Raw genomic sequence first — 55676 nt, 5'->3', positions numbered from 1 at the left:
CCTGGTTGATCGAGTAGATCAGCGCGAACACGATGAACGGCAGCGAGCCGATGATGTAGGCCGAAGCCTTCGACTCCGACGACATCGCGCGAATCTTCAGCTTCATCTGCGCGCGCTTGCGCAGCACATCGGCCAAATTGGCGAGCGTTTCCGCCAGGTTGCCGCCCGTCTCGCGCTGGATGGCGATGGTAATGACGAAGAACTGGAACTCGGGCGTGCCCAGCCGGTCCGCGGTCTCCTGCAGCGCGGCGTCGAGCGAGCGGCCGATCTTCATCTTGTCCGCGACGGAGCGGAACTCCTCACCCACGGGCCCGGGCACTTCCGCGCCGACCACGCCGATCGTCTCGGTGATCGGCAGGCCCGAGCGTAGTCCGCGCACCAGCAGCTCAATCGCGTCCGGGAACTTGGCGGTGAAGGTGGCCACCCGCTTCTTGATGAAATAGCCGACCGCGGCGTGGGGCAGGCCGACGCCCGCCGCGAGCCCTGCGAAGATCGCGAGCAGGATCGGCAGGCCCTGTAGCCACAGCAGCAGCCCGATCGTCACCGTCAGGCCGAGCGATACCAACCCGTACTTGCCGACCGTCCAGGACTTGCCGGTCATCGCCAGCCGCTTCTGGAGCAGCGCCGGGTTGGGCAGGATGCGCGCGACCGTTAGGTCCATCTTGGTAGATCGGCCCGCGGTGATGCTGCGGACCTGCTGGTTCATCGCGGTGGAGAGCGGATCGTTCGAGTGCCGCTCGCGGACGGCGCCCAGGCGACGGGTGCCCGCGCGGGCCGCCGACGGCCCGCTGAAGGCGACCGCCAGCATCATCAGCACGACCAGCGCACCGGCAGAAACCAGGATGAGCGTCACGGGGTCCACGGGTTCGACCTGTTCCTCGAATATCGGACGAGCGCGGGTGCGCCCGCCGGCTTACTTTTTCTTGGCGGGCAGCTTGGCCTTCAGCGCGCCGATCTTGTCCATCAGCGAGCCGCCGACCTTGGCCTTTTTGCCCTTGGCCGGTGCGACATCGCCGCTGTCCGCGCTCTCGGCGATCAGGTCCGCGATCTCGCCGAGCGCCGCCATCGACTTCTGGTTCTTGGCGACCTCGGCGAGCGGCTTGCCGAGCTTGGCCGCCTGCGCCGCGAGCTTCGCGTCGAAGGGTACGACATAGTCGACCTTGCGCTCGATGGAGCTCTCGAAGTCCTTGCGGCTGAGCTCCTGCTGCGCCGCCGGCTGCACCCGATTGGCGACCACCACGACCCGGGTCGCGGGCGCGTTGGACTTGAACCAGGCGAGCACCCGGATGCTGTCGCGCGCCGCCGCCAGCGTGAAGTCGGTCGCGAGCACCGCTATCTGGATGTCGCTGATCAGATGCGGGTGGTTGACCAGCATCGACCGCGGCATGTCCACCACGGTTGCTTCAAACGCCCCGCGCAGCTCCTCCTGGAGCTGGTAGAAGGCGGCTCCGTCCGTGACGATCGGCGCGTGGATCGGCGCTTCGGCCGAGAGCACCGCCAGCCGCTCGGACGCGCGCACCATGGCGCGCTCGATGAACAGGCCGTCGATGCGGCTCGGGTTCTCGATCGCGTCGGTCAGGCCGCGGCCCGGCTCCAGATCGAGCGCGAGCGCGCCGGTCCCGAAGTGGACGTCCAGATCGAGCAGCGCCGTCGTGCGCTTGCTCTTCTCGCTCAGCAGCCACGCGAGCGAGGTCGCGAGCGTGGACGCGCCGACGCCGCCGCGCGCGCCGATCACCGCGGTTGCGCAGTGCGCCCGCTCGACCGCCGCTTCCGACGTCTTGGGCGCGTTCAGCACCGCTTGCGCCGCCGTGAAGCTCTCGCGCAGCATGTCGGGGCTGAGCGGCTTCAGCAGATAGTCCTGGATGCCGCTCGCGATCAGGTCGCGGTACAGGCGGACGTCGTTGACCTGGCCGACGGCGATCACCAGCGTGCCGGGCTCGCAGACCTCGGCCAGCGCGTTGATGTCGTTCAGCGGATCGCCGCTCTCCGACAGGTCGACGAACAGGATGTTGGGGCTGGCCGACACGGACAGCGTCTGCACCGCGTTGCGCAGGCCGCCCTTGTTGACCTTCTCGCCCGCCCAGCCGAGCTCGACCGCGATCGGGCGCACCGCCTCTGCCGTCGCCTCGTCGCTGACAAAGGCGACGAAGGGCTCACGCGCTGCCGCGCGTGCGGGGTTCCACGGCGCGTTCACTGGCCACCCTTGGTGCCGGAGGCGGTGAGCGGCGCACCGCCGGTGTTCTGACCCTTGCGGAAGGTCTCGATCGCCTTGGCCGCGACAACCGGGTCGGTGGCGGCACCCCCCGTCTGACCGCGGACCAGGTCGGCCGGATCGGCGACCATCGCCGCCAGGTTGGAGTTGTTGGCGCAGCCGTAGTTGGAGTTCGTGTGGCCGAACAGGTCGACCCCGCGCACCCGGCTGTGGTCGGGGCAGCCCGGCACGTCCGCCGTCATCCGCGACACGACCACGCGGGCAGTGCCCGGGGCGACCGGCATGTCGCCGACCGGCACGTCGTCCGATACGAGCAGGCCGAACCGCGCCGCCTCCGCCGCGACCGCGTCGCGCACGGCACTGTCGCTGCCGGCGCCGTCGATCGCGATCCGGTCGCCGTAGCCGAGCCTGAGCGACGACATCCAGCCGGCCAGGCGCTGCGCCTCGCCGTCGGCGAGCCCGCTGCCGCCCGTCGCGACGTCAAAGGCATAGTCGCTGCGCTGGACCACCGGCTGGTGGACCGGCTCCATGCCTGAATTGCTGGTGCCGCACCCGGCGACCAGCAGCGCCGGCGCGGTCATCGCCAGCAGGCGCGCAAAGCGTGTCATCGGCTTTCTCCTGTCGCTCATGTCAGTTCAGGCTGAAGCCGGGCGCCGCAGCGCCGGACTTGCCCTTGGTCTTCTTCGGCTCGGTCGCGCTCGGCGTCGGCACCGGCGCGCGCCGGCTGTTGTCGCCGGCCGGGGCGGGCGCCTGCGTCGGGACGATGGGGGCCGGAGCGAGCGCGCCGATCGACGGCGGCGGCGCGGGCGGCGTAGCCATCGTCGGCTTCGGCCGATCGCTGCCCGACTTGCCCTTGGCGACGGTGCCGAGCAGCACTCGGTCGAAGTCGCTGGGCGTCTCGTAGCCGTCGGTCGGCAGCTTGATGTCGTTCGCGTTGACCGGCTTCACCAGGTACGGCGTGATGATGATCACCAGCTCCGTCTCGCTGCGCTGGAACGCGTTCGAGCGGAACAGCGCACCCAGCACCGGCAGGTCGGAGATGCCCGGCGTCTTGCTGAAGTTGTTGTTGTGGAGGTTCTGGAGCAGCCCGGCGATCATGAAGCTCTGGCCGGAGCCGAGCTCCACCGTGGTCTCCGTGCGGCGGGTGGTGATGCCGGGGATTCGCGTGCCGCTGAAGGTCACCGCCGTGTCGTAGGACAGCTGCGACACTTCGGGTCGGACGCGGAGCGAAATGCGTCCATCGGCGAGCACCGTCGGCGTGTAGGCCAAGCTGACGCCGTACTGCTTGTACTCGATCGCGACCGTGCCGAGCCCGGAGGCGACCGGGATCGGGATCTCGCCGCCGGCCAGGAACGTGCCCGTCTCACCCGACAGCGCGGTCAGGTTGGGGTTGGCGAGCGTCGTCACCTGACCTGCCGTCTCCCCGAGGTCGATCGCGGAGAGCAGGTCCAGCCCGGCCAGGCGCGTCGCCAGGCCGAGCGCCGTGCGCTCGGTCGGGCTCGCCAGGTTGTTGAAGTTGAACGCGGTGCCCGTGCCCGGGAGCACGAAGTTGCCGATCTTCGGATCGAATGGCAGGCTGAGCGAGCCCGCCGGCAGGCCGTAGAGCGACGACGCGTCGAGGCGCGGCAGCGTCGAGGTATCGACCGAGCCGATGCCGCCGGGATTGCGCCCGCTCGACACGTTGAACTGGAAGCCGCCGGTGGTGTCGCGGCTCTGCAGGTTGACGCCGATGTTTTTGATGAAGCTGCGGCTCACCTCCGCGAACTTCACCTGCAGGTTGACCTGCAGCGGAGTTGCGGTCTTCAGCCGGTTCAGGACCGAGATCTTGAGCGGGGCGCCCGCGGTCACGTCGATGCCCGGGTTGAGCAGCGTCGCCGCCAGCCGCTGCGCTTCCTGCGCGTCGGTCGGTGAAGCGACGGTGCCGGTCAGCACGGCGAGCTGGCCGACCGTGGTCACCTTGATCTGCGCGTCCGGCAGCGCGAGCTTCATCATCCGGTCGATGGAGGTCAGGTTCTGGCTGACCCGCACGTTCGCGGAGTAGATGACGTCGCCTGCGGCGTTGGTGGCGTAGATCGTCGCCTCGCCGAAGTCCTTGCCGAACAGGTTGATCTGGCGCGCGCTGTTGACGTACACGTCGGCGGCGGCCGCGTTGGACGTCCACACGGTGGTCACGGCGGCGGGCAGGTTGATCAGCTGGCCCTGGCCGACGGAGAGCTGGACCTCCGTCGTGGGGCGCTCGACCCCGGCGGGCTGGCCGACCCGGACCCGCTGCTGCGCGGGGGCGGCGGCGGTCTGCGGCGCGGCGGCGGCCAGGATCAGCGCGGTGGTGAGCGCACCCCCCGACCAGCGCTGCATGAGAGCGGTTGGACGCATCTTAGTTCTTCCCCCCCACCGGAATAACGGTGACATCGTTGCCGCGCGCGACGCGCACGACCGGGCCGGGGACGGCGGCGGGGGAGAAGCCCCCGGGCACGCCCGGCGTGATCGGAACACCCGAGACCGGCGCAGGCGCGTCCGGGCGGGGCTTGCCGGGCACGGTGGAGCGCTGGAAGCGCGACACGTCGGCACCGGTCGAATAGCTGCCCTTGCTCTCCATCGGGCGGGCGCTGGCGGCGGCGAGCATCGCCTTTTCCGCCTTCTCGCCCTCGGGCACGGTGATGGAGCCGTTGGCGATCGCCTCCTCGAGCTCGCTCGCGTTGTCGGCGATCGAGCGCAGCGACAAGGAGATCGCGCCGACGGTCTGCGCGACCGCGATCCGCTCCGCCATTTGCGGCGTCGCCTCCAGCGTCACGGTCGAGTAGGTGTTGACGACGGTGTTGCCCTTGTCGTCCACGGTCTTGTCGGTCTTCTGGTCGGTGGCGAGGACGCGGACGTTGCGCATCATCGTCTCCGATGCCTTGAGCGGGGCACCGTCGCCGCCGCCCGACACCGACTGGGTCAGGATCACGTCGACGCGGTCGCCCGGGAAGATGAAGCCCGCGACGCTGGTCTGGGCCGACACCGGCACGGTGACGGCGCGCATGCCCGGCCCGAGTGCGGCGGCCAGAAAGCCGCGGTCACCCGGCTTCACCAGCGCGCCCTGAGTCACCGGCTGGCCGGCGGGGATCGCGAAGCGGACCACGGTGCCGACGACGTTCTTCAGGTCGGTGCCCTGCTTCAGGAAGTAGGCGTTCTCGACCAGCTCCTTCGGCCACGGCTGGAACTTCAGCGCGCTGGCGTCGATGATGGTGCCGACCGGCAGCTCCTTGGTCGCGACCAGCACTTCCGGCCCGTCGATCACGACCGGCTGGCCGGCGGCGACCGGCGCACTCGCGCCGGACATCAGGCTGCGTGCCATGAACGCGGTGATGCCCGCGATCAGCAGCGCCCCCACCAGCAGAATGATCTTGCGTCCGTCCATCAGCTCTTGACCCTTCTCGCCCTCGGCTGGGTTGATCCGTCCCTAAGGATCACCCGAAATGGTTAATTATCGGTTCGCGAACCCACATCAGTCCGGCGATCGCGATGGCGACGCCGTAAGGCGTCTCCGGCGCGATCCCGCGACGCTGAACGGCCCGCACGCCGAGCAGCAGCAGCGCCGACACGGCGGCGAGCAGCCCGGCGAAGATCGCCAGCGTCGCCGGCAGGCTGTCGCGCAGCGGTGCCGCCGCGGGCAGCCTGAGCGCCGCCGCCAAAGAGGCCGCGGCCAGCAGCAGGATCAGCGCAGCGGCGCCCGGCCGCGGCCGCGGCGCGCGTCGCCGTATCCATTCGTCGGTGACCATCGCGGCGGTCAGCACGCCGCCGAGCACGGCCGTGACCACCAGCGCATCGACCAGCGAGCGGAGCGGCAGCCACAGCGCGAGCGCGCCGATCATCTTGACGTCGCCGCCGCCCATCTGCCCGGTCGCGAACGCGCCCAGGAAGAAGGCGAAGACAATCGCGGCGAGCAGCAGCTGGATCGCCAGGTCCGGCCAGGGCGCGATGCCCATCGCCCACCACCAGGCGGGCGCCAGCAGCACGATCGCCGCGTTCTTCCAGTTCGCGATCTCGCGCCGGCGCGCGTCCTCGATCCCGGCTGAGACCAGGAGCAGGCCGAGCGCGGCCAGCAGGATGAATGACGCGTTGACCCCCATTGGAAACTAACGGGTAGACGACGCGGCTTTCCAAAACGTAACCGGGCCGGCGATGAGCGACGCCGCGTCCCCCGCCAGCCATCGCCGCGCGATCCCGGCCGACGCGCGCGTCGACGGCTTCGTGCTGGCGGACGGCTGGCCGCTGCGCCGCTTCGACTGGCCGGCGGCGGGGACTACGCGCGGCGCGATCCTGTTCCAGTGCGGCCGCGGCGACTTCTTCGAGAAGTATCTGGAGAGCTTCGCCCACTGGCACGCGCGCGGCTGGCACGTCACCACGCTCGACTGGCGTGGCCAAGCGGGGTCGGGGCGGACCGGACCGGCCGCGCACGTCGGCCACATCGACGATTTCGACGCCTATCTGCACGATCTCGGCGCGATCTGGGACGACTGGCGCGCGCGCGCCGCCGGACCGCGCGTGCTGTTCGGCCACTCGATGGGCGGTCACCTCGCGCTGCGCGCCCTCGCGGCGCAGCTGGTGGATCCGGACGCGGCGGTGCTGATCGCGCCGATGCTGGGGCTGCGCGCCCCGGTGGGGGCCCGCCTCGGCCAGACGGTCGCGCGGCTCATGGCGCGAGTCGGCGATCCGGCACGCGCAGCGTGGAAGGGGAACGAGCGCCCGGACACGCTGCTGTCGCGCGCCGCGCTGCTGACGCACGACGCGGATCGCTACGCCGACGAGCTGTGGTGGCAGGCGCAGGACCCGCGGCTGCTGACCGGCCCACCGAGCTGGACGTGGCTGGCGGAGGCCTTCCGCTCGACGGCTGAACTCAACGCATCGCCGACGCTGGCGACGGTGAAGACACCCGTCCTGCTGCTGGTGGCAGAGGCCGACCGGTTGGTCGATCCGCACGCCACGATCGCGGTCGCGCGCCGCCTGCCGGATGCGGAGATTGTCCGCTTCGGCGCGGAGGCGGCGCACGAGCTGCTGCGGGAGGCGGACCCGGTCCGCGCCCGCGCGCTGGCGGCGATCGACGCCTTTCTCGACGCGCGGGCATCGCCCCGGTGACCCGCGTCGATATCGCGGTGATCGGGGGCGGCATCGCTGGCACGACCCTCGCCGCCGAGCTCGCGCCGCACGCGTCGGTCGTGGTGCTGGAGGGCGAATCCGCGCCCGGCTTCCACGCCACCGGCCGCTCGGCCGCCTTCTGGTCGGAGACCTACGGCGGCCCGGACGTGCAGCCGCTGACCACCGCGTCGGCGGACGCGCTTGCTCCCTTCCTCGACCGGCTGGGCGCGCTCCACATCGGTCGGGCGGGAGAGGGCGCCCTCATCGACGGCTTCCTATTGGATTTCGCCCGGTCTGGCGTCGAACTCCGCGCCGTCGACCCCGCCACCCTCATCCCGGACCTCAGGCCCGCGTGGTCGCTCGGCGTGCTGGAGCCAAGCTGCGCCTATATCGATGTCGCCGGCTTCCACGCCGATGCGATCAGCCGGCTGAAGCGCAGCGGCGGGGAACTGCGCGTCGACGCCGCCGTCCGGCAGGTGGAGCGACTCGGCACCGCGTGGGCGATCGTGACGGCCGCCGGCACGCTCCGTGCCGACGTCATCGTCGACGCGGCCGGTGCCTGGGCCGACCCTGTGGCGGCGCTCGCCGGCGCCCGCCCGCTCGGCATCCGCGCGTACCGCCGCACCGTGGTGCAGCTCCGCACCGAACCGGGCGTGCCCGCGGGCATCCCGATGGTGGAGCACATCGGAGGCTCCTTCTACTTCAAGCCGGAAGCGGGGGGCCGGCTGTGGCTGTCGCCGGCGGACGAGACCGCGGCCGATCCGGGCGACGTTGCGGCCGAGGAGATCGACGTCGCGGTGGCGATCGACCGGCTGAAGCAGGCGGTCGACTGGCGGGTCGCCGCGGTCGAGCGGCGCTGGGCGGGCCTGCGCAGCTTCGCGCCCGACCGCCTCCCGGTCTACGGCTTCGCGCAGGACGCGCCCGGCTTCTTCTGGTGCGCGGGGCAGGGCGGCTTCGGCATCCAGACCGCGCCTGCCGCCGCGCGGCTCGCCGCCGCGCTGCTGCTCGGGCACCCGCCACATGCGACCGTCGCCGCGATCGATCCGGCCCGCTACGCGCCCGCGCGGTTCGGCTAGCGCGCCTTGTCGGCGGCGTCGCTCGCCAGCCTGTCGGCGCGCTCATTGTCCGGGTGCCCGGCGTGGCCCTTGACCCACTTCCACTCGATGCGGTGCGGTTCGGACGCCGCGAGCAGCGCCTGCCACAGCTCGGCATTCTTGACCGGCTTCTTGTCGGCGGTCTTCCAGCCGTTGCGCTGCCAGCCCTTGATCCACTTGGTGAGCCCGTCCATCACGTAGCGGCTGTCGGTCGACAGCGTCACGCGACACGGACCTTTCAGCGCCTCCAGCCCCCGGATCGCTGCGGTCAGCTCCATGCGGTTGTTGGTGGTCAGCCGCTCGCCGCCGGACAGCTCCTTCTCGCGTTCACCGAACCGCAGCAGCACGCCCCAGCCGCCCGGACCCGGATTACCCTTGCACGCGCCATCGGTCGCGATCTCGACATGCGGGAGCTCGGTCATGCGAGGGTCTTCAGTCGACTGGCCAGGTCCGGGTCGTACACGCGAAGTCGCCGCCAGAAGGCGAGCGGATCCTTGCGCGTCACCAGCGCATCGTGGGGCGTGTTGAGCCAGTCCCACGCCCGCGACAGGGTAAAGCGGATGCACGCGCCGACTGCCAGGATCGGAAAGGCGCGTCCCTCTTCCGCGGTGAGCGAGCCGCCGTCGGCGTAGCCCGCGATCAGCGCGTCGCCGACCGCCGCTTCGTGCGCATGCCCGGTCGCATCGAAGGACCAGGCCGCGTGTGCGATCGCTAGATCGTAGAGGCGCAGATCGGTGCTGGCGAAGTAGAAGTCGATCAGCCCCCCGACCGTGTCGCCGAGCATCAGGACATTGTCGGGGAACAGGTCGGCATGGATCGCACACGACCCGATCGCGTCGTGGGGCCAGCGTGCCTCGACCAGGTCGAGCGCGGAGGAAAGGTCGTCGTGGAGACCCGGCGCGATTGAATCGAGGCTGCGGCCGCACCGCTCGAGCAGTGGTCGCCAGCTCGCGATCCCCATCGAGTTCGCCCGATCACCCTCGAAGTCGGCGACGGCGCGGTGGAGCGCCGCCAGCGCCTTGCCCGCCGCACCCGCCTGCACCGGCGTCGGCTCGGACAGCGACACGCCCGGCAGGAACGCGATCAGGCACGCCGGTCGCCCCGCCAGCTCCTGGATCGCGACGCCATGACGGTCCTTGATCGCCGGCGGCACCGGCAGCCCCTTGGCGGCGAGATGGTCGAGCAGCGCGAGGAAGTAGGGCAGGTCGCCCGCCGCCACCCGCTTCTCGTACAGCGTCAGGATGAAGCGCCCCTTCGTCGTATCGACCAGGTAGTTGCTGTTCTCGACCCCTTCCGCGATCCCCTTCGCGGACACGAGCTCGCCCACGTCGTAGCGCGCGAGGAACGCGGTCAGCGCCTCCGCCGACACGTGCGTGTAGACCGCCACTGGTGCCTCGTCAGGCGGCGCGCAGTTCGCGCGGCAGCTTGAAGGTCAGCGTCTCGCGCGTGGTCTCGATCTCGCGCTCCTGCACCTCGAAGCGGGTGGCGAGCAGGTCGACCAGCTCGCGCACCAGCACCTCGGGCGCCGACGCGCCCGCCGTCAGCCCGAGCGTGCCCACGCCCGTCAGCCACGCCCAGTCGAGCTCGTCGGCACGCTGGATCAGCTTGGCCTCAACGCCCTGGCGCACCGCCAGCTCGGCGAGCCGCATCGAGTTGGACGACTTGGGGCTGCCGATCACCAGCAGCAGGTCGCACTGGTCGGCGATCACCTTGACCGCATCCTGGCGGTTGCTGGTCGCGTAGCAGATGTCGTCCGCGCGCGGCGCGACGATCGCGGGGAATCTGCGCTGGAGCACGCCCATGATCTCCGCCGTGTCGTCCACCGACAGCGTGGTCTGGGTGAGGAAGGCGAGATTGCCGGGATCGGCGGGCTGGATCGCCTCCGCGTCCGCGGCCGTCTCGATCAGCGTCATCGCGCCGTCGGGCACCTGGCCGAAGGTGCCGATCACTTCCGGGTGGCCGGCATGTCCGACGAACAGGATGTGGCGGCCCGCCTCCACCAGCCGCTCGGCCTGGCGGTGGACCTTACTGACCAGCGGGCAGGTGGCGTCCAGGTAGGAGAGTCCGCGCGACTCGGCCTTGGCGGGCACCGCCTTAGGCACGCCGTGCGCGGAGAAGACGACCGGCACCCCGTCGGGCACGTCGTCCAGCGTCTCCACGAACACCGCGCCCTTGTCGCGCAGCGTGTCTACCACGAACTTGTTGTGGACGATCTCGTGCCGGACATAGACCGGCGCGCCGTAGCGCTCGATCGCCAGCTCGACGATCTGGATGGCGCGGTCGACCCCGGCGCAGAAGCCGCGCGGCGCGGCGATCAGCAGGTCGAGGACGGGTTTCGGGCTGGGGCTGGTCACGGCCGCCTTCCTACGCGATTGCTTGCGCGGGGTGAAGGCGCTTGGTAGCGCACGGGCCGCTCCGGGCGAAGTTCAGGCCCGGGCGCGTTTCGAAAGGTCACCCGTGCACGTCCGCATCCTCGCCGCCCCGATCGCCCTGCTCGCCGTGGCGCTCGCCGGATGCTCGCGCACCGGGGAGATCGACGCGTCCGGCGGCATCACCGCGGTGCGCAGCGTGTGCCCGAGCGTCGGCGTGCCCGCGGCGACCGGCGACGTCACGCTGTTCGATCCGGCCGGGGGCCGCAGCGCCGATGCGATCGACGTGAACGCGATCATCACCAACGTCCGCTCGACCTGCGCCGACGGTGGCGATCCGATCGTGACCACCGTCACCTTTGACGTGCTCGCGCGTCGGAGCCGGACGGACGCAGCGCGCGAAGTGGTGCTGCCGTACTTCAGCGTGGTGACGCAGGGCGGGACCGTGATCGTCGCCAAGCGGGTGAACCGCGTCGCCATCCGTTTCGAGGCGGGTCAGGCCCGCGCCCGCGCGACCGCCACCGCCGCCAGCTACGTCACCCGCGCGTCCGCAACGCTCCCCGACGACGTCCGCCGCCAGATCACCCGCGAGCGCAAGGCCGGCGATCAGGACGCGGCCCTCGACCCGCTCGCCGACCCCCAGGTCCGCCAGGCCGTCGCCCGCGCGACCTTCGAAACGCTGGTCGGCTTCCAGCTCACCGACGAGCAGCTCCGCTACAACGCGACCCGGTAAGGGCCCGGACGCGCGGCCAAGCGGCGCCCACTGCTGGCGCAGGTGCGGCTTAGCGCCTCAAGCCAAATGCCCGAGGGCTGCGCTGGCAGCGCGCGGTCGGGGCGATCTCTACCACAGCATCGGCCTGCCTAGAGAGCACCGCCGACATGAGTCGCCCAATTGCGGACATTCAGCGATACGGCCAATGTGCGGCATGGTTCGTTGGCCTGCCATCATCGGCATATTCGTGCTGCTCGCTGCCGCGTGGTTGATCTTCGAATTGCAAAATATTTGGCCGGTGAACTACGCGAAGGTTGAAGTCCTTAGACTCATGTTTGCGCTTGGAGCCGTCGGGAGCATCGCTGCGTTCACTTGGGGACGTTCGCGACTGCTACCTTCAGCCCTGATCGCGGCCACCTTCGCCAGCACGGCGGTCTACTCAAACAGCGCAATGACGCCGACCTATGCTCTGATGGCAGCCATGATCGTGGTGTTGGTCGCTGCACTTACGGTAGCCGTGCCTCGCCCGGAGAACGTCCGCTAACCACCAGTAGCGAATATTCCGCAGCGCGGCGGCTAGTCTATCCGGTTCTGTCCGGCGCCCGCGAAGTCTCGCTCAAGCGGCTTCGGCTACGATAGATTTGGTCGGGGCGACAGGATTCGAACCTGCGACCCCCACACCCCCAGTGTGATGCGCTACCAGGCTGCGCTACGCCCCGACCGGCACGTGGGGCGCGGCCGGTGCCGACGCCCTCGTGAGGCGCGGGCTTTACGGTCGCGCGGGCGTGGATGCAACGGGAAAGCGCGGCCCTTCCATTGCGCGGGCGCGCGCGCTTTGGTAGCGGGCGCGGCAATCTGTCCCGGCCGGGTGGTGTCCCGGCGCTCCTTAGCCCTTTGAGAGCCATGTTCATCCCAGCCGCTCATGCCCAAGCCGCCGGCGCCGCCGCCGATGGCGGTCTCGCCTCCATCATCTCGATCGCGCCGCTGGTCCTGATCTTTGTTGTCTTCTACTTTCTGATGATCCGCCCGCAGCAGAAGCGGATGCGTACGCTTCAGCAGGCGGTCGAGGCGGTCAAGAAGAACGACAGCGTCGTCACCGCGGGCGGGCTCGTGGGCAAGGTGACCAAGGTAGAGGATCGATTAGTGGAGGTGGAGATCGCCCCCAACGTCCGCGTCAAGGTGGTCAAGGCGACGCTCGCCGAGGTGACGCCGTTCGGCGGCAAGCCGGCGAACGACTGATGCTCGATTTCCCGCGCTGGAAGGTGTGGAGCATCTGCGGCTTTCTGGCCGTCATGGTGCTCATGGCGATCCCGAGCTTCCTGCCGGAACGGGTGGTCAGCGCGCTACCCGGCTGGGTGCCGGTCAAGCAAATCACCTACGGCCTCGACCTCGCGGGCGGCAGCTACATCCTGCTGGAGGCGGACACCGCCGACGTCGCGTCGCAGCGGCTGGAGCAGATGCGAGAGCTCGTCGCGACGGAGATGCGGCGCGGCTCGCCGCGGGTGGCGATCGGTGACATCTCGACCCGCGGCGGCCAGCTCTCCTTCATGGTGCGCGACGCGGCGCAGGTCGATGCCGCACGGGAGCGGCTGCTGCCGCTGACAAGCGGCGCCGGACTCACCGGGCAGCGCGACTGGGACATCTCCGTCGTCGACACGACCCGCTTCGTCATGAAGCCGACCGAAGCGGGGATCGAGCAGGCGATCGACACCGCGATGGGCGACGCGACGGAGGTCGTGCGCCGCCGCATCGACGAGCTCGGCACGCGCGAGCCGACCATTATTCGCCAGGGCAAGGACCGCATCGTCGTCCAGGTTCCCGGCCTCGACAATCCGCAGGCGCTGAAGGACTTGCTCGGACGCACCGCGCGGCTGGAGTTCAAGCTGGTCGACGTGACCGCGGACCCGCAGGCGGTGGCGCGCGGCCAGGCCCCGATCGGCAGCCAGATCCTTCCCTATGCGGAGGGCGGCGGGCCGATCGCGGTCAAGCGCTCGGTGATCATCTCGGGCGATCAGGTCGCCGACGCGCGCCAGGAGTTCGATCCGCAGACCGGCCAGCCGCTCGTCGCCTTGACCTTCGACGGGCAGGGCGGGCGGCGCTTCGCGACCGTGACCCAGCAGAATGCCGGGCGGCCGTTCGCGATCATCGTCGATAATCAGGTGATCTCCGCCCCCAATATCAACGAACCGATCCTGGGCGGCCGCGCTTCGATCAGCGGTGGGTTCACCGTCGAGACCGCGAACGAGCTTGCGATCGCGCTGCGCTCGGGCAAGCTGCCGGTCGAGCTGAAGGTGGTCGATGAATCGACCGTCGGGCCCGATCTCGGCGCCGACTCGGTCCGCGCGGGCCTGATCGCATCGGCGGTCGCGGTGGCGGCGGTCGTCGCCTTCATGCTCGTCACCTATGGCCGCTTCGGCGTCTACGCGAACCTCGCGGTCGTCATCAACGTGCTGGTGATCCTGGCGCTGATGGCGATGATCGGGTCATCGCTGACATTGCCCGGCATCGCGGGCTTCGTGCTGACGATCGGCACTGCGGTCGACGCCAACGTGCTGATCAACGAGCGCATCCGCGAGGAGCGCCGCCGCGGCCGCAGTGTCGTCCAGTCGGTGGAGCTCGGCTACAAGGAGGCGAGCCGCACCATCTTCGAGGCGAACGTGACCCACGCGATCTCGGGCATCATCATGCTGCTGCTCGGCTCCGGCCCGGTCCGCGGTTTCGCCATCGTGCTGCTGATCGGCATCGCGACCAGCGTGTTCACCGCGGTGGTCTTCACCCGGATGCTCGTTGCGCTGTGGCTGCGCCGCAACCGCCCGCAGGAGATCAACATTTGAGCCGCGCGGAGCACTTTCATCTGTCACCCCGGCGCAGGCCGGGGTCCAGAGTCACGCGCGTGACGTTCCTTGCCCTGGATTCCGGCCTGCACCGGGATGACGAGAAAACCGCATGCGCCTGCTGAAGATCGTTCCCGACAACACCAACATCGGCTTCGTCCGCTTGCGCTTCTGGGCGTTCGGGCTGACCCTGCTCCTGTCGCTCGCCGCGGTCGGCGCGGTGGCGGCCAAGGGTCTAAATTTCGGCGTCGACTTCGCCGGCGGCCTGATGATCGAGGAGCGCTTCCCCTCCGCCCCGCCGCTGCAGCGGGTGCGTAGCGTGATCGAGCGGCTGAACGTCGGCGACGCGACGCTGCAGCCGATCGGCGACGGTCGCACCCTGTCGATCCGCCTGCCGGTGCAGCAGGGCGCGGACGAGGGCGCGACCAACGCCACCGTCCGCCGGGTGGAAACGGCGCTGGGCCAGGCGTTCCCCGGCGCAACCTTCGCCCGCTACGCGACCGTCTCCGGCAAGGTCTCGGGCGAGCTCGTCCAGAACGGCATCCTCGCGGTCGTGCTCGCCATGATCGGCATCTCGCTGTTCGCGATCTTCCGCTTCGAATGGCAGTTCGGCGTCTCGACCTTTGTCGCGATCCTCCACGACCTGTTGATGACGCTCGGCTTCTTCGCCATCACCCGCTTCGATTTCGATCTCAACATCGTCGCCGCGGTGCTCACGATCATCGGCTACTCGATTAACGACAAGATCGTGATCGACGATCGGATTCGGGAGAACATGCGCAAGTACCGCAACATGAACATGTCTGACCTGGTCGACCTGTCGGTGAACGAGACGCTGCCGCGCACCGTCATGACCTCCGTCACGATCCTGCTCGCGCTGTTCGCGATGCTGTTCCTCGGCGGGCACGTGCTGCGCGGCTTCACCGCTGCGATGATCCTGGGGATCGTGGTCGGCACCTACTCGTCGATCTACGTGTCGTCGTCGCTCCTCATCACGCTCGGCCTGCGCGCGCAGCCGCCTGGCGGCGACGGGTCGGGTCGCGAGCGGGCCGAGCGCGTCGCGCCGACGGGCGCGTGAGGCTCGACCGCAACTCGGTCGCGCCCGGACCGGTAATCGCCGGCTTCTCGGGCGGTGGCTTCCGAGTGGACGACAATGTCTACACCGCGCTCCTGATCACGCCCGAGCGCGCCGACGGCTGGACGCCGCCGCCGCTCGACGCTTTGGGGGAAGGCGACCTCGCACCACTGCTCGCGCTCACGCCGCTGCCGGAATTCATCCTGCTCGGCACCGGCCCGGCGCTGCGGCGTCCGCCCGCCGCGCTGGTCAAGGCGGTGGAGGCGCGCGGCGTGGGGCTGGAGATCATGGACAGCCGCGCCGCCGCGCGCGCTTGGGGCATCCTGCGCAGCGAAGGCCGCCAGATCGCCGCCGCGCTCTACCCGCTGGTCTGAGCGGCGACCTCCATCACTCCGTTGCATCACGACCCCGGCGCACGCCGGGGTTCAGCTGCGGTGGGCTCTGCTGGTGCCACTCCCGTCCGAGCCATTGACGGCGCCCTTCCTCACCGCCCAGCCAAGCTACGCTCCACCCGCTGACGCGAGAATGCCGTGCTCCCGCACAGGCAGGAGCCCAGGGCCACCAGCACCTCTTCAGCGGCACTAGCCTCCCGCCGCCGCGGGAGCACGATGGGCTCCCACCAGCCCGCTCAGGTGCGCGTACAGCTCGGCCGTGTTCGCCGCCCAGCTGAACCGCGCCGCCGCCGCGCGGACCTCGTCCGGCGCGGGCGGCGTCGCGAGCAGCTCGGCGATTGCCGCCGCGAACGCGTCCACCTCGCGCGCCACCACGCGACCCGCCGCGGGCCGGTCCACCGTCTCGTGCGCGCCACCGACGTCGGTGATCACGATCGGCGTGCCGCTCGACAGCGCCTCGACCCAGACGTTGGCCAGGCCCTCTGACGCGGAGGCGAGCGCCATCACATCGGCGGCGGCGAACAGGATCGGCAGGTCGTCGTGCGGCACCGGCCCGATCAGCTGCACCCGGTCGCCGACGCCGGCCGCGGCGATCCTCGCCTCCAGCGCGGCCGCCTCGGGTCCGGCACCGGCGATCCACAGCGTCACGCCCGGCAGCCGCGCGACCGCGTCGATCACGACGTCGTGTCCCTTGCGCGGGATCAGCGCCCCAACGGAGAGGACCAGGGGACCCGCGACGCCCAGCTTTGCCCTCTCGGCCGCCCGGTTGCGCGGGCTGAAGCGCCCGGCATCGATGCCGGTGCGGTGGACGCGGATGCGCTCGGCCGGGATACCCAGCGCCGCCATGTCGTCCCGCATCGCCGCCGACACCGCCAGGCAGCCGTCGGCGGCTTGCCCGGCCGCGATCACCTGCGCCGCGGTCGGCTGAGCGGTGCCCCAGTGGTGGATGTCGGCGCCGCGCGCCTTGATCGACACCGGCACGCCGAAGCGGCGGCCGAGCGCGACTGCCGCGGGCCCTTCGGGGAAGAAGAACTCGGCATCGATGACGTCGAACGGAAACTCGCGGCGCAGGCGGGCGAGCAGGGGCGTCACCGCGCGTGCGAGGCTCGCTGCGTGGAAGCGCCCGGCCGTGCCCGGCAGGTTGAGGAAGCGCGGCCGGTGAACGCTCAGCCCGCGCCATGTCTCGTGCCTCGGCAAGGTGCGCAGCGCCCGATAGGTCGGCAGCCGATCGAGCAGGGGCGGCGGCAATCCGACCGGCGCCACGACGCGCAGATCGACGTCGGGATGTGCGGCCAGCCCGCGGGTCTGGCGCTCGACGAAGACGCCGAAGTTGGGCCGGCTCGCGTCGGGAAACAGACTGGCAAGGGTAAGCACGCGGAGCATCGCCCCGCGTGCCTATCGCCTCAGCCGTTAAGAAACCGGCTCAGCGGCACTGCCGCTTGCCGCTCCGCTCGATCTCGCGACCGGCCAGAGCACCGGCACCGGCGCCGAGCAGCGTGCCGAGCGTGCGGTCACCACGCGAATCGATGGTGCGACCGACCAGCGCACCGGCGACGCCGCCGACCACCAGCCCGGTGGTGCCGTTCGGCTTGCGGCAGTAGGTGCGGCCGTCGCGGCCGCGCCACTCGCGATACCGCGCGCGGTTCTGCGCGTCAGCCTGCGAATAGCCGTTCTCGACGGCGACCGGGGCCAGCGTCGCGACCGGGACCATCAGGGCCGCGCCAGCGGCGGCGAGCATCAGATTACGCATGGTACTGCTCCTGTTGTGTTGAATGATTGTGGGTCCGTAACGCTGCTTTTATGCGGCCGGTTGCATGAACCAAAAACAACAGCGTGTTCAGCTTTGGCGCAGCCATGCGCGCTTTCCACGTTATCCACACCCGTGTGTTTGATCGATCGGCTTGGTGCGACTCGGCCGTCGTGACAGCATCGGTGGGCAGGAAGCGGTCGGACGATCGGGAAACCGGTAGAAAGATCAGCGACTTGACTGCCGAACCGGCCTGCTGGTGCCATCTGGAAACCGCAATCCGGTGTGTTGACGAGAGCAGGGCGGCTCCGCCGAATGCCTCCAAAAGCCGCATCGTGGCGGATGGGGGTAGGAGCCACCGGATCGTCGTCGAAAGACACATTGCACGCCTCGGCGTGGAGTGTGGGGCAGGGATCGGCGATGGACGCAGGCCCGGCAACGGGTGCGCGACCGGCGACGATCAACGGGGTCGATGGTTGCGCGCACCGTCTCAGGGCGGGATGTACGACGATCGATCACCGGACGCGGGGCGAGGGCGAGAGCCAGATGCACCGTACCCCGGCAGGCCGCCGCCACCGGCGACCGACGCTGCACTGCGGTGCAGTCAGGTCTCCGGTGCGGCAGCCGACGGGCGATACCCGCCGGACCCGAGAGGGGCACGACGGCGTCGCCTGGCCGACGACCAGGAGCCATCGACACCCCGGCGGCCCGGGTCGACGACAGGGGGGCTGGCAGCGATGCCGGCCCCCTTTTCTCATGCGCGTCGCGCCGAGCGCTAGAGCGGTCACCCTCCCGAACCCGGCACCCCGGCGCAGGCCGGGGTAGACCGCTCCGCCAGCGATGCGGCGGCGTTCCCTGCCTCCGCACCGGCTCATCACCGCCTTGCGCTCGGAAGAAGCGACCTCTCACCGCGCCCCGATATCGCCCAGCGTCAGCTTGGCGAACAGCGACCAGCCGAGCCCGTCACCGTAGGTCCGCTCGATCGCGCGCGGCACCGCGGTGGCGAAGGCACTGCCCCCCAGCGCCAGGTTGAGCGGCTCCGCGAGCGACAGGCGATAGGCGTAGCCGAGCTCGCCCCGCGCCACGCGAAATGTCCGGTCGTGCAGCGGGTCGTCGTGGTCGGGGAAGAGCTCGTCGTTGCTCACCCGCTCGCCCCGCGCGAACAGGTTGTGCCCGCCGCCCGCCGACCAGTTCGCCTCGACCAGCCAGGCCGGCAGCTGCTCGCCCGGCACGCGGTCCTTCAGCGACCAGGCGACCGTCGCTGATATACGCGGTGTCGCATAGTGGACGCTCGCGGTGGTGCGGCGCTCGTCCTCGCCCGGGTGCTGTGCCTCCGGTTCCTTCAGCCGCGCATGGCTGAACTGCGCGACGAGGTTGGGAGAGGGCGTCCAGCTCGCCCGCACGCTCCACGAATCGAACCGGGGCGTGTCGAGGTTCCAGCGTTCCTCGTCCGGTTCGCGGCCGGTGAACACCGATCCTTCGATCTGCCACGTCCGTGTCCGCCAGCCCGCGGTGGCGACGCCATAGGTGATGTGGGTGCTGTCGAACCAGTGATGCGTGATTGGTGCGAGCGGCAGATAGCGCGCCGACACGCGGTGCATGAACGCCGCGGGGCCGAGCGCCGGCTCCCCGACCGGCCCGCCGTAGAGGATCAGCCGCGAGTTATCGCCGATCGCCACCTCCAGCCGCGCGGCGAGCTCCATGAACAGGTCGTGCGGGTGCTGCCGGTCGACCAGCGGCACGCCGAACGCCGTCTCCCCAGTCGCGAGCAGGTTGGGGTAGCCGCGCCGGCTCATCAGCGGCTCCAGGCTCATCATCGCGCGCAGCTGCAGGTGCGTGGTGTCGGACAGGTCGTGGTCCGCCATCAGCATCCCCATCGACTGGACGAAGCTCATGTCGTCGCCGCGCGGCCCCGACTGCTCGGTGGTGACGACCCAGGCATAGCCGTGCGCCATCAGCGACCAGCCGCCCGTCGCCGCGTGCGCGCCCGTCATCGTACCTCCGGCGAGCGGCAGCAGCGCGGTGCCCGATCCGTAAGCCGCTCCCGCATCGCTCATCCGCATGCCGCCGTGACCCATCGCGCCGTGGTCCATGGCGCCGTGGTCCACCGTCGCCTGCGTGGCGTGTCCGGCGTGCAGATCGGTGGCGGGAGCAGGTGATCCGGATGACCGGTGCGCGGCGTGCGGGTCCGGATCTGCCGGCTGGGTAGCCACCGGCGCCATCCGGTGCCCGATGTGAGGACCGGTCGCCGGCGGCGTCGACCGGTGTCCGGCGTGCGGGTCGGTCGGCGTGGCCTGCGCCGGCGCTGGTGGCATGGCGTGGCCGGCGTGCGGATCGGCGGGCGGGGGCGTCGGCGCGGGATGCGCGGCGTGCTGCGCGAACGGCGCCGGGCCCGCGGCGACGGCCGCGAGCAGCAGGGACGTGAACATGATTACACTTTCGAAGCAGACAGAACGCGCGACCAAGACGGGTCGCGGGCGGTTCAGCCTTGCTTCGGCGGCGGCGGCGTCGGTCCGCGGCTCGGCAGCGCGACGGCAATCTTGCGCCACGCCGCCGGGATCATCATCAGCGCGCGGTTCGGCGCCTCGATCATCGGCGGGGTGACCGTGGAGGGCGCGACGCAACCGATGCAGGTCCCGCTCGACGGCTTGGCCTTCTCACCCTGCCGCCGCGGCGTCTGGTGCTGCCCCGCCTCGTGCTGCGCCTGTGCGGCCGGCTCGGCGGCCGTCGCGCAGGCCGGCACCGCTGCCGACAGCGGCAGCGCGAGCACGATCAGCGCGAGGAAGAGCCAGCGGAGCGTCACACTCGCGTCATACACCTCGGGGCGAACGGGTGCAATCAGACGTTGAAGCGGAACAGCATGACGTCGCCGTCCTGCACGACATACTCCTTTCCTTCCGAGCGCAGCTTGCCCGCCTCGCGCGCGCCGCTCTCGCCGCCGAGCGCGACATAATCGTCGTAGGCGATCGTCTCCGCCCGGATGAAGCCGCGCTCGAAATCGGTGTGGATCTCGCCCGCCGCCTGCGGCGCCTTGGCTCCGACGTGGGTGGTCCAGGCACGCGCCTCCTTCGGTCCCACGGTGAAGAAGGTGAGCAGGTGGAGCAGGTCGTACCCGGCCCGGATGACGCGGGCGAGGCCGGTTTCCTCCAACCCCAGCTCGGCCAGGAACTCGGCGCGGTCCTCGGCCGGTATGGTCGCGATCTCCGCCTCGATCGCGGCGGACACGACCACCGCCTGCGCGCCCTCGGCCGCCGCCTTCGCGAACACGCGTGCCGACAGCGCGTTGCCGTCCGCCGCATCCTCCTCGTTGACGTTGCAGACGTAGAGCACCGGCTTGGCGGTGATCAGCTGCGAGGTCGCGAACACGCGCGCTTCCTCCGCGTCCTTGGGCGCGGTCAGCCTTGCGGGCTTGCCGTCGCGCAGCAGGTCGAGCGCCTGGCCGAGCACGGCTGCCGCCACCTTTGCTTCCTTGTCGCCCTGCGCCGCCTTCTTGGCGAGGTTGGGCACCCGCTTCTCGAGCGATTCCAGGTCGGACAGCATCAGCTCGGTCTCGACCGTCTCGGCATCCGCGATCGGATCGACCTTGTTGTCAACGTGCTGGATGTCGTCGTTCTCGAAGCAGCGCAGCACGTGGACGATCGCGTCGACCTCGCGGATGTTGGCCAGGAACTGGTTGCCCAGCCCCTCGCCCTTGGACGCGCCGCGCACCAGCCCGGCGATGTCGACGAAGCCGAGCTGCGTCTCGATGATCTTGGCGGAATGCGCGATCGCGGCGAGCTTCTGGAGCCGCGGGTCGGGCACCGCGACGTTCCCGACATTGGGCTCGATCGTGCAGAATGGATAGTTCGCCGCCTGCGCCGCGGCCGTCTCGGTGAGCGCGTTAAAGAGGGTCGACTTGCCGACGTTCGGCAGGCCGACGATGCCGCAGCGGAAACCCATGGTGACGCCTTCGTGTATCGTGATCGGTGAGGGAAGCGCCGCGCTCTAGCCGCGTTGCGGCGTTGACGCCAGCGTCGCGGCGCGTAGCCTCTTGCCATGACGATTGGTCCGATCCGCCTCGCGCTGCTGCTGCTCTCCGCCGCAGCCGCGTCGGGCTGCGCCCGCTCGCTGGAGGACTCGGCTGTGGACCGCGCAGGCAGCGCAGCGCGGGCGGCGACCGGCGCTAGCGGTCTCGCCATCGCCGTGATCGAGCGCGGGCGGATCGAACATGTCTGGACCAGCGGCGCCCGCAACGCGCGCGGCGACACGCTCCAGGCGCAGACCGTGATGTACGGCGCGTCGCTGACCAAGGCGGTGTTCGGCTACCTCGTGGCGCAGCTCGCCGACGAGGGACGGATCGAGCTCGACCGGCCGATCGCCGCGCTGCTGCCGCGACAGCTGCCCGCCTACGGCAACCTCGACGCGTACGGCAACTGGGGCGACCTGGCCGGGGACGATCGCTGGCGGGCACTCACCCCGCGGATGCTGCTCAACCATGCCTCCGGCTTCGCCAACTTCTCATTCCTGGAACCGGACGGCAGGCTCCGGTTCCACTTCGCGCCCGGCAGCCGCTACGCCTACTCGGGCGAAGGCATCATGCTCCTCCAGTTCGTGCTGGAGCAGGGTCTCGGCCTCGACGTGGAGGCCGAGCTCCAGCGCCGCATCTTCGTCCCAGCGGGCGCGACGCGCACCAGCCTGAAGTGGCGAGCGGACTTCGCCAGCGATCTCGCCGACGGCTGGGATGCAGCCGGCAAGCCGCACCCGCATGACGAACGTAGCCGGGTCCGCGCGGCGGGATCGATGGACACGACGCCCTGGGACATGGCGCACATAGCCGCCTTCATGATCCGCGGCGAGGGGCTGTCGCGCCGTGCCCGCGCCGGCTGGGCACGCGGCACGCTCCCCATCACCACGCGCCAGCAGTTCCCGACGCTGTTGCCCGACGCGCCGCCCGCCGATCGGCCGCTGGCGTTGGCGGCGCTCGGCGTTATTGCCTTTAACGGACCGCAGGGACCCGGCTGGTACAAGGGCGGGCACGACGACATCACTGCAAACACGCTGGTCTGCGTGGAGCGGCGGCGGCGCTGCGTCCTGGTGCTGGCGAACGACGTCCGCGCCGAACGCGCCTTTCCCGCGATCGTGCGGACGATCCTGGGCGACACCGGCGTGCCCTATCGCTGGGAGTATCCGGGCCTGCCCGCCTACTGACGAACGGGTGCTTGCACGCAGCCCGGTGCTCCTGCACGATCGGTCGCGGGCTAGGGGGAGAAGCACGGTGACACGGACGGGATTGATCGGCGGCCTGGTCGCCGCGACGCTGCTGGGCGGCTGCGGCGGCGTCAGCAACACCTTCCAGTCCGCGCCGATCACCACGGACACGGTGGAGGGCAAAATCCGCGGCACCCGCAACGGCGGCGAGCAGGTGCGGGTCTGGCGCGATCCGGACACCGGCTGCCAGTACCTCCTCTGGGAACGCCGCCGCCAGGGCGGCATCACCCCGCGCCTGACGCCGGAGGGCCGTCCGATATGCCGGGGATAGGGGCACCCCGCACCGTCACCCTCCGCCTCCACGTCACCCCAGCGAAGGCTGGGGTCTGTCGCGATCACGCGATCCGCTCGAACAGGTCGGACCAGTCCCGGGTCACCTGCCGCTCACGTCGACCAAGCCCGATACCGCGCCAACAACGTTGAGCCAGCGTACGCTGGCATGACGGGGTGAGCGCCTCACCGATAGTTGAAGCTGATGCTCACCCGCTCGGCCTTGGCGGCGTTCGGCATCACCTCGTGGCGGAGCCAGCTTTCCCACAGGAACACGCTGCCGGCCGACGGCTCGGCGTAGACAAAGGTGTCGGGCCGGGCCGGCGCCGCCATCAGCATCGGCAGGCGCGGGTCCTCCAGCTTCAGCGCGCCCGATCCCGGCGGCACCGCGATGTAGACGGTGCCCGACACGGCGCTGTGCGGATGGAGGTGGCCGGAGTGGGTGCCGCCGGGCTTCAGGACGTTGACCCACAGGCTGTCGAGCCTGAGCCGCTTGCCCAGCTCGAACCCGCAGTCCTTTGCGAACCCGGCGACGTGGCGGTCGAGCCGGCGGACCAGGTCGGCGAAGCGGGGGTCGCGCGCGGGCAGGTCGTTCAGCGACGCGTAGCTGGTGTAGCCGCGATAGCCGTGCGCACGCGACCAGGCCCGGCCGGCCTTGTCCTCCACGGCCAGGTCGCGGCACGCGTCGTCCAGCTCCCCGATCAGGGCGTCGTCGCCGAGCGCCCCCTCGTAGAAGCCGGTCGCGAACAGCTGGCGGGTCGGCACGTCAGCGCTCGCCGATGCGGCGATCGGCCCTGCACGCCTTGAGCGGCCGCTGCTGCGCCGAATAGACGCGGGTCACGCGGCTCGTGCGCTTGTCGACCGTCATCGTCAGGCAGGCGCAGCCGACGCCGTAATAGCCGTTGGTGCGGATCCACTCCCGTGCCGACAGGTCGGGGATCACGTCCATGCCCGGCGCCTGGTACCCGCCCTGCGCCCCGAGCAGCCACTCGCCATCCCGGTCGGTGATCCACCAGTTGCCGGGCGTCGGATTGGCGATCCAGCCGCAGCGCTTGGCCGGTGCCTGCGGGCTGCCAAGCAGCAGGAGCAGGGCCAGGATCATGCCGCCACCCGCAGGGCCACGTCGTTCATGAAGCGCACGTCATCGCCCGCCGCGAGCAGCGGCGCCTCCGCGGCGATCGCACCCAGCAGCTCGGACAGCGCCTCCACCTCGCTCTTGTGCCAGTTGGACAGGACGTGCCCCGTCACCCGGTCCTTGTGACCGGGATGGCCGATCCCGATCCGCACGCGACGGAAGGCGGGGTCGAGGTGCTGGACGATCGAGCGCAGCCCGTTCTGCCCCGCGGTGCCGCCGCCCGTCTTCACCTTGACCTTGAGCGGCGCCAGGTCGAGCTCGTCGTGGAAGACCGTGATCGCCTCCGCGCCGAGCTTGAAGAAGTCCGCCGCGGCGCGGACCGCGCGGCCGCTCTCGTTCATGAAGGTCGCGGGCTTGAGCAGCACGACCTTCTCCGTGCCGATCCGGCCCTCCTGCGTCCAGCCCTGGAACGCCTTCCGGGGTGCGGCAAAGCCGTGCAGCGCGGCGATCGCGTCGACCGCCTGGAAGCCGGCATTGTGCCGGTTCATCGCATACTCCGCACCCGGGTTCCCCAGGCCAACCCACAGCTGCATGGCCCCTCCATAGCAGAACGCCCCCGCAACCCTAGGGGGCGGGGGCGTTCCGGATAGTCGTCATGCCAGCGTTCGCTGGAGTGACGGTTGCGAGGCTTACGCCTCCTCGGCCGGCGCCTCGGCGTCACCCTCCGACGACTTCAGCGCCGACGGGGCGACCAGGGTCGCGATGGTGAAGTCACGGTCGTCGATCGACGGCTGCGCGCCAGCCGGCAGGGTGACGTTCGAAATGTGGATCGAGTCGCCCACGTCCAGGCCCTTCAGCGAAACCTGGATCTCACCGGGGATGTCGGCCGCGTCGACCACCAGCTCCAGTTCGTGGCGGACGATGTTCAGCACGCCGCCCTTGGTGATGCCGGGCGATGCATCCTCGTCGGTGAACACGACCGGCACGGCGACCGTGACCGAGCTGTGCTCGCCGATCCGCAGGAAGTCGACATGGAGCGGGCGATCGGTGACCGGGTGAAACGCGACGTCCTTCGGCAGCGTGCGCACCGCGCCCTGGCCGGCATCGACCATCACAACCGAGTTCATGAAGTGGCCGGTGCCCAGCAGCTTGGTGAGCTCGCGCTCGTTCAGGCTGATGCTGGTCGGCTCCTGCTTGTTGCCGTAGATGACGGCGGGGACGCGGCCTTCGCGACGCAGTGCCCGGGAGGCTCCCTTGCCTGCCCGGTCGCGCGTCTCGGCCGACAGCGTAAGCTGCTCGCTCATGTGTCTTATCCGATCTGCTAGTTGCTATCTGTTCATGCCCGGCAGGCCTCCAGGGATGACCCTGCCGCGGCAAGCGCGCGCCCTTAGCGACAAAGGCGCGCGCTGGCAAGGATACCGGTGGAGTGGACAGCGCCTCGACTACGCGGGCGGAGGCGCTGCTCAGCTCAGTACTTCACCCGCTCCGCCGTCAGCTTCCTCGCCTTGAGGTCCGCGATCACGCTGCGGTCGCCCGCCAGGTGGCCCGCACCGACCGCGAAGAACACGGTGCCCGGCTGCTCCATCCGCTTGACGATCCAGTCGGCCCAGCGCGCGTTGCGGTCGTAGAGCAGCGTCTTCGCGACCTCCGGCGACTCCTTCATGCTCTCGTTGAGCAGCACGGCGAGCGAGTCCGGGTCGCCTTCCGACCAGTCGGCGATCATCGTCCCCATCGTCTCGCCAAGCTTTGGCAGCTCGTCGACGGTGGAGGTCAGGAACTCGACCTGCGCTGCGGGCGTGAGCGAATCGAAGAAGCCGAGCTGCTGCTCCGCGGTTTCCACCGCGTCGATCTTCTTGCCCGCAGTCTTGGCCGCGCCGGTCAGCACCTTTTCCGCGCCCGTCTCCGGATCATAGCCGAGCTTCTTGAGCGGCAGCACCGAGAGCGTCACCGCGGCCAGCCACGGCTTCATCCGGTCGAACGCAGCCGGTGGGATGCCGTTGTCGGCCATCGCCTTAAGGTATGCGGGCCGCTTCGCCTCCGGGATCTGCTCGGTCAGCGTGGGGCCGGCCGGGTTCATCGCCTTGGCCATCACCAGCTGCTGCATCGCGGCCGGCTCCGGCTCCACCATCTCCAGCACCAGCGTGTCCGACTTGTCGAACGCGGTCTTCACCGCCTCGTCGAACCAACTGAGCCCGGGCTTCAGCACGTGCACGGTGCCGAACAGGTAGACCGTCGTGTCGGCGTCCTTGACCACCCACAGCGCGGGATCGGCGTCCTGCGCGGCGGGGGCCGGCGCGGGGGCCTGCTGCGCACAGGCAGGCAGCACGAACAGTAGCGCAAGCGCAGAGGCGGCAGTCTTCATCAGCGTCTTCATGGATTGGTCCCTCCCGAAAATACAGTGTCAGATCAGCGGTACTTGCGCCATGCCCAAACCAGACCGGAGACGATCAGGAACGAGGCGTAGAGGGTAGCGAGGTCGATTGGCGGCAGCAGGCCGGCACGGGCGAGCAGCCACCACACGGGCGCACCCACCCCCATGACGTAGAAGCCGGCTACGGCACCGTCGCGGTACGCCTCGCGCTCATGCTCGTCGACGACCTGGTGCCACCGCCAGGAGATAACAGGCAGGACGGCACCCCAAAGCAGCGCCATGACGACCGCCAGCCAGACCGGCAGCGGGCCGTAGATCATCGCCTCGGCGACGTTGCCCTGCTCCGGTCGCGTGCTCAGAACGCTCATCGCCATGGCAAAGCCGATCGCGCCGCCCAGCACGCCCGACCAGGCAAGCAGGCGGTGGTTGGCCTTCACCGACGCGCTCTTGGGCTCCGCGCCCGGCCGCTGAGCGCCCGGGATCTCAGCCACGATGCTCACCGTCATCGAATATCTCCTCGATCTTCATGTCGAACAGCCGCCCGATGCGAAAGGCGAGGGGCAGCGACGGGTCGTACTTGCCCGTCTCGATCGCGTTCACGGCCTGGCGCGAGACGTCGAGCTGCACGGCAAGCTCCGCCTGGCTCCAGTCGCGTTCGGCACGCAGCACCTTGAGGCGATTCTTCATCTCCTCCTCCTCTGGCATGGCGCAGGTTCCTTGTCACTGTCGCCTGACCGTATGTCAGGTGACCATGACTAAATGTCTACAATCCTCTTCTATGTCAACAACGCCTGACAGAAAGTTTTGCGAACCTGTCATCAGACGGCCGCTTGCTTGACCCTCCCGGCGCCATCCGGCACACGCGCCGACCGTGACAGACACCGGCCCGCTCTCCTTCCAGCGCATGATCCTGACGCTCCACGATTACTGGGCGGCGCGAGGCTGCGTGATCCTGCAGCCCTATGACATGCGGATGGGGGCGGGGACGTTTCACCCCGCGACGACGCTCCGCGCGCTCGGGCCCGATCCGTGGAATTGCGCCTTTGTTCAGCCGTGCCGCCGCCCGACCGACGGCCGCTACGGCGAGAACCCGAACCGGCTCCAGCACTATTACCAATACCAGGTCATCCTGAAGCCGAGCCCCGCCGACCTCCAGGAGCAGTATCTGGGCAGCCTCGCGGCGATCGGCATCGACTTCGCGACCCACGACATCCGCTTCGTGGAGGACGACTGGGAAAGCCCGACGCTCGGCGCCTGGGGGCTCGGCTGGGAGGTGTGGTGCGACGGGATGGAGGTGACGCAGTTCACCTATTTCCAGCAGATGGGCGGGTTCGACTGCAAGCCGGTCGCGGGCGAGCTCACCTACGGGCTCGAGCGCCTCGCGATGTACATCCAGGACAAGGACAACGTCTACGACCTCGCCTTCAACGACGCTGGCGTCACCTACGGCGACGTGTTCCTAGAGAACGAGCGCCAGATGTCGACCTGGAACTTCGAGGTCGCCGACACCGACGCGCTGTTCGACCTGTTCCGCAAGGCGGCGGCCGAGTGCGAGCGGAGCCTCGCCGCCGACTTGCCGATCCCGGCCTACGAGCAGGCGATCGAGGCCAGCCACCTCTTCAACCTGCTCCAGGCGCGCGGCGTCATCTCCGTCGCCGAGCGCCAGGCCTATATCGGCCGGGTCCGCGACCTCGCAAAGGGCAGCTGCGCCAAGTGGATGGATAAGAACGCGGAAGGCTGGAAGTCGCGCCATCCGAACTGGAGCGTAGCGTGACCGACTTCCTCCTCGAACTCCGCTCGGAAGAGATCCCGGCCCGCATGCAGGCCCGCGCCCGCGAGGACCTCGCCCGCTTGTTCGCGGCCGAGCTCGCCAAGGCCGGCCTGACCGCGGGCGACCTCACCACCTACGCGACGCCGCGCCGCCTCGCGCTGATCGCCCGCGACCTGCCCGACGCGACCGAGGCCGTCAGCGAGGAGCTGAAGGGCCCGCGCAGCAGCGCCCCCCCGCAAGCGCTCGACGGCTTCCTCCGCAAGACCGGCCTCACCGCCGATCAGCTGACGGAGCGCGACGGCGTCTACTACGCGGTGATCGAGCGCCCCGGCCGCGCCACCGCCGACGTGCTCGCCGAGGCGATCCCGGCGATCGTCCGCGCCTTTCCCTGGCCCAAGTCGATGCGCTGGGGGGACGCCTCGCTCTCGACCGAGTCGCTCCGCTGGGTGCGTCCCCTGCAGGGCATCGTCGCGCTGTTCGGCGACGTCATCGTGCCGTGCGAGGTCGCCGGCATCGCCAGCGGCGCGGCGACGGTCGGCCACCGCTTCCACCATCCCGGCGTCATCACGATCGGCTCGGCCGCTGACTATGTGGAGAAGCTGCGCGCCTGCCACGTGATCGTCGACCAGGACGAGCGCGAGGGCATCATCGCCACCGGCGCGACGACGCTCGCCGCCCAGGCCGGCCTCACCCTGATCCGCGACGAGGGGCTGCTCGCGGAGAACGCGGGCCTGATCGAGTGGCCGGTGCCGCTCCTCGGCCGGTTCGACCCCGACTTCTTGAGCGTGCCGCCCGAGGTGATCCAGCTCACCGCGCGCGTGAACCAGAAGTATTTCGTCTGCCAGGACGGCGCGGGGCGGCTCGCCAACGCCTTCATCTGCGTCGCCAACATCGAGCCGCGCGACGGCGGCGCGAAGATCGTCGAGGGCAACCGCAAGGTGCTCGCCGCCCGCCTCTCCGACGCGCGCTTCTTCTACGAGACCGATCAAAAGACCCGGCTCGAGAACCTGACGCCCAAGCTCGAGAAGATCGTCTTCCACGAGAAGCTCGGCACCGTCGCGGACAAGGTCGACCGCGTCGCCAAGCTCGCTCGCTGGCTGGTCGAGGAGGGCATGGTCGGCCGCGCCGCTGCGCCGGAACGAGAGCCGTTCGCCGAGACGACGGGCGACCAGCCGATCCACGCGCCCGAGCCGCCGGCATTCAGCCCCGCCGATCGTGCCCGATTGGCTGACCAGGTCGAACGCGCCGCACGGCTTGCCAAGGCCGACCTGGTCACCGGCATGGTTGGCGAGTTCCCCGAGTTGCAAGGCCTGATGGGCGGCTACTACGCCGCCGCGCAGGGCGAGGACTCGGCGGTCGCGGCCGCCGTCCGCGACCACTACAAGCCGGTCGGCCAAGGCGACGAGGTCCCGACTGATCCGGTGACGGTTGCGGTGAGCCTGGCGGATAAGCTGGACAGCATCACGCAGTTCTTCGCGGCCGACCTGAAGCCGAGCGGCTCTAAGGATCCGTTTGCGCTCCGGCGCTCGGCACTGGGCGTGATCGCGCTAATCCTCGACAACCGCTTGCGATTTCCACTCGGCAGTCAGGCAAGCGGCGACGTGCTCGCCTTCTTCGCCGACCGCCTCAAAGTCCAGCAACGCGAGGCCGGCGTCCGCCATGACCTGATCGACGCGGTGTTCGCGCTGGGCGGGGAGGACGACCTCGTCCGCCTGCTCGCCCGCGTTCACGCGCTCCAGGCCTTTGTCGCGACCGACGACGGTGCGAACCTGCTCGCCGGGTACAAGCGCGCCGCCAACATCCTGAAAAAGGAGGGCTACACCCCTCCGCCCGCCGATGAAGAAGCGGAAACGCGCGATCACCAGGGCGTGGCGGAGACCGGCGAGGAGGACCCGCTGGTCCTCGTCGAGGACGCCGACTTCCGCGACACGGTGGGCGAGTGGGCGCACCAGCGCCGCGTCCGGCACCTCGGCTACGATCCCGAACCCGCCGAACTCGCGCTGATCGAGGCACTCGACCGCGCCGAGCCGCTCGCCCGCATCGCAGTCGAGCAGGAGGACTTCGCCCGCGCGATGGCGGCCCTCGCCGAGCTGCGCGCGCCGATCGACGCCTTCTTCGAGAGCGTCACCGTCAACGACCCCGATCCGGCCAGGCGCGAGGCGCGGCTCGGGCTGCTCGCCCGCGTCCGCGCGGCCGTCCACGCGGTTGCCGATTTCTCGAAGATCGAGGGGTAGCGCTCCCAACGGGTCGAAGCGAGACAGTGGCGGTCCCGCCCGGGTTGAACTTAGCTCTGTTGCGGCGCACAACGCGCCAAACAACAGAACACCCGGAGGAGATCACCATGGCCACTGCCCCGCGCGCTGCCGCGAACGACCAGCGCTACGTCTACCGCTTCGGCGGCGGCGTGTCGGATGGGGGCGGTGGCGACCGCAATCTCCTGGGCGGCAAGGGCGCGAACCTCGCCGAAATGGCCTCGATCGGCCTGCCGGTGCCCCCGGGCTTCACCATTTCGACCGCGATGTGCACCCGCTATTACGAGGAAGGCGGCGCCTTCCCGGACAGCCTGCGCGACGAGGTCGCCGACGGGCTGGCGCACATCGAGGAGATCACCGGCAAGCGCTTCGGCGACGCGGCCGATCCGCTGCTCGTCTCCGTCCGCTCGGGCGCGCGGGCGTCGATGCCTGGCATGATGGACACGGTGCTGAACCTCGGCCTTAACGACCGAACCGTGGAGGGCCTCGCCGCCGCATCCGGCGACCCGCGCTTCGCCTGGGACAGCTATCGCCGATTCATTCAGATGTATTCGGACGTAGTCCTCGAACTCGATCACAGCCGGTTCGAGGAAGCGCTTGAGATCGCGAAGGAAGACCAGGGCTACGGCCTCGATACGGACATGACCGCCGCCGACTGGCGAAGCCTTGTCGCCGAGTACAAGGCGCTGGTCGAGGAACTGTGGGGCAAGCCGTTCCCGCAGGACGTCCACGATCAGCTGTGGGGCGCGATCGGCGCGGTGTTCGGTTCCTGGCAGTCGGAGCGTGCCAAGGTCTACCGCCGCCTCAACTACATTCCGGCGAGTTGGGGCACCGCCGTCAACGTCCAGGCGATGGTGTTCGGCAACATGGGTGACACGTCGGCGACCGGCGTCGCCTTCACCCGCGATCCGGCCAAGGGCGACAACGCCTACTACGGCGAATTTCTTATCAACGCACAGGGCGAGGATGTCGTCGCCGGCATCCGCACGCCCCAGTACCTGACCCGCGCCGCGCGCGAGGCGGCGGGCGCCCGCGCCGCGTCGATGGAGGAGGCGATGCCGCAGGTCTACGGCGAGCTCGCCCGCGTGTTCGACCTGCTGGAGCGGCACTACCGCGACATGCAGGACATCGAGTTCACGGTGCAACAGGGCAAGCTCTGGATGCTCCAGACCCGATCGGGCAAGCGGACGGCAAAGGCCGCGCTCAAGATCGCGGTCGACATGGCGGGGGAGGGGCTGATCAGCGAGGAGGAGGCGGTCGCCCGCGTCGATCCGGCCGCGCTCGACCAGCTGTTGCACCCGACGCTCGATCCCGCCGCGCCGCGCGACGTGCTCACCACCGGGCTGCCCGCGTCGCCCGGTGCCGCGTCCGGCGCGGTCGTGTTCACCGCCGACGCAGCGGAGGAGGCGGCGCAGGCCGGTCGCGACGTGATCCTGGTTCGGGTCGAGACCTCGCCCGAGGACATCCACGGCATGCACGCGGCCAAGGGCATCTTGACCGCGCGCGGCGGCATGACGAGCCACGCCGCGGTGGTCGCGCGCGGCATGGGGCGCCCGTGCGTGTCGGGTGCGGGCGCGCTCTCGATCGGCAAGGACGGCATGCGGATCGGCGACCGTGTGATCGCGGCCGGTGAGGTCATCACCATAGACGGCTCGACCGGAGAGGTAATGGCGGGCGCCGTCCCCACCATCCAGCCCGAGCTGGTCGGCGACTTCGGCACGCTGATGGCCTGGGCCGACAAGGTCCGCCGGCTTAAGGTCCGCACCAACGCCGAGACTCCGCTCGACTGCCGCACCGCGCGCGAGTTCGGCGCGGAGGGAATCGGACTGTGCCGCACCGAGCACATGTTCTTCGACGCCGCGCGGATCACCGCGGTTCGCCAGATGATCCTGGCGTCAGATGAGGCCGGCCGCCGCGCCGCGCTCGACCGGCTGCTCCCCGAGCAGCGCAGCGATTTCGTCGAGATCTTCGAGGTGATGGTGGGCTTGCCCTGCACCATCCGCCTGCTCGACCCGCCACTCCACGAGTTCCTGCCGCACGAGGAGGTGGAGTTCGCGGAGGTCGCGGCCGCCGCCGGGCTCGACGTCGACACGCTGAAGCGCCGCGCCGCCGAGCTTCACGAGTTCAATCCCATGCTCGGCCACCGCGGCTGCCGCCTGGGCGTGACCTATCCCGAGATCTACGAGATGCAGGCGCGCGCCATCTTCGAGGCCGCGGTGCTCGTCGCCGAGAAGTCGGGCGATGCGCCGGTACCGGAGATCATGATCCCGCTGGTCGCGACCAAGCGCGAGCTGGAGTTGATGAAGGCGGTGGTCGATCGTGCTGCGGAGGCGGTGTTCGCGGAGAAGGGCCGCCGGATCGACTACCTCGTCGGCACCATGATCGAGCTGCCGCGCGCCGCGCTCAAGGCGGGCGAGATCGCCGAGGCTGGAGCATTCTTCTCGTTTGGCACCAACGATCTCACCCAGACGACGCTCGGCGTCAGCCGCGACGACGCAGCGCGCTTCCTGTCGGGGTACGTGGAGCAGGGCATCTACGCCAAAGACCCGTTCGTCAGCCTCGACGTCGAGGGCGTCGGCGAGCTGGTGAGCCTGGCGGCCGAGCGCGGTCGCGCGACGCGGCCGGACATCAAGCTCGGCATCTGCGGCGAGCACGGCGGCGATCCCGCGTCCATCGCCTTTTGCGAGCAGGTCGGGCTCGATTACGTCTCCGCCTCGCCCTATCGTGTCCCGATCGCGCGACTGGCGGCGGCGCAGGCCGCGCTCGCCGCTCGCTAAGAGGAGAGGGACGATGCGGCTGATCGTGGTGGCGGCACTGATGCTGGCGGGATGCGGCGGCGGCGATTCGCCGGCGCCAAAGGCAACTCCTACCGCGCAGCCGCTCAGCGACGTTCAGCAGCAGATCGCAGTGTTGGATGACAAGCAGCGCAACGCCGTCTTCATCCGCGCGATCCGCGACGCAGGCCGCGACTGCCAGGGCGTGACCGGGTCGGAGCGCCGCGACGACGTGTCGGCGAACGGCACGCCAACCTGGGTCGCGACCTGCCAGGGCGGGGCGGTGTGGATCGTCTCGATCGCGCGCGACGGCACCGCCCAGGTCGCGGGCGCTCGCGGGCAGTAGTCACGCGAACGGCCCGGCGCTCCCTTGAGCACCGGGCCGTCGTTCAGCGTCCGAACTCGCTTAGCGGCAGCTCACCTGACCGCGGTCGACCGACCGGCCGAGCGCCGCGCCACCGGCCGCACCCAGCAGCGTGCCGAGCAGGCTCGAGCGGCCGTTGTCCAGCGCGTTGCCGAGCAGCCCGCCCGCGACGCCGCCGATGATCAGTCCGGTCGTTCCGTCGTTGCGGCGGCAGTAATAGCGCCCGTTGCTCCCGCGGTAGATGCGGTCGTTCCGCGTCAGCCGCCGCGGCTGATAGTAGCGGCCGTCGCGGTAGTAGTTGTCCGCGTAATAGTAGCGCTGGCCGCGCTCGAAGCGGTTGTAGTCGTAGTTGCGATACTGGCGCCAGTCGCGGCGGCGGTCCTGCCGCGCGTCGCGCACCTCGCGGCGATACTCCTGGCGCGCCTCGCGGACGTCGCGGCGCGAATCGGCCTGGCGCAGGTCGCGGCGGTAGTCGCGCTGCGCATCGCGCACCTCGCGGCGATACTCGGCGTTGGGGTTGGACTGCGCGGCCGCCGGCACCGCCGGCAAGGTGACCGCGGCGAGCGCGGCAAACAGGATCGTCGTACGCATGAACCTTGCTCCATGTTGTAGAGTGGGTCCGTAACGACCGTCGCCGCGCAATCGTTGCGTGAACGAAAAACTACCTCGCGTTCACCCTTGCGACAGCTCGATCCGCGCGGTGCCCGGATAGGCGAGCAGCACGTCGCTGTCCTCGCGCACATGCACCTCGCACGCGCCCTCGAGCGTCAGGCAATCGCCCGCCTCGAATCCGGTTCCGTCCGCCGCGCCGCCGCCGGTCACCGGGATCAGCCAGCCGGTCGTGCCCTCTGGCAGCACGAAGCGGCGGTGCCCCGGGGTCCAGCGCTCCAGCACGAACTTCGGACCCTCGACCAGGATCGTGCGGTCGTCGGCGACGCGGCCCGGCGCCGGCTGGGGCACGAAGGGCCGCGCGTCGCTCACCGCGACCCCGTCGTCCAGGTGCAGCTCGCGCGGCCGGCCATAGTCGTACAGGCGATAGGTGGTGTCGGAGTTCTGCTGCACCTCGATCACCGTGATCCCCGCACCGATCGCGTGGATCGTGCCGGATGGCGAATAGAAGAAGTCGCCGGCCTTGACCGGCTTCCAGTCGACGAGGGTCTCGATCGACCCGTCGAGCGCCGCCGCCCGCAGCGTCTCGCCGTCGACCACCTCGTGCGTCCCGATAGCGATGGTCGAGTCGGGTTCGGCCGCCAGGATCAGCCAGCACTCGTCCTTGCCGCGCGGCAGCCCGCGGGCGCGCGCCTGCTCGTCGTCCGGGTGGACCTGGATCGACAGCTTCTCGGAGGTGAAGAGGTACTTGATCAGCAGGTCGGGCGCGGCATCGCCCGGCGTCTGGAACCACACCTCGCCGATCGGCTCGCCACCTGGTGCCGGATCGGCAAACCCCGGCCACAAGGTGTGGCGACCCCACGGCTTCTCGACGCGGTGGGTGGCAAGCAGCGTGGCAGTCATGCGCGGGTCCTCGTGGTTGGGCGACCCGACGGGTGCGGGCACCGCTCCTCTAGCGGACCCGCGCGCGCACGAAAATCATTGTTCGCACGGTGCCGCGCCGGTAAGTGGAAGGCCGCATGCGTACCTCCCGTCTCCGCGCCGTCGCGCTGTCCGCCGTCACCTTGAGCCTGCTCGCCACCGCCGGCTGTGCGCGCAACAACAACAATCGCGCCGACCTGCCCTATGTCGCGCGCGACGTGGGCACGCTCTACTCGACGGCGCGCGCCCGGCTCGACCGCGGCGAGTACAAGGTCGCGGCCGCGCTGTTCGACGAGGTGGAGCGTCAGCATCCCTATTCGATCTGGGCGCGCCGCGCGCAGCTGATGGGTGCGTTCAGCTATTATCTCAGCCGCGACTATACCCAGGCGATCCAGTCGGCGCAGCGTTTCCTGTCGGTCCACCCCGGCAACCGCGACGCGCCCTACGCCTATTACCTGATCGCACTCAGCTACTACGAGCAGATCAGCGACGTGACCCGCGACCAGAAGATCACGCAGCAGGCGCTCGATGCGCTGGGCGAGCTCGGCCGCCGCTACCCGAACACCCGCTACGCCGCCGACGCGCGGCTGAAGGTCGATCTGGTCCGCGACCATTTGGCCGGCAAGGAGATGGAGATCGGCCGCTTCTATGAGCGGCGCGGCCAGTGGCTCGCCGCCTCCATGCGGTTCCGCTCGGTGATCGACCAGTATCAGACCACCACCCACACGCCGGAGGCGCTGATGCGGCTGGTCGAGACCTACCTCTCGCTCGGGCTGCGGGAGGAGGCGAAGAAGTCGGCCGCCGTGCTCGGCGCCAACTATCCCGGCACCGACTGGTACAAGCGCGCCTATGACCTGATCGGGGAGTATCCGGTGCTCCCGCCGCAGGCGCAGCCGCCGCTCACCCCGCAAACCACCCCGCCGCCGCGGGTTGGGGGCAGCGAGCCGCCCGCGCCGGTCACCAATCCCGGCGACGCGCCCGGCACCGTCGAGCCCGGCCCGGTCCCGACGACGCCGGCCACCACCCCGACCAACTGATCCGCGTCGGCGCATGGCCGGCAAGGTCCGCGCCGACCAGCTGATCGTCGACCGCGGCCTGGCGGAGAGCCGGACCCGCGCGCAGGCACTGGTGATGGCGGGACTCGCCTTCACCGGCGACCGCAAGATCGACAAGCCCGGTCAGCTGCTTGGGCCCGATGCGCCGCTGGAGGTACGCGGGCGCGATCACCCCTGGGTGTCGCGGGGCGGGATCAAGCTGGCTCACGGCCTCGATCACATGGGCTGGGACGTGACCGGCGCGGTCGCGATCGATGTCGGCTCCTCGACCGGTGGCTTTACCGACGTGCTGCTCACCCGCGGCGCGGCGCGCGTCTACGCGGTCGATTCGGGCACCAACCAGCTCGCGTGGAAGCTGCGCCAGGACCCGCGTGTCGTCGTGCTCGAGCAGACCAGCGCGCGCGTCCTCACGCCCGCGCACATCCCCGAGCCGATCGACCTGGTGGTGTGCGACGCGAGCTTCATCGGCCTGGCCAAGGTGCTGGAGGTGCCGCTTGCCTTCACCCGCCCCGACGCCCGCCTGCTCGCGCTGATCAAGCCGCAGTTCGAGGCCGGCCGCGAGGAGGTGGGGAAGGGTGGCGTCGTCCGCGATCCCGCCGTCCACGCGCGCGTCTGCGACGAGGTTTCGGCATGGGTGGGCGCGCAGGGGTGGCGCGTCGACGCGGTCATTCCGAGCCCGATCACCGGGCCGGAGGGCAATGTCGAGTTCCTGCTCGCGGGGTACCGTGACTGACGAGGTGCTTGCGCTAGATTAGCGGCGGCGATAGCTGCCGTACGTCTCGTGCCAGCCGCTTCAATGGTTGCGCCGACGGAGTAAGCGTCGACCGATCATCAGCGAAGAGGGGCGGTACACGTTGCGGGAACTCGCGTCCAAGGGCCAGCTTCGGGCCGCCTATCTGCGCTGGGCGGTCGTTACCGTGCCGCTCGTCCTGCTGCTCGGCTTCGCCTCCGCCAGCCTCGCACCGTCCGGCGACGAGAACGCGTGGTACCAGGCGCTCGTGAAGGGTCCCGCCAATCCGCCGAACTGGGCGTTTCCGGTGGTCTGGTCGATCCTCTACGTGCTGCTCGGGCTCGCGCTCGCGATGGTGATCAACGCGCGCCGCGCGCGGGGCAGGGGCCTCGCGCTCCTGCTGTTCGTCGTCCAGCTCGCGCTCAATCTCGCCTGGACGCCATTGTTCTTCGGCGCGCACCGCATCACCGCGTCGCTGCTGCTCATCGCTGCGCTGTTCGCGACCGCCCTGGTGACCTGCATCCTGTTCGGCCGGGTGCGCCGCACCGCAGGCTGGCTGCTGGTGCCCTATCTCGCCTGGATCGCCTTTGCCGGCGCGCTCTTGTGGGACATCCACCGCCTGAACCCCGACGCGGAGAACCTTGTGCCGAGCGGCGCAACTACCCAGATGACGATCTGAGGAGTTTACACGCATGCAGTCCGACAACCGCCTGTTCGATGATTTCGTGAAGTTCATGAACGGCGCCGCCGGCACCATGGCCGGAGTCGGGCGTGAGGCGGGCGAGAATGCGCGCGAGCATCTGAAGGTCTGGATTGGCGGCATGGACTTCGTCAGCCGCGAGGAGTTCGACGCGGTCAAGGCGATGGCCGCCGTCGCCCGCGATGAGGTCGATGCGCTGAAGGCGCGGCTCGCGACGCTGGAGGGCGCGCAGGTTCCCGCCGCGCCGGTGCCGCCGGTCCCGCCGACGCCACCCGTGCCGCCGACGCCGCCCGCCGGCGGCTGAGCGGCATCTTTCCACAGCTTTCCCCGGCACCGTCCGCGCCGCTGCTTGTGCAGGCGCGGGGTGGTTGGCATGTCCCCGCTATCGGGGTGAGCAGCTGATGTTGGACGAACTGGAACAGGATCGCGACGACGACGCGCCGATCGACATGCTGGAGCGCTATTTTACCGCGCACGGCTGGTCCTTCGAGCGTGACGAGGATGAGATCGTCGCCAAGGTGAAGGGCAGCTGGACCGAGTACGAGCTTCGCGCAATCTGGCGCGAAGAGGATGCGGTGCTCCAATTCCTCGCCTTTCCCGACGTTCGCGTCGCCGAGCACATGCGCCGCGCGATGTACGAGACGATCGGGCTCGTTAACGAGCAGCTCTGGATCGGCCATTTCGAGCTCTGGTCCTCGAGCGGCATCCTGCTCTACCGCAACGCCGCGATCTTCGGCGGGGAGGAGGGCGCGGCGCTCAGCCTCGACGCGGGCGAGATGCTGGTCGAAAGCGCGATCGAGGAGTGCGAACGCTTCTACCCTGTCTTCCAGTTCGTGCTGTGGGGCGGGAAGAGCCCCAAGGACGCGCTTGCCGCCGCGCTGATCGACACTCAGGGCGAGGCTTGAGCGACCTGCTCGACGGGCGTCTGCTGATGGTGGGCGCGGGTGCGATGGGCGGGGCGATGCTCGCCCGCTGGCTGGACATCGGCCTCGTGCCTGAGCAAGTCACGGTGGTGAGCCCCAGCGGTCGCGCGATGCCGCCGGGGGTCGCCGTCGTCCCCGCGATCCCCGCCGAGCCGTTCGACACCGTGCTGCTCGCGCTCAAACCACAGCAACTCCCGCAGCTTGCCGCGACCCCGCTCGCTGTCGCCCGCCCGGCGCTGCTGCTCTCGATTCTGGCCGGCGTGCGGGAGGAGGCGCTCGCCGCCGCCTGTCCCGCCGCCGCGATCGTCCGCGCGATGCCCAACCTACCGGTCCGGCTGGGGAAGGGCGTGGTCGCGCTCACGGCCCGCACGGCTGACGACGCGGCTCGCACCGCTGCCGGACGCCTGATGGCGCCGCTCGGGCTGGTCGAGTGGGTCGATGAGGGAAGTTTCGACCTCGTCACCGCGCTCGCCGGCAGCGGCCCCGCCTTTCTCTACCGCTTCATCGACGCCCTCGCCGCCGCCGCCGCCGACCTCGGCCTGTCCGCCGATCAGGCGGGCCGACTCGCGCTCGCGACCGTTGGCGGCGCGGCGGCACTCGCTGCCGCTGCGGACGCTACGCCCGGTGACCTCGCTAATCAGGTCGCGAGCAAGGGCGGATCGACCCGCGCCGGCCTCGACGTACTCGATGACGAGCAGGCGCTCCGCACGCTGCTTCGCGCGACCCTTGCTGCCGCGGAGCGCCGCAACGGCGAGCTCGCCGCGATCAACTCGCAATAGGAACGCCTCACTTGCCAGCGGGTTGAGCGGCCAAGTTCACCCATTGGGAGGTAATCATGGCCACCACCAACACCCGCACCCGCAAGCCCGCCGCCAAGTCCGCGGCGACCGAGACCAACTACGGCGCGCTCGCCGGCGCCGCCGCTGGCGGCCTCGCGCTCGGCGTGCTCGCGATGCTCGGCCGCAAGGCCGCGGTGCAGGCGCCGACCGCGCTTGCCGGCGACTGGGATCAGGCGCTCGCCGCCGAGCACAAGGCGGTGCTGAAGCTGTTCGACGCGCTCCAGGCGACCGACAGCACCAATACCGTCAAGCGCTCGGTGCTGCTCACCCAGATGAAGCACGCCCTCGCCAAGCACGCGCTGGAGGAGGAGAATGTGATCTACCCCGCGCTGCGCGAGGCGGGCGAGGTCGCCGGCGCCGACGAGCTCAACGCCGAGCACGGCTATGTGAAGCAGTATCTCTACGAGCTGGAGAACATGCCCAACAACTCGGACCAGTTCCTCACGACCGTCGCCAAGTTCCGCGCCGACATCGAGGACCACATGAGGGAGGAGGAGGAGGACCTGTTCCCCCGCGTCAAGGCGAAGCTCTCGGCCGAGAAGAACAAGCAGCTGACTCTTGCCATGAACAAGGAAGGCTTCAAGCTGGCGTGATCTTTGGGCTGCACTCCCGCCTACACGGGAGTGCAGCCCTCCCCACCGTTCGTGCTGAGTAGAGACTGAGTAGCTGCGGCACGGAGCGTATCGAAGGCTCGTATCGAAGTAAGGCTTTCGCTCGAAACCTCCTCCGATATACGCCTTCGCCTACGCTCAGTCGCTACTCAGGACAACCGGACGCACCTCACCCGCCCAGTGCCGCCACCGTGGCCCGCTCGCGCTCCGGGATCAGCCCCTCCAGCACCGCCCAGAAGCCGCCCACCGCGCCCTGGCCCGCGCTGGAGTACGCCGCCGCCATCCGCGTGCTCAGCGCCGCGTAGAGCTCCCGCTCCAGCGCCGTCCCCTCCGCCGTCAGCGTCAGCAGCTTCTGCCGCCGGTCGCGCTGCCCCGCGCGCGTCTCCACCAGGCCGCGCTCGGTCAGCTCGGTCAGCACCCGCCCGAGCGACTGCTTGGTGATCGCCAGCAGCGCCAGCAGCTCCCCCACCGGCAGCCCCGGGCGCCGCGCGATGAAGTAGAGCGCGCGGTGGTGCGCACGTCCCAGCCCGCGCTCGGCCAGCCCCGCGTCGATCGACCGCGTGAGGTTGCTGTACCCGAAGTAGAGCAGCTCGATCCCGCGCCTGATCTCCGGCTCGGTGAGGAAGAGGGGGGAGGCCGCGCGGCCCCCGTCGGGGATTGGGCCAGCCATGTTGACCAATTCTGCCACCGCTCTTACCCCCGGCGCAAGCCGCGCTTCGGGAACGCCGACCATGACCAGCTTCGCCTTTGAGCCCAACGCTCGCCCGCTCGCCGTCAACGAGCGCGCCGCTCTCATCGCCGATCCCGGCTTCGGCCGCGTCTTCACCGATCACATGGCGACCGTCCGCTATTCCGCCAACCGCGGCTGGCACGACGCGAAGATCATCGCCCGCGCGCCCATGAGCGTCGATCCGGCGACCGCCGTGCTCCATTATGCGCAGGAGATTTTCGAGGGGCTGAAGGCGTACAAGCTCGCCGACGGCGGCGTCGCACTGTTCCGCGCGGAGGCGAACGCCGCCCGGTTCCGCAACTCCGCGCGCCGCATGGCGATGGCCGAGTTGCCCGACGTGCTCTTCGTCGAGAGCTGCCGCCAGCTCGTCCGCGCCGACCGCGACTGGATCCCGGACGTGGAGGGCGGGGCTCTCTACCTCCGCCCCTTCATGATCGCGAGCGAGGTGTTTCTGGGCGTCAAGCCCGCCGCCGAATACCTCTTCTGCGTCCTCGCCTCCTCGGTCGGGGCGTATTGGAAGGGCGGCGCCCGCGCGATCTCGCTGTGGGTCAGCCACGACTACACCCGCGCCGCGCCCGGCGGCACGGGGGAGGCGAAGTGCGGCGGCAATTACGCCAGCAGCCTCGTCGCGCAGGCGGACGCGGTCGCCCGCGGCCACGACCAGGTAGTCTTCCTCGACGCGGCGGAGCGCCGCTACATCGAGGAACTGGGCGGCATGAACATCTTCTTCGTGATGGACGACGGCAGCCTGGTGACGCCCCCGCTCACCGGCACGATCCTGCCCGGCATCACCCGCGCCTCGCTGATCCAGCTCGCCCGCGACGAGGGGCTGACCGTGCGCGAGGAGCCCTACACGATCGACCAGTGGCGCGCGGACGCGGCAAGCGGCGTGTGCGTGGAATCGTTCGCCTGCGGCACCGCCGCCGTCGTCACCCCGATCGGCACCGTTGCCGGCCCCGACTATCAGTTCACGCTTGGCACCGGCGCCACCGGCCAGACCACCGCCCGCCTGCTCCAGCGCCTCACCGACCTCCAGCGCGGCCGTGCCCCCGACCCGCACGGCTGGCTCCAGCGGATCGGGTGACAGGCACTGGTCACGACAAGCGCGGACGCTATAAGCGCCCGCTCTGCTGGGGCGTCGCCAAGCGGTAAGGCACCGGTTTTTGGTACCGGCATTCGCAGGTTCGAATCCTGCCGCCCCAGCCAATTCCCAGCTAAGCCAGGTCGTTGAGCGAGCAGGCTGATACCGGTTCGCTCGCCCCAGAGTGTGCTGTCAGCTGTGCCAATGCGGTGTCGAAGGGGCATCGCCATGCGCCACACTCCAAGCACGCGGGACCTCTTGAGCGATGAAGAACGCTTGATTGTCATCCACCGGTCTTGGTGCCGAAACGGGCACTCATCCGGCCGGGATCTGCCGAATGTCCAGTAATGATCCGAAACGCCTCGGCCGCCTGTCGCACCACCATGCCGCTGCCGTCGAGTGTGGCGCAGCCGCGGGCGGCGGCGGCGCGAAGCAGGGCGGTCTCCAGCGGAAAGTATACGATGTCGGCGACCCACTGGTCGGGGCGGAGTTGCTCGGTATCGATCGGGGGCCCGGGCTGGGCGGCCATACCGATCGGGGTTGCGTTGACGATCCCGGTGACATCCGGGACCGAGACGTCCTTGATCGCGCGCGAGCTAACCCGCCCGGCGTCGATGCCGCGTGCGCGAAGGTGCTGCGCGAGCGCCTTGCCGCGGGCGTGGTCGAGGTCCGCGATCGTGAGTTCCGCGACACCGAGCGATAGCAGCGCGCTCGCAACCGCGGAGCCCGCGCCACCGGCTCCAAGCAGGAGCACGCGCCCGAGGTCCGCCGCGGGCAGCCCGGCGGCCAACGCGTCGCGAAACCCGATCATGTCGGTGTTATGGCCGATCGTCCGTCCGTCGCGGATCGCCACCGTGTTGACCGCTCCCACCGAGCGCGCGCTCTCCGCAAGCTCGTCGAGCAGGGGAATGACGGCCTGCTTGAAGGGATAGGTGACGTTGAAGCCGGCGTAGCCGTCCGACCGCAAATCTTCCAGGGTAGAGGCCAGCGCATCGTCGTCCCAGCCGCGGTCAGTGAAATCGAACAGGGTGTAGGCGAGTGCCAGGCCCTGCGCGCGTGCCTCCTCCTCGTGCAGCCAGGGTGAGCGGGAGGCGAGAATGGAGCGGCCGATCAGGCCCGACTTGATCATTGCATGTCCTCGATCGAGGTGGCGGAGCAGCGGGACCGCTCCGCCACCCGACTAGTCAGAAGTTGAAGCGGACGCCCGCGTAGAAGGAGCGGCCGATCGGATCATAGAGCGCGACGTCCGTGCCGTTCTGCGAGCTCGCGACGAACGGCAGGTCCTTGTCGAACAGGTTGTTGACGCCGAGCCGTACTTCGTAGCTGCGCCCGGCCTTGACCGTCGCGAACAGGTCCCACAGCGAATAGGCGTCGACGCCGACCTGCGCCGTCGCCGGGGTCAGCACCGAGCTGACATCGGCGAGCTTGTCCTGGAACCGCCAGCGCAGGCCGAGCGTGCCCGCCTCCGAGCGCAGACCAAAGGAGCTGAGCGCCTTCCACTTCGGCGTGGCGCGCGGCGGAACGCTGGTCGGTCCGGCGCCGCCGTTGCTGATCCCGGTATAGTCGAGGAACGCGGTGCCGGGCAGCAACTGCACCTCATAGTTCCGCGTCCAGTCGACGCCCACGTTGACGAAGAAGCGGCTGGTGTCGCCGAGGAAGCGCGTCGGGACGCTCCAGTTCGCCTGCACCTCCACGCCGTCGGTGCGCAGGCCGCCAATGTTGAGGTAGGGCGTGTTGACCGTATCGATCTCGCCCACGCCGTTGCGGCGAATGAGCGAGCAGTAGAGGTTGCCCGCTTCGTAGTTCGGGTTGGTGCCGTCGAGGTTGAAGCACTTGGACAGCACGGTGAGGCCGGGGACCGTCGAGATGACGTTGCTGACCTTGATGTTGTAGTAGTCGACCGACAGCGTGAAGTCGCCGAACAGGCCGTCGCGGGCGGGTGAGTCGAAGACGAAGCCGATGTTGTAGGTGTCGGCCCGCTCCGGCGTCAGGTCGAGGTTGCCGGCGATCGTCTGACCGGTCGCGGTGGTCGGAAAGGTGTAGGATCCGATCGCCGCCGACGGCACGCCCTGCGCCACGCAGAGCGTCGCGACCCGCGCGCCATTGGCACCTGTGCGGGCGGTCGAGCGGACGTCGCAGGGATCGCCGAGCGCGCCCGGCGGGGTGCCGATCACCAGCTGTGTGCCGGATGCCGGGGTGAACAGCTCGCCGATGTTGGGCGCGCGGACGGCACGCTGGTAACTGCCGCGTACCAGAAGTGCCTGGAACGGCCGCCAGCGCGCGTCGCCCTCGTAGCTGGTGACCGAGCCGGTGACCGAATAGTCCGAGATGCGGACCGCCGCGCCGACGCCGAGCTCCTGGAAGAAACTGCGGTCCGATAGCAGCGGGATGTCGATCTGCGCCGCGGCTTCCTTGACGGAGATGTCGCCGTTCGCCGGAGCGGAGGCGATCACCGACTCGATGTTCTGCGCGCGCAGATCGCTGTCGGGTACGTAATCATAAGTGTTCTTGCGATAGCTGCCGAGCAGCGCCAGCTGCGCCGGGCCGGCGCCGAGATCGAACAGCTTGCCGTTGATCTGCAGCTGCGCCTGGGTCTGGGTCAGATCCTCCTGGGAGAACGCCGTTTTGGTGATGTAGTCGCGGCACGCCGCGGACAGGCTGCGCGCATTCGCGTCGCCGAAGATGTTGAGCCCGCCGGCGCAGAGCGAGCGACCGCCGTCGGCCGCGTTGAGCAGGGTCTGCACCCGGTTCTTGAGCACGGCGTTGCCGATCGCGAGCTGGTGCGCGGACTTGTCCCACGACGCGAAGGCATCGAAGGTCCAGCCATCGGTGATCGTTCCGCGGACGCCGGCGAGGTACTGCTGGATCGTGTACTGTTCATTGAAGTTCTTGTACGGCACGCCGACGTAGCGGCCGTTCCAGGTGAACGGGGCCGTCGCGTTGGGGCGCGAGGCGAGAACCGTCCGCAGAGCGGCGGGAATGAACGGGTTCGTGACCGGCACGGTGGTGAGCGCGCCAAACTGGGTCAGGCTGCCGCCGCTTTCGGTCCGGACGGCCAGATTGACATACATGAACTGGCCGTAGGCGGTGATCCCGGGCGTTACCTCATAGTCCGCCTTCACGAACGCGGTCTTGCGCTCCAGCTCGTTCTGGAACTGAATCTGCTGGCCGACCGGCATGCGGACGTTGTTGCCGACGATGAGGTAGCCATTGGAGGCGCGGTCGCCGCGGTAATTGATCGCGCCCGTCTGCACGAACAGCGTGCCGTCGTTGTTGAAGCCGAGGTTGAGCAGCGGATTGATCGCCGAGGTCACGCCGTAGCCGCTGAACACCCCGTTTACCGCGGCGGCCGTGGGGGCGTTGACGGCGCTGGGGACGAAGGTGCCGCTGCCGATGAACGACGACGGTGTCTTGTCCTTAAAGAACGGCCGGGTCGACCCGTTGACCGGGTCGGACTGCGCGTAGCTGAAGGCGGCGACGAGGTTGCCGCGATCCTCGGCGAAGCTGCTGCCGAAGGCGAGCGAGCCGTTGAACTTGAACGCATCGCCCCGCTCGCTGATCCCGGTCTGCAGGTCGGCGCGGAAGCCCTCCAGGCTGCGCACCGTCTTGAAGTTGACCACGCCCGAGATCGCGTCGGACCCATAGACCGCCGATGCACCGCCGGTGATCACGTCCACCCCGCCCAGGATGGCGTCGGGCAGGATGTTGATGTCGACGTTGCCGTTGATGTCGGACACCGGCAGGCGGCGACCGTCGAGCAGCACCAGGTTGCGGTTCGAGCCAAGACCATGAAGGTTGACCGTTGAGCGGCCGCCCGTGCCCTGGCCACCGGTGTTGCCGTTGCCTGCCGTCGTGAAGCTCGGGATTTGATTGAGCGCGTCGACGACGTTGACCGCACCCGTCTCGCGGATCGCCTGGTCGCTGACCGAGACGATCGGGCTGGCCGAGTCGTTGTTCGGACGCTGAATCAACGATCCGGTGACCACGATGTCCGGTGCGCTTGCGTCGCTGGTGTCGGCTTGCGCCGTTGGATCCACGGCCGGCGTATCGGAGGAAGGCGCAGTCTGCGTTTGGGCGGCAACAGGCATGGCAGCGACCAGACCCAGAACAAGAACCGACGCCGACAGGGCGTAGCGAGCGAGCGACAACCGCATCAGAAATCCTCCCCAAGTGCCGCCAGTTGTCCGGCGATCCGGGGAAGGATTAGTGTGACGAACTGGTTCCTGTCAATATCACTCAAGCGGTGGTAGTCGCACCCAGGCGAGCAGGATGTCGGCGACCTGCGCCGCGCGATGATCGATCGCGGCGGGGCTGGTCATGTCGACCCCGAAATTGTGAGCAAAGGTGAACTGGTTAGAGACGTTGTAGAAGGCGAGCGCCGTCATGTTCATGTGAAGGTCGACAGGCTCGATCCCGGCACGAAACAGCCCTTCCGCCTCGCCGCGGGCGATGATGGCGCCGAGCAGCCGGATGACGCCGCGGTTCTCCGTCTGCAGGTCGGCGATCTGCTTCAGGTGTTCCGCGCGGTGGATGTTCTCGTTCATGACTAGCCGCACCAGCTCGGGATGCTGCGAGTGGTAGCGCACGTCGTGCTCGATCAGGCGGCGGAGCGCGTCCACCGCGCTGCCGCTCTCGATGTCGACGGTGGTTTCGCTGGCGCGTACCCTGCGATAGGCGCGCTCGAGCACGGCGCGGTACAGCTCGTCCTTGCTGCCGAAGTAATAGTAGATCTTACGCTTGGTGGCCTTGCCTGCGATCTCGTCGATCCGGGCACCGGCCAGTCCCTTCTCGACGAACTCGGCGGTGGCGACGTCGAGGATGGCGTTGATGGCGGCCTCGCGGGTTTCAGCGCGGGTGCGGCGCGGCGAGGGCGGAGGAGCGTCGGAAGTGTCGGTCGGCATGCGTCTGTCCTATCCGATGGACAGCCGTACGCAACGCTCGGTCCCCGCTGTAATTAGTGTTACGAACGAGTTCCTATTGTGTCTTCCGTTTTCGCGGCGGCGGTGATAGCGATCGTCATCGGACGCCGAACGGCGCCGGCATAGTTGAGAGGATGATGGAGTGCGCCGACAAATGCTGCCCTGCCTCCTGGCTGCCGCTGCACTGGCAAGCGGGGCGGGAGCCACCGCCCAGACCCGCGACTTTCCGACGGCCGCGGCACCGGTGCTGGAGGATCGGTTCCCGCAGGTACCCGTCGCCTTTCCGGACGGCGTGAAGGCGTACCGCGACGTCACCTACCAGACGCTGCCGGGCTATCGCCCGCAGATCGTCGACATCTATGTGCCGGCGGGTGCCGGTCCGCATCCGCTGATCCTCTACATTCACGGCGGCGGCTGGATCGGCGGGCACACCCGCCATTCGGGGGCGCTGGCCGACTTCCCCAAGGTACTCGCGCGGCTCGCCGCCGAAGGCTTCGTCGTCGCGAGCCTCGAGTATCGGCTGTCCGGAGAGGCGGCATTCCCCGCGCAGCTGCAGGACTCCAACGCTGCGCTGCGCTTCCTGCGCGCCCACGCGACCGACTACCAGATCGATCCCGCGAAGGTGGGGGTGTGGGGCGGATCGGCTGGCGGCCACCTGGCGGCGCTGACTGCGGTGACCTGTCGCGACACCACGCTCGATCCGAAGGCAGCCGCCGACGGGTGCGTACAGGCGGCGGTCACCTGGTACGGCGTCTTCGACTTCGCCGGGATGAACGCAACGCCCGATGGCAACGCCGCCGGCGCAAGGCTGCTCGGCTGCCAGGGCAGCTGCCCGGCCGATCGAATCCGCGCCGTCAGCCCGGTCACCTACATCGACGCGAAAGATCCGCCGTTCCTGCTGATCCACGGCGATGAGGACAAGGTCGTGCCGGTGGCCCAGTCGCACAAGGGCGAGGCGGCGCTACGGGCGGCGGGCGTCAGGGTGCAGTCGATCTACCTGCCCGCGGTCGACCACAGCTTCATCGGCGCGGACGCGGCGGCGACCCGCGCGGCGACGCTCCGGGCGACCAACGCCACCTTTGACTTCTTCCACCAGCAGCTTGGGGTGCCTCGGCGTTGAGGCTGCGCCGGGTAGCCGCCGCCTGCGTTGCCGCGCTTCTCGCCGCGCAGACCGCGCCGCCACGCGTCGAGGTCGCCGAGGGCGAGGTTGAGGGCGTGAGCTTGGCGGACGGTGTCGATGCGTACCTCGGCGTGCCCTTTGCGCAGCCGCCGGTCCGCGAGCTGCGCTGGAAGCCGCCGCAACCGCTCTCGCGCCGCACCGGCCTGTACCACGCCGACCGGTTCGCGCCCGAGTGCCTTCAGCCGCTGCGAGGATCGCGCCAGAATCATTATTTCGGCGAGGAGGCGACCAGCGAGGATTGCCTTTACCTGAACATTTGGGCGCCCCGTGCTGCACGGCAGGCGCCGGTCGTGGTGTGGATCTACGGCGGCGGCTTCAACATCGGTTCGGCGAACATGGCGAACTACTCGGGCGAACCGCTCGCTCGGGACGGCGTCGTGCGGGTCAATGTCGCCTATCGGGTCGGACCGCTGGGCTTCCTCGCGCATCCTGACCTGACGAAGGAGGGTGGCTACGGCGGGTCGGGCAACTACGGCCTTATGGACCAGATCGCGGCGCTTGCCTGGATCCGCCGCAACATCGCGAACTTCGGTGGAGATCCGGCCAACGTGACGGTTGTCGGGCAGTCGGCGGGGTCGATGTCGGTCGCGCTGCTGCAGCAGAGCCCGCTCGCCCGCGGCCTGTTCCAGCGTGCGGTCGGGATGAGCGGCAGCCCCTTTGGCGGGATGCTCTCGCCTGTCCCGCTCGCCGCGGCGGAGGCGCAAGGGGTCGCGCTTGCCAAGGAACTCGGCGCAAGCTCGCTCGCGGAGCTGCGCGCGGTGCCGGGCGACCGGCTGGTCGCCGCGCAGTCGCCGCGCAGCCCGATCGTGCTCGACGGCCGGGTCGTGACCGGCACGGCGGAAGCGGTGTTCGCCAGGCGTGCGCAGGCTGATGTGCCGGTCCTCATCGGCTACACGCGCGACGAGAGCTTCCGACCGCTACCTCCCGTCGCCAGCCGTGCCGAGCTGGCGCAGGCCGTGCGAGCGAGCTTTGGGGCGCGGGCGGAGGCGATCCTCGCCGCCTACAACAGCGGTGATGCGCGCCGCGATGCAGCGGACATCGCGCGCGACGCAAGCGTCGGTGGGCAGATGGCCGGCTGGGCGATGCACCAGCAGCGCTACGGTCGCGCACCGGCCTATGCCTACCTCTTCACGCGGCGGCAGCCCTATGCTGCCGGCGTCACCTTCAGCGACCATGATCCGGCGACCGTCGGCGCCTACCACACCGGCGACGTGCCCTATTGGCTGCGCACCCGCGATGCGCTGAACCTGTTCCGGACGACCCGGGCATGGGAGGCTGGCGACCTGACGCTGGAGCGCGAGATGTCGGCGGCGCTGCTCTCCTTCGCCCGTACCGGACGCCCCTCGAGTCCAAGCGTCGGCGCATGGCCGGCGTTCAAGCCCGATGCGCCGGCGCTCGTCTGGCTCGCGCCGGAGAGCCGCGGGATGGCCTGGCCGCACTTCGCCGATCTTGCGCTGTTCGCGGGCGTGCCACCGGCGCCGCGCACGCCGGCGCGGGCGCGCGATTGAGCCTGCTCGCCGCGACTGCGCTGCTGCTGCAGCCGGCGTGCGCGCCGGACCCGCAGTTGAGCTACGTCTGCGGCCCGGAGAAGCCGGAGGATCTGGTCGCGATCCCTGGCACCCGCTGGCTGGTCGCGAGCGGCTTCGCGCCCGGTGCGGGGCTGAAGCTGGTCGACACGCGCACCCGGCAGTGGCGATCCTGGTACACGGCTCCGGCGCCAGGCGACCGGGGCGGGTGCACGCCGCTCGATCCCGGCCTTTTCAACGCGCGCGGGCTGTCGCTGCGCTCGACCGGGCGACGGCGGTGGGAGCTGCTGGTGGTCAATCACGGTGGCCGTGAGTCGATCGAGCGCTTCAGCGTTCACCTGGTGGACGGAACGCCGCAACTGCGCTGGACGGGTTGCCTTCCCATGCCTGCTGGACAGGTCGCCAACAGTGTCGCCGCTTTCGCCGACGGAACCATCCTGGCGACCGTGCTGACCCGCCCGGGCACGACGATCGCCGACTTCGTGCAGGGCCGCATCACCGGTGCGGTCTGGCAGCATCGCCCGGGCGACCCGGGGTTCACGCTGCTGCCGGGCACCGAGCTTCCGGGCAATAACGGGATCGAGGTCGATCCCGATGGTCGCCGCTTCTACGTCGTCGCGTTCGGATGGCACGCCGTGGTCGTCTACGATCGCCGCGACACGCGCGCGCCGCTCGCGCGGATCGTCGCGCCCGATTTCATGCCGGACAACATCCGCTGGACGGGCGGCAAGCTGCTGATCGCGGGCATGCGGCTGGACGAGCCGGCCTGCGGCGGCGTGCGCCGGGTGGAGAACGGCGTCGCCGATCCGATGCTGTGCCACCGCGGCTGGAGCGTCGGCGCCGTCGATCCGGACCACCGACGTGTGACAACGGTTGCCGCCGGTCCGCCGCAACCCGGCTTCAACGGCGTCAGCGCTGCCGCGCTGGTCGCCGGGCAGCTGTGGCTGGGCTCGTTTCAGTCGGCTCGTCTGGCGGTCGTCCGGGCGACAGAGGGGAAAGACGCAAGCCGATGACCAACGCCATCGCTACCGTTTCGCTGAGCGGCACCCTGGAGGACAAGCTGCGCGCAGCGGCAGGCGCGGGCTTCGCCGCGGTGGAGATTTTCGATACCGACTTCGTCGCCTCGGCACTGTCGGCCGGGCAGGTGCGCAGCCTGCTCGACGAGCTCGGTCTCGTTTGCGTCCTCTACCAGCCGCTGCGCGACTTCGAGGGCATGCCCGAACCCCTCCGCGCACGCGCCTTCGCCCGCGCGCGCCAGAAGTTCGAGACGATGCGGGTGCTCGGGTGCGACAAGCTGCTGCTGTGCTCGAACTGCGCAGTGCAGGCGAGTGGCGACCGAGCGCAGATCGTCGCCGACTTCCGCGCGCTCGGCGACCTCGCGGCCGAGTACGACGTAACCGTCGGGTACGAGGCACTCGCATGGGGACGCCACGTTAACGATCATCGTCAGGTGTGGAACATCGTGCAGACGGTGGATCATCCGAATATCGGCATCCTGCTCGACAGTTTCCATTCGCTGGCGCGTCGTATACCGAGCGCGTCGATCCGCGACATCGATCCGGCCAAGCTGGTCTTCGTTCAGCTTGCCGACGCGCCGCTGCTTGACATGGACCTGCTCTACTGGAGCCGCCACTTTCGCAGCCTGCCGGGGCAAGGCGGGCTCGACCTGACCGGCTATGTCGCCGAGATCCTTCGGCTCGGCTATGATGGACCGCTCAGCCTGGAGATTTTCAACGATCGGTTTCGCGCCAACGCGGCGGGGATGGTGGCGCGCGACGGCATGCGCTCCCTCGATGCGCTCCGCGATGCTGCCGCGCGCAAGTTGGGGCGCACGCCCACGATGCCGGCACGGGCGACAATCGAGCGGGTTGAATTCGTCGAGTTCGCCGTGGCGAGCGAGGACGGCGACGAGCTGCGGGCAATGCTGCAGGGAGCCGGGTTCGACCGCGTGGGCCGGCACCGCACCAAGCAGGTCGAGCTGTGGCGCTGCGGCGCGGCCAACTTCGTCCTCAATTCCGAGGATCACGGCTTCGCGGCATCCTATCGCACGACGCATGGCACCGCGATCTGCGCGATCGGGCTGGTGGTATCGGATGGTGCTGCCTGCATGGCTCGCGCCCGCGCGCTGGGCGTTGCCGAGCACGAGAGCGACATGCCCGCGATGCCGGCGTTGCGCGGGGTCGCGGGCAGTCTGGTCTACGTCATCGACGCAGTCGCCGCGACGACGCTGTGGAGCGACGAGTTCACAATGGAAGAGCCGACCGGCGGCGCGGCGCCGGACGTGGTCGCGGTCGACCACCTTGCCGCCACGGTCCACCATGACGAGTACCTGTCATGGCAGCTCTACTGGCGCGCGCTGTTCGACGTGCAGGTGCAGCAGCCGCAGGACGTGATCGATCCCAACGGCCTGGTGCAGAGTCAGGCGATCCAGAACGCTGCCGGCACGTTCCGAATTACCCTGAACAGCACGGATGCGCGCAACGCCTTGTCGGCCAGGTTCCTGGATCAGTCGTTCGGCGCGGGATTCCAGCACGTGGCGCTGCGCGTGCCGGATGTCGCGGCGGCGGCGCCGCTGCTCGCAGCGCGCGGGCTGGAGCCGCTGCCCATAGCCGCCAACTACCACGACGATGTCGCGGCCCGCTTCGGTCTGGGCGACGCGGAAGCGGCGACGCTGCGCCACTATGGCATCATGGTCGATGAGGAAGGACCGGGTCGCCGCTACCATCAGCTCTACAGCCGCGCGTTCCGGCGTACCTTCTTCTTCGAATTCGTCGATAGGACGGGATACGACGGCTATGGCGCACCCAACGCGACCATCCGCCTGACCGCGCAGAACCGCTTCCGGCCAACGGTCGTGTCCGACTGATCAGTCGAGCACGATCCGCCGGACGTCACCCAGGATGAAGATGTAGGACAGCGCGCCGAGCAGCGCGACGATGCCGATGAAACCGAGCGCGTAGAAGAAGCTACCGGTCGCGGCGACGATTGCTCCTACCACGATCGGCGTGACGATGCCGGCGAGGTTGGCGGCGAGGTTGAACACCCCACCGGTCACCCCAAGCATCCCCTCCGGCGCGAGGTCGGACACCAGCGTCCAGCCGAGCGCCGCCATGCCCTGCGCGAAGAAGGCGAGGCTGAGGATCGCGATCACCGCCGCATTGCTCTCGACGAAATTGGCCGCGACGATGGTGGAGGCGAGCAGCAGACCGAGGATGATCGGCAGCTTGCGCGCGACATTGGGCGACTTGCCCTGCCGCAGCATGCGATCCGACCACCAGCCGCCGAACAGCACGCCGAAGGAGGCGGCGATGAACGGTGCGACCGCAAAGAAGCCGATCTTCAGCCAGTCCATCTGGCGCTCGGTGGCGAGATAGGTCGGGAACCAGGTGAGAAAGAACACCAGGGTCGAGTTGCCGGCGAACTGGCCGAGGCAGATCCCCCACATCTGCCGCGTGCGCAGCAGGCGACCGGCGGCAGACCAGTCGAACCGCTGCCGGGCGGGCTGGTCCAGCAGCGCGCCGCCGGCGACGATTTCGTCCAGTTCGGCCTGGTTGGCGCGGCTCTCACGCGGCTCACGGTAGCCGCGCCACCACACCAGCGCGAACAGGAGCCCGAGCACGCCCGCGCCGACGAACAGCGATCGCCAGCCCCACACGGCAAGCATCGCGAACAGGAGCGGGCTGAGGAACGCGAGGCCGATATACTCCCCCACCGTGTAGACACCGGTCGCAAAGGCCCGCTCGTCGCGCGGGAACCAGGTCGCGACCACGCGGCTGTTGGCCGGAAAGCACGGGCTCTCCGCGACACCCAGCGCCAGGCGCAGGCCGATCAGCCCAGCGACGCCGCCGACAAACGCCTGCAGCAGCGTGAACAGCGACCAGAAGGAAACCGACAGAAAGTAGGTGAGGCGGGTTCCAAATCGATCAAGAAAGGCGCCGCCGGGCACCTGGGCGGCGGCATAGGACCAGCTGAACGCCGAGAAGATCACGCCCATGACGGTCGCGCTGATCCCCAGTTCCTTCGTGAGCGCGGGTGCCGCAACGCCGAGGATCGTGCGATCGAGATAGTTGATGAGCGTTCCTGCCGCGATCAGCGACAACATGGTGTAACGGACGCGTGTCGGTTGCGTCGTGCCTGCCTGGCCTGCTGCCATGCCCCTCTCCCTTTTCGGCAGAGGCATAAGGCACGAACAGGTTCGTAACAATAGCCGACTTTATCGACTGCTTTGTCGTGCCTACGCGCGCCGGCTCGGCACACTTCGCGACGCGTCAGGGTATCAGGCGCGCATCCCGCAGCCGGTCGAACAGTGCGAAGAAGGCATCGTCGGTCCGCTGATAACCGGTGAAGCCCAGCCGCCGGCTCTTGCTCATGTCGGCGACCACCTCGATCGGTCGGCCGAGATCGGCGTCGGTGTGCCACGGCGAGGCGAGGCGGGTCAGGTCAGGCTCGGCGAGCCCGTCGCGCTCGGCGATGTCGCGCCAGAGCGCGGCGTCGTCCGCCATCTGCTGCTCGAGCGGGCGCACCGTGCCGTCGAACGGCGCCGCGTCGATCCCGAACCACGCGGCGAGCCGGCTCCACATCCACTGCCAGCGGAAGACGTCGCCGTTGACGACGTTGAACGCCTGGTCGTGCGCGGCCGTCGTCTCCGTGGCCCAGAGCAGGTGCCGGGCGAGCTGATCCGCATCGGTCATGTCGGTGAGCCCCGACCACTGCGCCGCCGAGCCGGGGAAGGTGAAGGGCCGCCCCGTCTCGCGGCAGATCGTCGCGTAGACGGCGAGCGTCGTGCCCATGTTCATCGCGTTGCCGACCGCCAGCCCGATCACGGTATGCGGCCGGTGCACGCTCCAGCTGAACCCGTCGCGCGCGGCGGCGGCGAAGACCTCGTCCTCCTGCGCATAGTAGAAGTTCTCGACGTCGAGCCGGCCCTGCTCCTCCCGGAACGGCGTCTGCGGGAGCGTGCCCCTGCCGTACGCCTCGAACGGTCCGAGATAGTGCTTGAGCCCCGTCACCAGCGCAACGTGGCGCGGCCCGGACGGCTTCGGCAGCCGGTCAAGCAGGTTACGGACCATGGCGGCGTTGACGCGGATGTTCTCCGCCTCGCTGTCCTGCCGCAGCCAGGTCGTGATGAACACCGCGTCGGGGTTCAGGCTGCGCAACGCTGACGCGGTTTCGTCGGCGTCCTGCAGGTCGGCGGCGACCGGCTGCACGCCGGCCTGAGCGCCAGGCCGTCGGGCAAGGCCATGCACGGTCCAGCCGCGTTCCACCAGTAGCGCCGCCGTTGCGCTCCCCACGATCCCGCTCGCGCCCACTACCAATGCCGTTTTCGCCATGATCAACTCCTTGTGGTCGAGGAGCTAGGCACGAAGGGGCAGGGCTTCTAGACGGCACCATCTGGGTCACCAGGCACCAGGAGGTAACCACATGCAGCCCGGAACGCCGGACGAGGAATGGCGGGAGGACTGTGCGCCCCGCCGGGTGCTGGAGCTGTTCGCAACCAAGTGGACCAGCATGGTGCTTCACACGCTCCATGTCCGCCATGGCGGCGCGGCACGCACCGGTGTGCTCCAGCGCAGCCTGCCGGGCATCTCGAAGAAGATGCTGACCCAGACCATCAGGGAGTTGGAGGCGAGCGGGCTTGTGACGCGTCACGTTCAGAGTACGATTCCGCCAGCAGTCGAGTACCAGCTGACGGCGCTTGGACGACGCTTCGTCGAACCTGTCGAGCTGCTCTACGCATGGGGCCGAGACAATGCGGACGCGTTGAATCTCCTGGTACCTCGGCCAAGCTCACGCCGCAGCTAGCTTAGCCCCGAGCTACGTCATGAACGAACGACCGCTTACGGGAAAAGGCTAGACGACCCTGAACGGCCGTTTCTGGGTCCTTAGCGACGCCATACTAGGCGCTGGCGCGGCACAATGACCGACGGTAGATCGCCATGATGAAGAAGTCCTCTCATCGCGTTCGGCTTCGCGCGTTCCAGGCGATGCGCGGCGCGACGCCGGACCCCGGCTTCGTCGCTGACCTCGAGTATCTCGAAAACCGCGACCTGGACTTGTCGGTGCGACTGGGGGCGATGCTTGCGTTCAACGCCCTGATGATCACGATCGGCACGCATCCGATCTCCGCCTCGCCCGGCGCGCCACTCAGCTTGGATGCAGGTGCGCAGCCCGTGTT

Annotated in this window: 57 protein-coding genes and 2 tRNA genes (1 of these 59 running past the window's edge); 29 read left to right on the top strand and 30 right to left on the bottom strand. The window is 69.5% G+C overall.

Features of this window, described 5'->3' with window-relative positions:
- The 6 genes in view from CRO12_RS00295 to CRO12_RS00270 are tightly spaced (at most 51 nt apart) and all read right to left on the bottom strand, a layout consistent with a single transcriptional unit that may run on beyond the window.
- A protein-coding gene (locus tag CRO12_RS00295; protein ID WP_097062064.1) for a type II secretion system F family protein crosses the window boundary here: on the bottom strand, positions 1–862 show its 5' portion. Its footprint begins 116 nt before the window's first position; 862 of the gene's 978 nt are visible here — the first part of the coding sequence; the start codon lies at positions 860–862; its stop codon lies beyond the left edge, outside the window.
- A gap of 51 nt (positions 863–913) precedes the next feature.
- Complete coding sequence (locus tag CRO12_RS00290) at positions 914–2194, bottom strand: CpaE/TadZ family protein (protein ID WP_097062063.1); 1281 nt, start codon at positions 2192–2194, stop codon at positions 914–916.
- The gene (locus tag CRO12_RS00285; protein ID WP_179640766.1) at positions 2191–2820 is read right to left on the bottom strand and encodes a CpaD family pilus assembly protein; all 630 of its coding nucleotides are present in this window, start codon (positions 2818–2820) and stop codon (positions 2191–2193) included. The genes CRO12_RS00290 and CRO12_RS00285 overlap by 4 nt, the downstream gene beginning before the upstream one ends.
- 22 nt (positions 2821–2842) lie before the next feature.
- On the bottom strand, positions 2843–4585 hold the full coding sequence (locus CRO12_RS00280) for a type II and III secretion system protein family protein (protein ID WP_245858080.1): 1743 nt from the start codon (positions 4583–4585) through the stop codon (positions 2843–2845).
- Between the two features lies 1 nt (position 4586).
- Positions 4587–5612: a Flp pilus assembly protein CpaB gene (gene cpaB, locus CRO12_RS00275; RefSeq protein ID WP_097062060.1), complete on the bottom strand. Its 1026-nt coding sequence runs from the start codon at positions 5610–5612 to the stop codon at positions 4587–4589.
- Positions 5613–5661: 49 nt separating this feature from the next.
- Positions 5662–6324, bottom strand: coding sequence for an A24 family peptidase (locus CRO12_RS00270; RefSeq protein ID WP_097062059.1), 663 nt, complete (start codon positions 6322–6324; stop codon positions 5662–5664).
- A gap of 52 nt (positions 6325–6376) precedes the next feature.
- Here CRO12_RS00270 and CRO12_RS00265 point away from each other — a divergent pair, with 52 nt between their 5' ends.
- Positions 6377–7330: an alpha/beta fold hydrolase gene (locus tag CRO12_RS00265; protein WP_097062058.1), complete on the top strand. Its 954-nt coding sequence runs from the start codon at positions 6377–6379 to the stop codon at positions 7328–7330.
- Entirely contained in the window at positions 7327–8406 is a 1080-nt protein-coding gene (locus CRO12_RS00260) for an NAD(P)/FAD-dependent oxidoreductase (protein ID WP_097062057.1), read from the top strand. Before CRO12_RS00265 ends, CRO12_RS00260 begins: the two co-directional genes overlap by 4 nt.
- Here the strand turns inward: CRO12_RS00260 and rnhA are convergent.
- Genes rnhA through ispH form a run of 3 tightly spaced genes read right to left on the bottom strand, consistent with a single transcriptional unit; the run spans position 8403 to position 10778 of the window.
- Positions 8403–8846 carry a ribonuclease HI gene (rnhA, locus tag CRO12_RS00255; protein WP_097062056.1) on the bottom strand — a complete coding sequence of 148 codons (444 nt, stop codon included), beginning with the start codon at positions 8844–8846 and terminating at the stop codon, positions 8403–8405. The two genes, CRO12_RS00260 and rnhA, sit on opposite strands and share 4 nt — an antisense overlap.
- Positions 8843–9811, bottom strand: coding sequence for a homoserine kinase (thrB, locus tag CRO12_RS00250; RefSeq protein WP_097062055.1), 969 nt, complete (start codon positions 9809–9811; stop codon positions 8843–8845). The genes rnhA and thrB overlap by 4 nt, the downstream gene beginning before the upstream one ends.
- Before the next feature lie 10 nt (positions 9812–9821).
- The gene (ispH, locus tag CRO12_RS00245) at positions 9822–10778 is read right to left on the bottom strand and encodes a 4-hydroxy-3-methylbut-2-enyl diphosphate reductase (RefSeq protein ID WP_097062054.1); all 957 of its coding nucleotides are present in this window, start codon (positions 10776–10778) and stop codon (positions 9822–9824) included.
- A gap of 103 nt (positions 10779–10881) precedes the next feature.
- Between ispH and CRO12_RS00240 the strand changes: the two genes are divergently transcribed.
- Both CRO12_RS00240 and CRO12_RS00235 read left to right on the top strand, forming a co-directional pair.
- Positions 10882–11526, top strand: a complete 645-nt coding sequence (locus CRO12_RS00240) for a hypothetical protein (RefSeq protein ID WP_245858077.1) — start codon at positions 10882–10884, stop codon at positions 11524–11526.
- Between the two features lie 193 nt (positions 11527–11719).
- Complete coding sequence (locus CRO12_RS00235) at positions 11720–12049, top strand: hypothetical protein (RefSeq protein WP_179640765.1); 330 nt, start codon at positions 11720–11722, stop codon at positions 12047–12049.
- 98 nt (positions 12050–12147) lie between these two features.
- On the opposite strand, the gene CRO12_RS00230 is transcribed toward CRO12_RS00235, so the two are convergent.
- Positions 12148–12224: transfer RNA gene (locus CRO12_RS00230), tRNA-Pro, on the bottom strand.
- Positions 12225–12408: 184 nt separating this feature from the next.
- On the opposite strand from CRO12_RS00230, the gene yajC reads away from it, so the two are divergent.
- From yajC to CRO12_RS00210, 4 genes are all read left to right on the top strand, one after another.
- Positions 12409–12744, top strand: coding sequence for a preprotein translocase subunit YajC (gene yajC / locus CRO12_RS00225; protein ID WP_097062052.1), 336 nt, complete (start codon positions 12409–12411; stop codon positions 12742–12744).
- Entirely contained in the window at positions 12744–14339 is a 1596-nt protein-coding gene (gene secD, locus CRO12_RS00220) for a protein translocase subunit SecD (RefSeq protein ID WP_097062051.1), read from the top strand. Before yajC ends, secD begins: the two co-directional genes overlap by 1 nt.
- A gap of 112 nt (positions 14340–14451) precedes the next feature.
- Entirely contained in the window at positions 14452–15417 is a 966-nt protein-coding gene (gene secF, locus CRO12_RS00215; RefSeq protein ID WP_097062050.1) for a protein translocase subunit SecF, read from the top strand.
- Positions 15414–15788 carry an Mth938-like domain-containing protein gene (locus CRO12_RS00210; RefSeq protein WP_097062049.1) on the top strand — a complete coding sequence of 125 codons (375 nt, stop codon included), beginning with the start codon at positions 15414–15416 and terminating at the stop codon, positions 15786–15788. The genes secF and CRO12_RS00210 overlap by 4 nt, the downstream gene beginning before the upstream one ends.
- A 207-nt stretch (positions 15789–15995) precedes the next feature.
- On the opposite strand, the gene CRO12_RS00205 is transcribed toward CRO12_RS00210, so the two are convergent.
- The 5 genes from CRO12_RS00205 to ychF all read right to left on the bottom strand — a co-directional run bounded on the left by CRO12_RS00205 (position 15996) and on the right by ychF (position 21492).
- Entirely contained in the window at positions 15996–17189 is a 1194-nt protein-coding gene (locus CRO12_RS00205) for a glycosyltransferase (RefSeq protein ID WP_097062048.1), read from the bottom strand.
- A 40-nt stretch (positions 17190–17229) separates the two neighbouring features.
- The gene (locus tag CRO12_RS00200; RefSeq protein WP_097062047.1) at positions 17230–17556 is read right to left on the bottom strand and encodes a glycine zipper 2TM domain-containing protein; all 327 of its coding nucleotides are present in this window, start codon (positions 17554–17556) and stop codon (positions 17230–17232) included.
- Positions 17557–18458: 902 nt separating this feature from the next.
- Entirely contained in the window at positions 18459–19982 is a 1524-nt protein-coding gene (locus CRO12_RS00195; protein WP_179640763.1) for a hypothetical protein, read from the bottom strand.
- A 53-nt stretch (positions 19983–20035) separates the two neighbouring features.
- Entirely contained in the window at positions 20036–20356 is a 321-nt protein-coding gene (locus tag CRO12_RS00190; RefSeq protein WP_144033478.1) for a hypothetical protein, read from the bottom strand.
- Between the two features lie 35 nt (positions 20357–20391).
- The gene (gene ychF, locus CRO12_RS00185; RefSeq protein ID WP_097062045.1) at positions 20392–21492 is read right to left on the bottom strand and encodes a redox-regulated ATPase YchF; all 1101 of its coding nucleotides are present in this window, start codon (positions 21490–21492) and stop codon (positions 20392–20394) included.
- 96 nt (positions 21493–21588) lie between these two features.
- Between ychF and CRO12_RS00180 the strand changes: the two genes are divergently transcribed.
- Together CRO12_RS00180 and CRO12_RS00175 are read left to right on the top strand one after the other, a co-directional pair.
- Complete coding sequence (locus CRO12_RS00180; RefSeq protein WP_097062044.1) at positions 21589–22740, top strand: serine hydrolase domain-containing protein; 1152 nt, start codon at positions 21589–21591, stop codon at positions 22738–22740.
- 67 nt (positions 22741–22807) lie between these two features.
- Complete coding sequence (locus CRO12_RS00175; RefSeq protein WP_144033477.1) at positions 22808–23071, top strand: DUF6440 family protein; 264 nt, start codon at positions 22808–22810, stop codon at positions 23069–23071.
- Positions 23072–23256: 185 nt separating this feature from the next.
- Here the strand turns inward: CRO12_RS00175 and CRO12_RS00170 are convergent, their stop codons facing one another.
- The 7 genes from CRO12_RS00170 to CRO12_RS00140 all read right to left on the bottom strand — a co-directional run bounded on the left by CRO12_RS00170 (position 23257) and on the right by CRO12_RS00140 (position 27203).
- The gene (locus tag CRO12_RS00170; RefSeq protein ID WP_097062042.1) at positions 23257–23835 is read right to left on the bottom strand and encodes a TIGR02466 family protein; all 579 of its coding nucleotides are present in this window, start codon (positions 23833–23835) and stop codon (positions 23257–23259) included.
- A gap of 1 nt (position 23836) precedes the next feature.
- Entirely contained in the window at positions 23837–24172 is a 336-nt protein-coding gene (locus tag CRO12_RS00165) for a DUF4087 domain-containing protein (protein WP_097062041.1), read from the bottom strand.
- A complete protein-coding gene (gene pth, locus CRO12_RS00160; protein WP_097062040.1) occupies positions 24169–24738 on the bottom strand; it encodes an aminoacyl-tRNA hydrolase in 570 nt (189 codons plus the stop codon). Before pth ends, CRO12_RS00165 begins: the two co-directional genes overlap by 4 nt.
- Before the next feature lie 96 nt (positions 24739–24834).
- The gene (locus CRO12_RS00155; protein ID WP_097062039.1) at positions 24835–25449 is read right to left on the bottom strand and encodes a 50S ribosomal protein L25/general stress protein Ctc; all 615 of its coding nucleotides are present in this window, start codon (positions 25447–25449) and stop codon (positions 24835–24837) included.
- A 164-nt stretch (positions 25450–25613) separates the two neighbouring features.
- Positions 25614–26519: a TraB/GumN family protein gene (locus CRO12_RS00150; RefSeq protein ID WP_097062038.1), complete on the bottom strand. Its 906-nt coding sequence runs from the start codon at positions 26517–26519 to the stop codon at positions 25614–25616.
- 32 nt (positions 26520–26551) lie between these two features.
- Positions 26552–27022, bottom strand: a complete 471-nt coding sequence (locus CRO12_RS00145; RefSeq protein ID WP_097062037.1) for a hypothetical protein — start codon at positions 27020–27022, stop codon at positions 26552–26554.
- The gene (locus CRO12_RS00140; RefSeq protein WP_097062036.1) at positions 27000–27203 is read right to left on the bottom strand and encodes a helix-turn-helix transcriptional regulator; all 204 of its coding nucleotides are present in this window, start codon (positions 27201–27203) and stop codon (positions 27000–27002) included. Before CRO12_RS00140 ends, CRO12_RS00145 begins: the two co-directional genes overlap by 23 nt.
- Before the next feature lie 217 nt (positions 27204–27420).
- On the opposite strand from CRO12_RS00140, the gene CRO12_RS00135 reads away from it, so the two are divergent.
- The 4 genes from CRO12_RS00135 to CRO12_RS00120 all read left to right on the top strand — a co-directional run bounded on the left by CRO12_RS00135 (position 27421) and on the right by CRO12_RS00120 (position 33659).
- On the top strand, positions 27421–28290 hold the full coding sequence (locus CRO12_RS00135; protein ID WP_097063233.1) for a glycine--tRNA ligase subunit alpha: 870 nt from the start codon (positions 27421–27423) through the stop codon (positions 28288–28290).
- The gene (gene glyS / locus CRO12_RS00130; RefSeq protein WP_097062035.1) at positions 28287–30521 is read left to right on the top strand and encodes a glycine--tRNA ligase subunit beta; all 2235 of its coding nucleotides are present in this window, start codon (positions 28287–28289) and stop codon (positions 30519–30521) included. The genes CRO12_RS00135 and glyS overlap by 4 nt, the downstream gene beginning before the upstream one ends.
- A gap of 107 nt (positions 30522–30628) precedes the next feature.
- The gene (gene ppdK / locus CRO12_RS00125) at positions 30629–33316 is read left to right on the top strand and encodes a pyruvate, phosphate dikinase (protein WP_097062034.1); all 2688 of its coding nucleotides are present in this window, start codon (positions 30629–30631) and stop codon (positions 33314–33316) included.
- 13 nt (positions 33317–33329) lie between these two features.
- Positions 33330–33659, top strand: a complete 330-nt coding sequence (locus tag CRO12_RS00120) for a hypothetical protein (protein ID WP_097062033.1) — start codon at positions 33330–33332, stop codon at positions 33657–33659.
- Between the two features lie 60 nt (positions 33660–33719).
- Here CRO12_RS00120 and CRO12_RS00115 read toward each other — a convergent pair whose 3' ends face one another.
- Positions 33720–34268, bottom strand: a complete 549-nt coding sequence (locus CRO12_RS00115) for a glycine zipper 2TM domain-containing protein (RefSeq protein ID WP_097062032.1) — start codon at positions 34266–34268, stop codon at positions 33720–33722.
- 81 nt (positions 34269–34349) lie between these two features.
- Positions 34350–35189 carry a class I mannose-6-phosphate isomerase gene (locus CRO12_RS00110; protein WP_097063232.1) on the bottom strand — a complete coding sequence of 280 codons (840 nt, stop codon included), beginning with the start codon at positions 35187–35189 and terminating at the stop codon, positions 34350–34352.
- Between the two features lie 116 nt (positions 35190–35305).
- Between CRO12_RS00110 and CRO12_RS00105 the strand changes: the two genes are divergently transcribed.
- From CRO12_RS00105 to CRO12_RS00075, 7 genes are all read left to right on the top strand, one after another.
- Entirely contained in the window at positions 35306–36244 is a 939-nt protein-coding gene (locus tag CRO12_RS00105) for an outer membrane protein assembly factor BamD (protein ID WP_097062031.1), read from the top strand.
- Between the two features lie 13 nt (positions 36245–36257).
- Positions 36258–36995, top strand: a complete 738-nt coding sequence (locus CRO12_RS00100) for a TlyA family RNA methyltransferase (RefSeq protein WP_179640761.1) — start codon at positions 36258–36260, stop codon at positions 36993–36995.
- Positions 36996–37116: 121 nt separating this feature from the next.
- A complete protein-coding gene (locus CRO12_RS00095; RefSeq protein ID WP_097062030.1) occupies positions 37117–37671 on the top strand; it encodes a TspO/MBR family protein in 555 nt (184 codons plus the stop codon).
- 13 nt (positions 37672–37684) lie between these two features.
- Positions 37685–37996 (top strand): accessory factor UbiK family protein, encoded by a 312-nt coding sequence (locus tag CRO12_RS00090; protein WP_097062029.1) that lies wholly within the window; start codon positions 37685–37687, stop codon positions 37994–37996.
- Positions 37997–38093: 97 nt separating this feature from the next.
- Positions 38094–38597 (top strand): type III secretion system chaperone family protein, encoded by a 504-nt coding sequence (locus tag CRO12_RS00085; RefSeq protein ID WP_097062028.1) that lies wholly within the window; start codon positions 38094–38096, stop codon positions 38595–38597.
- Complete coding sequence (locus tag CRO12_RS00080) at positions 38594–39394, top strand: pyrroline-5-carboxylate reductase family protein (RefSeq protein WP_245858075.1); 801 nt, start codon at positions 38594–38596, stop codon at positions 39392–39394. Before CRO12_RS00085 ends, CRO12_RS00080 begins: the two co-directional genes overlap by 4 nt.
- Positions 39395–39450: 56 nt before the next feature.
- Positions 39451–40047 (top strand): hemerythrin domain-containing protein, encoded by a 597-nt coding sequence (locus CRO12_RS00075; protein WP_097062027.1) that lies wholly within the window; start codon positions 39451–39453, stop codon positions 40045–40047.
- Between the two features lie 187 nt (positions 40048–40234).
- Here the strand turns inward: CRO12_RS00075 and CRO12_RS00070 are convergent, their stop codons facing one another.
- A complete protein-coding gene (locus tag CRO12_RS00070) occupies positions 40235–40735 on the bottom strand; it encodes a MarR family winged helix-turn-helix transcriptional regulator (RefSeq protein ID WP_097063229.1) in 501 nt (166 codons plus the stop codon).
- Between the two features lie 61 nt (positions 40736–40796).
- Here CRO12_RS00070 and CRO12_RS00065 point away from each other — a divergent pair, with 61 nt between their 5' ends.
- The gene (locus tag CRO12_RS00065) at positions 40797–41879 is read left to right on the top strand and encodes a branched-chain amino acid aminotransferase (RefSeq protein WP_097062026.1); all 1083 of its coding nucleotides are present in this window, start codon (positions 40797–40799) and stop codon (positions 41877–41879) included.
- A 47-nt stretch (positions 41880–41926) separates the two neighbouring features.
- Positions 41927–42001, top strand: a tRNA-Gln gene (locus tag CRO12_RS00060).
- A 158-nt stretch (positions 42002–42159) separates the two neighbouring features.
- Here CRO12_RS00060 and CRO12_RS00055 read toward each other — a convergent pair.
- The 3 genes from CRO12_RS00055 to CRO12_RS00045 form a co-directional block, all read right to left on the bottom strand.
- Positions 42160–43005: a shikimate dehydrogenase gene (locus CRO12_RS00055; protein ID WP_097062025.1), complete on the bottom strand. Its 846-nt coding sequence runs from the start codon at positions 43003–43005 to the stop codon at positions 42160–42162.
- Between the two features lie 55 nt (positions 43006–43060).
- Positions 43061–45913, bottom strand: coding sequence for a TonB-dependent receptor domain-containing protein (locus CRO12_RS00050; protein ID WP_245858073.1), 2853 nt, complete (start codon positions 45911–45913; stop codon positions 43061–43063).
- A 195-nt stretch (positions 45914–46108) separates the two neighbouring features.
- Positions 46109–46777 (bottom strand): TetR/AcrR family transcriptional regulator, encoded by a 669-nt coding sequence (locus CRO12_RS00045; RefSeq protein WP_097062023.1) that lies wholly within the window; start codon positions 46775–46777, stop codon positions 46109–46111.
- A 172-nt stretch (positions 46778–46949) separates the two neighbouring features.
- On the opposite strand from CRO12_RS00045, the gene CRO12_RS00040 reads away from it, so the two are divergent.
- The 4 genes from CRO12_RS00040 to CRO12_RS00025 are packed head-to-tail and all read left to right on the top strand — an operon-like array spanning position 46950 to position 52367.
- Positions 46950–47915 carry an alpha/beta hydrolase gene (locus tag CRO12_RS00040; protein ID WP_097062022.1) on the top strand — a complete coding sequence of 322 codons (966 nt, stop codon included), beginning with the start codon at positions 46950–46952 and terminating at the stop codon, positions 47913–47915.
- Positions 47912–49483 (top strand): carboxylesterase/lipase family protein, encoded by a 1572-nt coding sequence (locus CRO12_RS00035; protein ID WP_245858071.1) that lies wholly within the window; start codon positions 47912–47914, stop codon positions 49481–49483. The genes CRO12_RS00040 and CRO12_RS00035 overlap by 4 nt, the downstream gene beginning before the upstream one ends.
- Positions 49480–50514 carry an SMP-30/gluconolactonase/LRE family protein gene (locus CRO12_RS00030; RefSeq protein ID WP_097062021.1) on the top strand — a complete coding sequence of 345 codons (1035 nt, stop codon included), beginning with the start codon at positions 49480–49482 and terminating at the stop codon, positions 50512–50514. Before CRO12_RS00035 ends, CRO12_RS00030 begins: the two co-directional genes overlap by 4 nt.
- On the top strand, positions 50511–52367 hold the full coding sequence (locus tag CRO12_RS00025; protein WP_097062020.1) for a bifunctional sugar phosphate isomerase/epimerase/4-hydroxyphenylpyruvate dioxygenase family protein: 1857 nt from the start codon (positions 50511–50513) through the stop codon (positions 52365–52367). The genes CRO12_RS00030 and CRO12_RS00025 overlap by 4 nt, the downstream gene beginning before the upstream one ends.
- On the opposite strand, the gene CRO12_RS00020 is transcribed toward CRO12_RS00025, so the two are convergent.
- Both CRO12_RS00020 and CRO12_RS00015 read right to left on the bottom strand, forming a co-directional pair.
- A complete protein-coding gene (locus tag CRO12_RS00020) occupies positions 52368–53654 on the bottom strand; it encodes an MFS transporter (protein WP_218838835.1) in 1287 nt (428 codons plus the stop codon).
- A 115-nt stretch (positions 53655–53769) separates the two neighbouring features.
- A complete protein-coding gene (locus tag CRO12_RS00015) occupies positions 53770–54831 on the bottom strand; it encodes an SDR family oxidoreductase (RefSeq protein ID WP_097062018.1) in 1062 nt (353 codons plus the stop codon).
- Between the two features lie 91 nt (positions 54832–54922).
- Between CRO12_RS00015 and CRO12_RS00010 the strand changes: the two genes are divergently transcribed.
- Both CRO12_RS00010 and CRO12_RS00005 read left to right on the top strand, forming a co-directional pair.
- Positions 54923–55303: a winged helix-turn-helix transcriptional regulator gene (locus CRO12_RS00010; protein ID WP_097062017.1), complete on the top strand. Its 381-nt coding sequence runs from the start codon at positions 54923–54925 to the stop codon at positions 55301–55303.
- 134 nt (positions 55304–55437) lie between these two features.
- Positions 55438–55676 (top strand): hypothetical protein (locus CRO12_RS00005; RefSeq protein WP_144033476.1); only part of this gene is annotated, 239 nt, incomplete at its 3' end.

Origin of the sequence: Sphingomonas guangdongensis (assembly GCF_900199185.1) — a bacterium.
GTDB classification, from domain to species: domain Bacteria; phylum Pseudomonadota; class Alphaproteobacteria; order Sphingomonadales; family Sphingomonadaceae; genus Sphingomonas; species Sphingomonas guangdongensis.
Note: the sequence above shows the minus strand (reverse complement) of the source record. Positions and strands in the feature narration are given on the sequence as shown.

Coding starts and splice junctions, on each gene's coding strand:
- CRO12_RS00285 (WP_179640766.1), bottom strand. CDS start 2,820: ATGACACGCTTTGCGCGCCTGCTGGCGATGACCGCGCCGGCGCTGCTG.
- CRO12_RS00280 (WP_245858080.1), bottom strand. CDS start 4,585: ATGCGTCCAACCGCTCTCATGCAGCGCTGGTCGGGGGGTGCGCTCACC.
- cpaB (WP_097062060.1), bottom strand. CDS start 5,612: ATGGACGGACGCAAGATCATTCTGCTGGTGGGGGCGCTGCTGATCGCG.
- CRO12_RS00270 (WP_097062059.1), bottom strand. CDS start 6,324: ATGGGGGTCAACGCGTCATTCATCCTGCTGGCCGCGCTCGGCCTGCTC.
- CRO12_RS00265 (WP_097062058.1), top strand. CDS start 6,377: ATGAGCGACGCCGCGTCCCCCGCCAGCCATCGCCGCGCGATCCCGGCC.
- rnhA (WP_097062056.1), bottom strand. CDS start 8,846: ATGACCGAGCTCCCGCATGTCGAGATCGCGACCGATGGCGCGTGCAAG.
- CRO12_RS00235 (WP_179640765.1), top strand. CDS start 11,720: ATGGTTCGTTGGCCTGCCATCATCGGCATATTCGTGCTGCTCGCTGCC.
- yajC (WP_097062052.1), top strand. CDS start 12,409: ATGTTCATCCCAGCCGCTCATGCCCAAGCCGCCGGCGCCGCCGCCGAT.
- secD (WP_097062051.1), top strand. CDS start 12,744: ATGCTCGATTTCCCGCGCTGGAAGGTGTGGAGCATCTGCGGCTTTCTG.
- secF (WP_097062050.1), top strand. CDS start 14,452: ATGCGCCTGCTGAAGATCGTTCCCGACAACACCAACATCGGCTTCGTC.
- CRO12_RS00205 (WP_097062048.1), bottom strand. CDS start 17,189: ATGCTCCGCGTGCTTACCCTTGCCAGTCTGTTTCCCGACGCGAGCCGG.
- CRO12_RS00200 (WP_097062047.1), bottom strand. CDS start 17,556: ATGCGTAATCTGATGCTCGCCGCCGCTGGCGCGGCCCTGATGGTCCCG.
- CRO12_RS00195 (WP_179640763.1), bottom strand. CDS start 19,982: ATGTTCACGTCCCTGCTGCTCGCGGCCGTCGCCGCGGGCCCGGCGCCG.
- ychF (WP_097062045.1), bottom strand. CDS start 21,492: ATGGGTTTCCGCTGCGGCATCGTCGGCCTGCCGAACGTCGGCAAGTCG.
- CRO12_RS00180 (WP_097062044.1), top strand. CDS start 21,589: ATGACGATTGGTCCGATCCGCCTCGCGCTGCTGCTGCTCTCCGCCGCA.
- CRO12_RS00165 (WP_097062041.1), bottom strand. CDS start 24,172: ATGATCCTGGCCCTGCTCCTGCTGCTTGGCAGCCCGCAGGCACCGGCC.
- pth (WP_097062040.1), bottom strand. CDS start 24,738: ATGCAGCTGTGGGTTGGCCTGGGGAACCCGGGTGCGGAGTATGCGATG.
- CRO12_RS00155 (WP_097062039.1), bottom strand. CDS start 25,449: ATGAGCGAGCAGCTTACGCTGTCGGCCGAGACGCGCGACCGGGCAGGC.
- CRO12_RS00150 (WP_097062038.1), bottom strand. CDS start 26,519: ATGAAGACGCTGATGAAGACTGCCGCCTCTGCGCTTGCGCTACTGTTC.
- CRO12_RS00145 (WP_097062037.1), bottom strand. CDS start 27,022: ATGACGGTGAGCATCGTGGCTGAGATCCCGGGCGCTCAGCGGCCGGGC.
- CRO12_RS00140 (WP_097062036.1), bottom strand. CDS start 27,203: ATGAAGAATCGCCTCAAGGTGCTGCGTGCCGAACGCGACTGGAGCCAG.
- CRO12_RS00135 (WP_097063233.1), top strand. CDS start 27,421: ATGATCCTGACGCTCCACGATTACTGGGCGGCGCGAGGCTGCGTGATC.
- ppdK (WP_097062034.1), top strand. CDS start 30,629: ATGGCCACTGCCCCGCGCGCTGCCGCGAACGACCAGCGCTACGTCTAC.
- CRO12_RS00120 (WP_097062033.1), top strand. CDS start 33,330: ATGCGGCTGATCGTGGTGGCGGCACTGATGCTGGCGGGATGCGGCGGC.
- CRO12_RS00115 (WP_097062032.1), bottom strand. CDS start 34,268: ATGCGTACGACGATCCTGTTTGCCGCGCTCGCCGCGGTCACCTTGCCG.
- CRO12_RS00110 (WP_097063232.1), bottom strand. CDS start 35,189: ATGACTGCCACGCTGCTTGCCACCCACCGCGTCGAGAAGCCGTGGGGT.
- CRO12_RS00105 (WP_097062031.1), top strand. CDS start 35,306: ATGCGTACCTCCCGTCTCCGCGCCGTCGCGCTGTCCGCCGTCACCTTG.
- CRO12_RS00100 (WP_179640761.1), top strand. CDS start 36,258: ATGGCCGGCAAGGTCCGCGCCGACCAGCTGATCGTCGACCGCGGCCTG.
- CRO12_RS00090 (WP_097062029.1), top strand. CDS start 37,685: ATGCAGTCCGACAACCGCCTGTTCGATGATTTCGTGAAGTTCATGAAC.
- CRO12_RS00085 (WP_097062028.1), top strand. CDS start 38,094: ATGTTGGACGAACTGGAACAGGATCGCGACGACGACGCGCCGATCGAC.
- CRO12_RS00075 (WP_097062027.1), top strand. CDS start 39,451: ATGGCCACCACCAACACCCGCACCCGCAAGCCCGCCGCCAAGTCCGCG.
- CRO12_RS00070 (WP_097063229.1), bottom strand. CDS start 40,735: ATGGCTGGCCCAATCCCCGACGGGGGCCGCGCGGCCTCCCCCCTCTTC.
- CRO12_RS00065 (WP_097062026.1), top strand. CDS start 40,797: ATGACCAGCTTCGCCTTTGAGCCCAACGCTCGCCCGCTCGCCGTCAAC.
- CRO12_RS00055 (WP_097062025.1), bottom strand. CDS start 43,005: ATGATCAAGTCGGGCCTGATCGGCCGCTCCATTCTCGCCTCCCGCTCA.
- CRO12_RS00045 (WP_097062023.1), bottom strand. CDS start 46,777: ATGCCGACCGACACTTCCGACGCTCCTCCGCCCTCGCCGCGCCGCACC.
- CRO12_RS00040 (WP_097062022.1), top strand. CDS start 46,950: ATGCTGCCCTGCCTCCTGGCTGCCGCTGCACTGGCAAGCGGGGCGGGA.
- CRO12_RS00025 (WP_097062020.1), top strand. CDS start 50,511: ATGACCAACGCCATCGCTACCGTTTCGCTGAGCGGCACCCTGGAGGAC.
- CRO12_RS00020 (WP_218838835.1), bottom strand. CDS start 53,654: ATGGCAGCAGGCCAGGCAGGCACGACGCAACCGACACGCGTCCGTTAC.
- CRO12_RS00015 (WP_097062018.1), bottom strand. CDS start 54,831: ATGGCGAAAACGGCATTGGTAGTGGGCGCGAGCGGGATCGTGGGGAGC.
- CRO12_RS00010 (WP_097062017.1), top strand. CDS start 54,923: ATGCAGCCCGGAACGCCGGACGAGGAATGGCGGGAGGACTGTGCGCCC.